57 protein-coding genes, 6 tRNA genes and 1 riboswitch (2 of these 64 cut by a window edge) are annotated in these 57,671 nt (G+C 47.3%); of the genes, 21 read left to right on the top strand and 42 right to left on the bottom strand.

Translation table 11 applies throughout. The features are described 5' to 3' along the window. The 16 genes from MKY28_RS18775 to MKY28_RS18850 all read right to left on the bottom strand — a co-directional run. A protein-coding gene (locus tag MKY28_RS18775) for a DUF6382 domain-containing protein (protein WP_340936633.1) crosses the window boundary here: on the bottom strand, positions 1-780 show its beginning. The gene continues 948 nt to the left of window position 1, outside the view; the window shows 780 of its 1,728 coding nt (coding positions 1-780); its start codon is at positions 778-780; its stop codon lies off the left edge, out of view. 94 nt (positions 781-874) lie between these two features. Then, positions 875-1,390, bottom strand: coding sequence for an A24 family peptidase (locus tag MKY28_RS18780; protein WP_340936634.1), 516 nt, complete (start codon positions 1,388-1,390; stop codon positions 875-877). Positions 1,391-1,401: 11 nt separating this feature from the next. After that, a complete protein-coding gene (locus tag MKY28_RS18785) occupies positions 1,402-2,433 on the bottom strand; it encodes a hypothetical protein (protein WP_100529929.1) in 1,032 nt (343 codons plus the stop codon). 29 nt (positions 2,434-2,462) lie between these two features. Beyond that, positions 2,463-4,580, bottom strand: coding sequence for a hypothetical protein (locus MKY28_RS18790; protein WP_340936635.1), 2,118 nt, complete (start codon positions 4,578-4,580; stop codon positions 2,463-2,465). Positions 4,581-4,671: 91 nt separating this feature from the next. Then, the gene (locus tag MKY28_RS18795) at positions 4,672-5,346 is read right to left on the bottom strand and encodes a TadE/TadG family type IV pilus assembly protein (RefSeq protein WP_253506418.1); all 675 of its coding nucleotides are present in this window, start codon (positions 5,344-5,346) and stop codon (positions 4,672-4,674) included. Then, positions 5,330-5,518, bottom strand: coding sequence for a Flp1 family type IVb pilin (locus MKY28_RS18800; RefSeq protein WP_036669085.1), 189 nt, complete (start codon positions 5,516-5,518; stop codon positions 5,330-5,332). Before MKY28_RS18800 ends, MKY28_RS18795 begins: the two co-directional genes overlap by 17 nt. Positions 5,519-5,529: 11 nt before the next feature. After that, a complete protein-coding gene (locus MKY28_RS18805; RefSeq protein ID WP_047842033.1) occupies positions 5,530-6,399 on the bottom strand; it encodes a type II secretion system F family protein in 870 nt (289 codons plus the stop codon). Positions 6,400-6,411: 12 nt separating this feature from the next. Beyond that, complete coding sequence (locus MKY28_RS18810; protein WP_076251735.1) at positions 6,412-7,155, bottom strand: type II secretion system F family protein; 744 nt, start codon at positions 7,153-7,155, stop codon at positions 6,412-6,414. A gap of 40 nt (positions 7,156-7,195) precedes the next feature. Then, positions 7,196-8,500: a CpaF family protein gene (locus MKY28_RS18815; protein WP_253509417.1), complete on the bottom strand. Its 1,305-nt coding sequence runs from the start codon at positions 8,498-8,500 to the stop codon at positions 7,196-7,198. Continuing rightward, complete coding sequence (locus MKY28_RS18820; RefSeq protein ID WP_340936636.1) at positions 8,497-9,714, bottom strand: nucleotide-binding protein; 1,218 nt, start codon at positions 9,712-9,714, stop codon at positions 8,497-8,499. Before MKY28_RS18820 ends, MKY28_RS18815 begins: the two co-directional genes overlap by 4 nt. A gap of 160 nt (positions 9,715-9,874) precedes the next feature. Then, entirely contained in the window at positions 9,875-10,258 is a 384-nt protein-coding gene (locus MKY28_RS18825; RefSeq protein WP_036610809.1) for a VOC family protein, read from the bottom strand. Positions 10,259-10,468: 210 nt separating this feature from the next. Beyond that, entirely contained in the window at positions 10,469-11,332 is an 864-nt protein-coding gene (locus MKY28_RS18830) for a DUF6612 family protein (protein ID WP_036669080.1), read from the bottom strand. A 99-nt stretch (positions 11,333-11,431) separates the two neighbouring features. Continuing rightward, entirely contained in the window at positions 11,432-11,854 is a 423-nt protein-coding gene (locus MKY28_RS18835; RefSeq protein WP_036610812.1) for a thiol-disulfide oxidoreductase DCC family protein, read from the bottom strand. Positions 11,855-12,041: 187 nt separating this feature from the next. Next, a complete protein-coding gene (locus MKY28_RS18840; RefSeq protein ID WP_036610814.1) occupies positions 12,042-12,320 on the bottom strand; it encodes a hypothetical protein in 279 nt (92 codons plus the stop codon). A gap of 99 nt (positions 12,321-12,419) precedes the next feature. Next, positions 12,420-12,665, bottom strand: a complete 246-nt coding sequence (locus MKY28_RS18845) for a zinc ribbon domain-containing protein (protein ID WP_036610816.1) — start codon at positions 12,663-12,665, stop codon at positions 12,420-12,422. Between the two features lie 210 nt (positions 12,666-12,875). Beyond that, a complete protein-coding gene (locus MKY28_RS18850; protein ID WP_036610819.1) occupies positions 12,876-13,295 on the bottom strand; it encodes an organic hydroperoxide resistance protein in 420 nt (139 codons plus the stop codon). A 400-nt stretch (positions 13,296-13,695) separates the two neighbouring features. Here MKY28_RS18850 and MKY28_RS18855 point away from each other — a divergent pair, with 400 nt between their 5' ends. Continuing rightward, the gene (locus tag MKY28_RS18855; RefSeq protein ID WP_036669231.1) at positions 13,696-14,991 is read left to right on the top strand and encodes an Nramp family divalent metal transporter; all 1,296 of its coding nucleotides are present in this window, start codon (positions 13,696-13,698) and stop codon (positions 14,989-14,991) included. 104 nt (positions 14,992-15,095) lie between these two features. Here MKY28_RS18855 and MKY28_RS18860 read toward each other — a convergent pair whose 3' ends face one another. Next, positions 15,096-15,779, bottom strand: coding sequence for an HAD family hydrolase (locus tag MKY28_RS18860; RefSeq protein ID WP_340936637.1), 684 nt, complete (start codon positions 15,777-15,779; stop codon positions 15,096-15,098). Positions 15,780-15,906: 127 nt separating this feature from the next. Next, positions 15,907-16,302, bottom strand: coding sequence for a hypothetical protein (locus MKY28_RS18865; protein ID WP_076251542.1), 396 nt, complete (start codon positions 16,300-16,302; stop codon positions 15,907-15,909). A gap of 119 nt (positions 16,303-16,421) precedes the next feature. Beyond that, positions 16,422-16,597, bottom strand: a riboswitch (cyclic di-AMP (ydaO/yuaA leader). A 372-nt stretch (positions 16,598-16,969) separates the two neighbouring features. On the opposite strand from MKY28_RS18865, the gene MKY28_RS18870 reads away from it, so the two are divergent. Next, entirely contained in the window at positions 16,970-17,449 is a 480-nt protein-coding gene (locus MKY28_RS18870) for a glutathione peroxidase (RefSeq protein WP_036610823.1), read from the top strand. 146 nt (positions 17,450-17,595) lie between these two features. Here MKY28_RS18870 and MKY28_RS18875 read toward each other — a convergent pair. Then, positions 17,596-17,678, bottom strand: a tRNA-Leu gene (locus tag MKY28_RS18875). A 444-nt stretch (positions 17,679-18,122) separates the two neighbouring features. On the opposite strand from MKY28_RS18875, the gene MKY28_RS18880 reads away from it, so the two are divergent. From MKY28_RS18880 to MKY28_RS18890, 3 genes are all read left to right on the top strand, one after another. Next, the gene (locus MKY28_RS18880; RefSeq protein ID WP_161799427.1) at positions 18,123-18,824 is read left to right on the top strand and encodes an urease accessory protein UreF; all 702 of its coding nucleotides are present in this window, start codon (positions 18,123-18,125) and stop codon (positions 18,822-18,824) included. Between the two features lie 265 nt (positions 18,825-19,089). Beyond that, a complete protein-coding gene (locus MKY28_RS18885) occupies positions 19,090-19,293 on the top strand; it encodes a hypothetical protein (RefSeq protein ID WP_017690011.1) in 204 nt (67 codons plus the stop codon). A gap of 27 nt (positions 19,294-19,320) precedes the next feature. Further along, on the top strand, positions 19,321-19,956 hold the full coding sequence (locus MKY28_RS18890; RefSeq protein WP_340936638.1) for a hypothetical protein: 636 nt from the start codon (positions 19,321-19,323) through the stop codon (positions 19,954-19,956). A gap of 30 nt (positions 19,957-19,986) precedes the next feature. Here MKY28_RS18890 and urtE read toward each other — a convergent pair whose 3' ends face one another. The 5 genes from urtE to urtA form a co-directional block, all read right to left on the bottom strand. Continuing rightward, entirely contained in the window at positions 19,987-20,682 is a 696-nt protein-coding gene (gene urtE / locus MKY28_RS18895) for an urea ABC transporter ATP-binding subunit UrtE (RefSeq protein WP_340936640.1), read from the bottom strand. After that, positions 20,660-21,469 carry an urea ABC transporter ATP-binding protein UrtD gene (urtD, locus tag MKY28_RS18900; RefSeq protein ID WP_340936641.1) on the bottom strand — a complete coding sequence of 270 codons (810 nt, stop codon included), beginning with the start codon at positions 21,467-21,469 and terminating at the stop codon, positions 20,660-20,662. The genes urtE and urtD overlap by 23 nt, the downstream gene beginning before the upstream one ends. Continuing rightward, positions 21,432-22,523, bottom strand: coding sequence for an urea ABC transporter permease subunit UrtC (gene urtC, locus MKY28_RS18905; protein WP_076319163.1), 1,092 nt, complete (start codon positions 22,521-22,523; stop codon positions 21,432-21,434). Before urtC ends, urtD begins: the two co-directional genes overlap by 38 nt. A gap of 21 nt (positions 22,524-22,544) precedes the next feature. Next, entirely contained in the window at positions 22,545-23,450 is a 906-nt protein-coding gene (gene urtB / locus MKY28_RS18910; RefSeq protein WP_036610830.1) for an urea ABC transporter permease subunit UrtB, read from the bottom strand. A gap of 182 nt (positions 23,451-23,632) precedes the next feature. Next, positions 23,633-24,883 (bottom strand): urea ABC transporter substrate-binding protein, encoded by a 1,251-nt coding sequence (gene urtA / locus MKY28_RS18915; RefSeq protein WP_127544210.1) that lies wholly within the window; start codon positions 24,881-24,883, stop codon positions 23,633-23,635. Positions 24,884-25,144: 261 nt separating this feature from the next. Here urtA and MKY28_RS18920 point away from each other — a divergent pair, with 261 nt between their 5' ends. Genes MKY28_RS18920 through MKY28_RS18945 form a run of 6 tightly spaced genes read left to right on the top strand, consistent with a single transcriptional unit; the run spans position 25,145 to position 29,928 of the window. After that, positions 25,145-25,447 (top strand): urease subunit gamma, encoded by a 303-nt coding sequence (locus MKY28_RS18920; RefSeq protein ID WP_076209470.1) that lies wholly within the window; start codon positions 25,145-25,147, stop codon positions 25,445-25,447. A 17-nt stretch (positions 25,448-25,464) separates the two neighbouring features. Continuing rightward, positions 25,465-25,854: an urease subunit beta gene (locus MKY28_RS18925; RefSeq protein ID WP_036610844.1), complete on the top strand. Its 390-nt coding sequence runs from the start codon at positions 25,465-25,467 to the stop codon at positions 25,852-25,854. Beyond that, a complete protein-coding gene (gene ureC / locus MKY28_RS18930; protein ID WP_017690019.1) occupies positions 25,851-27,569 on the top strand; it encodes an urease subunit alpha in 1,719 nt (572 codons plus the stop codon). Before MKY28_RS18925 ends, ureC begins: the two co-directional genes overlap by 4 nt. A gap of 36 nt (positions 27,570-27,605) precedes the next feature. Beyond that, positions 27,606-28,298 carry an urease accessory protein UreF gene (locus MKY28_RS18935; RefSeq protein WP_340936644.1) on the top strand — a complete coding sequence of 231 codons (693 nt, stop codon included), beginning with the start codon at positions 27,606-27,608 and terminating at the stop codon, positions 28,296-28,298. A gap of 33 nt (positions 28,299-28,331) precedes the next feature. After that, positions 28,332-29,051, top strand: coding sequence for an urease accessory protein UreG (ureG, locus tag MKY28_RS18940; protein ID WP_017690021.1), 720 nt, complete (start codon positions 28,332-28,334; stop codon positions 29,049-29,051). Further along, positions 28,969-29,928 carry an urease accessory protein UreD gene (locus MKY28_RS18945; RefSeq protein WP_340936645.1) on the top strand — a complete coding sequence of 320 codons (960 nt, stop codon included), beginning with the start codon at positions 28,969-28,971 and terminating at the stop codon, positions 29,926-29,928. The genes ureG and MKY28_RS18945 overlap by 83 nt, the downstream gene beginning before the upstream one ends. Positions 29,929-30,035: 107 nt before the next feature. Here MKY28_RS18945 and MKY28_RS18950 read toward each other — a convergent pair whose 3' ends face one another. The 4 genes from MKY28_RS18950 to MKY28_RS18965 form a co-directional block, all read right to left on the bottom strand. Beyond that, the gene (locus tag MKY28_RS18950; RefSeq protein WP_340936646.1) at positions 30,036-30,473 is read right to left on the bottom strand and encodes a helix-turn-helix domain-containing protein; all 438 of its coding nucleotides are present in this window, start codon (positions 30,471-30,473) and stop codon (positions 30,036-30,038) included. 169 nt (positions 30,474-30,642) lie between these two features. Beyond that, positions 30,643-30,725 (bottom strand) — tRNA-Leu (locus MKY28_RS18955). A gap of 17 nt (positions 30,726-30,742) precedes the next feature. Next, positions 30,743-30,818 (bottom strand) — tRNA-Lys (locus tag MKY28_RS18960). Between the two features lie 106 nt (positions 30,819-30,924). Then, a tRNA-Glu gene (locus MKY28_RS18965) sits at positions 30,925-30,996 on the bottom strand. Between the two features lie 306 nt (positions 30,997-31,302). On the opposite strand from MKY28_RS18965, the gene MKY28_RS18970 reads away from it, so the two are divergent. Continuing rightward, positions 31,303-32,079 carry a DeoR/GlpR family DNA-binding transcription regulator gene (locus MKY28_RS18970; RefSeq protein WP_017690024.1) on the top strand — a complete coding sequence of 259 codons (777 nt, stop codon included), beginning with the start codon at positions 31,303-31,305 and terminating at the stop codon, positions 32,077-32,079. Positions 32,080-32,083: 4 nt separating this feature from the next. Further along, positions 32,084-32,980, top strand: a complete 897-nt coding sequence (locus tag MKY28_RS18975; protein WP_036610865.1) for a Cof-type HAD-IIB family hydrolase — start codon at positions 32,084-32,086, stop codon at positions 32,978-32,980. Positions 32,981-33,044: 64 nt separating this feature from the next. On the opposite strand, the gene MKY28_RS18980 is transcribed toward MKY28_RS18975, so the two are convergent. Together MKY28_RS18980 and MKY28_RS18985 are read right to left on the bottom strand one after the other, a co-directional pair. After that, a complete protein-coding gene (locus MKY28_RS18980; RefSeq protein ID WP_051447186.1) occupies positions 33,045-33,716 on the bottom strand; it encodes an MgtC/SapB family protein in 672 nt (223 codons plus the stop codon). Positions 33,717-33,809: 93 nt separating this feature from the next. Next, complete coding sequence (locus tag MKY28_RS18985; protein ID WP_076251526.1) at positions 33,810-34,469, bottom strand: flavin reductase family protein; 660 nt, start codon at positions 34,467-34,469, stop codon at positions 33,810-33,812. Between the two features lie 107 nt (positions 34,470-34,576). Here MKY28_RS18985 and MKY28_RS18990 point away from each other — a divergent pair, with 107 nt between their 5' ends. Further along, complete coding sequence (locus MKY28_RS18990) at positions 34,577-35,275, top strand: ArsR/SmtB family transcription factor (RefSeq protein ID WP_076251524.1); 699 nt, start codon at positions 34,577-34,579, stop codon at positions 35,273-35,275. Between the two features lie 222 nt (positions 35,276-35,497). Here the strand turns inward: MKY28_RS18990 and MKY28_RS18995 are convergent. The 3 genes from MKY28_RS18995 to MKY28_RS19005 all read right to left on the bottom strand — a co-directional run bounded on the left by MKY28_RS18995 (position 35,498) and on the right by MKY28_RS19005 (position 36,223). After that, positions 35,498-35,586 (bottom strand) — tRNA-Ser (locus tag MKY28_RS18995). A 6-nt stretch (positions 35,587-35,592) separates the two neighbouring features. Next, a tRNA-Asn gene (locus MKY28_RS19000) sits at positions 35,593-35,668 on the bottom strand. Positions 35,669-35,761: 93 nt separating this feature from the next. Further along, positions 35,762-36,223, bottom strand: coding sequence for a SprT family protein (locus MKY28_RS19005; protein WP_036669054.1), 462 nt, complete (start codon positions 36,221-36,223; stop codon positions 35,762-35,764). A 119-nt stretch (positions 36,224-36,342) separates the two neighbouring features. Between MKY28_RS19005 and MKY28_RS19010 the strand changes: the two genes are divergently transcribed. Together MKY28_RS19010 and cmpA are read left to right on the top strand one after the other, a co-directional pair. Then, positions 36,343-36,699, top strand: a complete 357-nt coding sequence (locus tag MKY28_RS19010; RefSeq protein ID WP_047842018.1) for a hypothetical protein — start codon at positions 36,343-36,345, stop codon at positions 36,697-36,699. Positions 36,700-36,881: 182 nt separating this feature from the next. Beyond that, positions 36,882-37,025: a cortex morphogenetic protein CmpA gene (gene cmpA, locus MKY28_RS19015; RefSeq protein WP_017690033.1), complete on the top strand. Its 144-nt coding sequence runs from the start codon at positions 36,882-36,884 to the stop codon at positions 37,023-37,025. Between the two features lie 180 nt (positions 37,026-37,205). Here cmpA and MKY28_RS19020 read toward each other — a convergent pair whose 3' ends face one another. The 6 genes from MKY28_RS19020 to MKY28_RS19045 form a co-directional block, all read right to left on the bottom strand. Then, entirely contained in the window at positions 37,206-39,428 is a 2,223-nt protein-coding gene (locus tag MKY28_RS19020) for a Tex family protein (RefSeq protein WP_253506395.1), read from the bottom strand. A gap of 465 nt (positions 39,429-39,893) precedes the next feature. After that, the gene (locus tag MKY28_RS19025) at positions 39,894-42,083 is read right to left on the bottom strand and encodes an alpha-galactosidase (RefSeq protein ID WP_340936647.1); all 2,190 of its coding nucleotides are present in this window, start codon (positions 42,081-42,083) and stop codon (positions 39,894-39,896) included. A gap of 235 nt (positions 42,084-42,318) precedes the next feature. Then, positions 42,319-42,669 carry a type II toxin-antitoxin system PemK/MazF family toxin gene (locus MKY28_RS19030; protein ID WP_024630714.1) on the bottom strand — a complete coding sequence of 117 codons (351 nt, stop codon included), beginning with the start codon at positions 42,667-42,669 and terminating at the stop codon, positions 42,319-42,321. Positions 42,670-42,672: 3 nt separating this feature from the next. Then, complete coding sequence (locus MKY28_RS19035; RefSeq protein WP_017690037.1) at positions 42,673-42,954, bottom strand: CopG family ribbon-helix-helix protein; 282 nt, start codon at positions 42,952-42,954, stop codon at positions 42,673-42,675. Positions 42,955-43,214: 260 nt separating this feature from the next. Continuing rightward, entirely contained in the window at positions 43,215-44,402 is a 1,188-nt protein-coding gene (gene alr, locus MKY28_RS19040) for an alanine racemase (protein ID WP_340936648.1), read from the bottom strand. Positions 44,403-44,797: 395 nt separating this feature from the next. Then, on the bottom strand, positions 44,798-45,994 hold the full coding sequence (locus MKY28_RS19045; RefSeq protein ID WP_340936649.1) for a DUF4367 domain-containing protein: 1,197 nt from the start codon (positions 45,992-45,994) through the stop codon (positions 44,798-44,800). Between the two features lie 248 nt (positions 45,995-46,242). Between MKY28_RS19045 and MKY28_RS19050 the strand changes: the two genes are divergently transcribed. After that, positions 46,243-47,736, top strand: a complete 1,494-nt coding sequence (locus tag MKY28_RS19050; protein WP_253506386.1) for a serine hydrolase — start codon at positions 46,243-46,245, stop codon at positions 47,734-47,736. 242 nt (positions 47,737-47,978) lie between these two features. On the opposite strand, the gene MKY28_RS19055 is transcribed toward MKY28_RS19050, so the two are convergent. Next, a complete protein-coding gene (locus tag MKY28_RS19055; protein WP_340936650.1) occupies positions 47,979-49,862 on the bottom strand; it encodes an ABC transporter substrate-binding protein in 1,884 nt (627 codons plus the stop codon). A gap of 123 nt (positions 49,863-49,985) precedes the next feature. Between MKY28_RS19055 and MKY28_RS19060 the strand changes: the two genes are divergently transcribed. The 4 genes from MKY28_RS19060 (at position 49,986) to MKY28_RS19075 (ending at position 54,650) form a co-directional block, all read left to right on the top strand. Next, on the top strand, positions 49,986-51,236 hold the full coding sequence (locus MKY28_RS19060; protein WP_340936651.1) for an MFS transporter: 1,251 nt from the start codon (positions 49,986-49,988) through the stop codon (positions 51,234-51,236). Between the two features lie 174 nt (positions 51,237-51,410). Then, positions 51,411-51,620 carry a helix-turn-helix transcriptional regulator gene (locus MKY28_RS19065; protein WP_036669037.1) on the top strand — a complete coding sequence of 70 codons (210 nt, stop codon included), beginning with the start codon at positions 51,411-51,413 and terminating at the stop codon, positions 51,618-51,620. Position 51,621: 1 nt separating this feature from the next. Continuing rightward, positions 51,622-52,392 carry a DUF3169 family protein gene (locus MKY28_RS19070; protein ID WP_036669035.1) on the top strand — a complete coding sequence of 257 codons (771 nt, stop codon included), beginning with the start codon at positions 51,622-51,624 and terminating at the stop codon, positions 52,390-52,392. Positions 52,393-52,442: 50 nt separating this feature from the next. Continuing rightward, complete coding sequence (locus tag MKY28_RS19075) at positions 52,443-54,650, top strand: serine hydrolase (RefSeq protein WP_340936652.1); 2,208 nt, start codon at positions 52,443-52,445, stop codon at positions 54,648-54,650. 153 nt (positions 54,651-54,803) lie between these two features. Here MKY28_RS19075 and MKY28_RS19080 read toward each other — a convergent pair whose 3' ends face one another. Continuing rightward, positions 54,804-55,853 carry a hypothetical protein gene (locus MKY28_RS19080; RefSeq protein ID WP_340019585.1) on the bottom strand — a complete coding sequence of 350 codons (1,050 nt, stop codon included), beginning with the start codon at positions 55,851-55,853 and terminating at the stop codon, positions 54,804-54,806. Beyond that, a protein-coding gene (locus MKY28_RS19085; protein WP_340936654.1) for an HSP90 family protein crosses the window boundary here: on the bottom strand, positions 55,853-57,671 show its 3' portion. The gene runs 17 nt beyond the window's last position; only the last 1,819 of its 1,836 coding nucleotides appear in the window; its start codon lies beyond the right edge, outside the window; its stop codon occupies positions 55,853-55,855. The genes MKY28_RS19080 and MKY28_RS19085 overlap by 1 nt, the downstream gene beginning before the upstream one ends.

Here is a 57,671-nt window from a genome sequence, read left to right on the forward strand (position 1 = left end):
TGGAAAGGTTCGAGATCTCACCGGAATGTCTTCAACCTCGAATTCACTTGTTTTCTGCGGCTGACGGAAATTTAGTTGCGGCCCCACAGGAGCATTTTGAACGGGAGCACCAAGTTGATATGGCCGAGAAGTACCAGTGGCTAGCCTGCTATCTCGCTCAGAAATCGACGAATGAAGATCACCTCTTGAATCATTGGGTGTGTCCAAAGTTCTGGACGAGAGAAATGCTGCGCCTCCTCCATTCTCTTGCTCGTCAGCGTATAACTCCAGCAGAAGCTCGCGCAACTGTCTGATATCCCAGCGTTCGTTGTCACATAACTGCAGAACACGCTGAATGCCTTCTCCCTGCAGTTCCTGTACATGTGCCATCAGCCTGATCACTAGCTCACGGAATTGCTGAGGCGTTGGATCAACTTCAACTGTATCCATGATTGGAACATATACTATCCCAAGCTCACCCTGTTCGAATGAACCGTTAATGAACAAAGACTCTTCCTGGATCAATAATTTACGAGGCTCCAACATATACTGTCGGCATTCCGTGAAGGCATCGGCTAGTTGGAACAACAAACCATACAGAACACGCAATTTGATTTTGCTTGACTTTAACATCTGGGATAACATCTTGTACCCTGATATGTCGTACTGCAATGTTACATTTCGATCGACTTCCCGAATATGAACAGGAAGAAGTCGCGGAATCTGATTGGAGGACAACATCCCCATCTGTACACGGCTCAATTCCTCCATTCGTAACCCGTCTGCTTTCTCCAAAACCATGAAAGCCCCACCATTACGAATAAAATCTCTCGTTAGTCCATACATGCCAATCCTCTCTTTCCATTGTTATTTTCAAATTTCTCGACTCCTTCAGTTAAGGGAACAGTCCCGGGATAAAGACCGTGATAAACCCGGGCAATACGGCCAGCATAAACGGAAACTTTAATGTCTTCTCTTTGTTTACCAGCTTGAGCGAACCGAGCATAAAAAAACCTGCAAGACTACCTGCCATGCCTCGAATTCTCTTCGCTGAATCTTTACGGAATAGAAGTATCACTAGACCAATTGCGCCCGCGTACAAAACGGAGTAAATAATGACATGAATGCCAAAAGCAAGTCCCGTCCATGCGCCAATCCCACCAAACAATTTCACATCTCCTGCCCCTACGGCTCCAATCGCATACATCAGAAACAAAATGCCAAAACCTGCTGCAAATCCAGCGGCTGAAAACAAGAAACCATCCCAACCTCCCCATATGATATGGGCCAATACGCCAGCAACAGTCACGGGTAAAGTCAATCGATTTGGAATTTTCATTGAACGAATATCTGTAATAAAAGCTGCAATGACGTATATGCCACAGGCAATGTAAAACCATTCCACCTCCATCATCTCCTCACTTATTTTCTGGAGGCCACGTTAAACGTAGTCTCCGTCTTGGCACCGTCCCCTGTCTCGACAACAAAACTCCAAGTCCCTTCTGTTGTCCGAGTACCAACAAACCAGTTCCATTCAATAATTCCATTCTCATCTGCGGTGGCCCAGCCGATGTGCTTCGCAGAACTTTCACCTGACTTGTAAAATATCGTTAAGTTGGCTGTCGCTCCTGGTTCTACCTTCACCTTGATCGTTGCATTGTTGCCTATGTATGCCGGGTCAGGCTTCGACAGTACCGTTGCTGAACCCGCAGTATCCCCGTCTCCTGCGCTGCCATCTGATCCTTCTCCGGTATCTCCAATCCATACCCGTTCTGCCGCAGCAGCCTGAATCCGAAGTGGTTTACTGAGAAAGGGGACTTTTATAGGCAATTCATAACTCAGTTCAAGTCGGAAATATGGATTTGTTTTGTTTTTGAGATCTGGTATCGAAATACCATTCACATGAACACGTTCCATATTAAGCAGCGTTGGCTCGATAAAAGGTTGAAGCAGCGGTTTTACCGTGGGATCAAGTACGGTTTCCAAGACGGATGTTTTGATCTCCTGTAGTGGCTGTTCACCACTGGCCGCCGCTGAACGTACCCAATCACTTAAAGGCTCGGGTAGAGAAGAAGCATAACCTTCTGCCCATTCCGTCAGTGATAACTCTGGTATTTTCCAACCCCCTCCTGAACCTTCTCCGCCAGCAGAATCAGAAGGTGTGAATGCAAGGGAAACGGGATATATTTTCGTTGATAATTGCTTTACTGCTTCCCCTGCCGTGCTCTGTAGCGCTGTGGAGATTAGAGTCATTTGCACTATGAAGATGAGAAACATGATAAAGAATAGAAAGACAGGTAACACCAGTGAAGCTTCCAGAACCATGCTACCCTGTTCCTTTTTTGGAGAACATATCTGCTTTTTGAGAGACTTCAAACGCTGCAATCTGATTATTCTTGTTAAACGAATCTGCTTTTGTGCGCTTTCTTTTTCATAATGTTGCTGCTTATCCATAATCCCTCCACCGAAACGATCCTAATTATTCAATAGGAATAATCCGCCTTCCGCTCAATGAAAAATCGCCCATCTTCAACTTGGTCCGCACTACCCATAACTGCACCTATGCTTCTAACCACCCCTGGTAAAAACCACAGCTTGATGCTACTACGCATGTTACCCGAAGCATACGTCTGTTTTTCATCTGGATTCACACCAGTATTCAATCGAATTAGCGCCAGCATTCTGGACATTTTGCGTTCATTGTTACTATGCATCAATAGGAACAATCGGAGATGGTCCCTGTACGTCAGTTTGACTTTGATATACTTGGACAATTCCACACTGCCCTCTTTTGCTAGTTTCATCATATCCGCGATGGCGTTTGTAATCCCGTATAAGATTGCCGCCGATAATACCAGAAGTGGGTTCCCAAGCTTGCTGTGCTCAATTAACCCTTCTGCCGTCCGAATAGCCAGCCGCATCCCAAATATCTCCGCATATGCCGCAGCGATATTACCCGAAGGATTATGAAACCCGTAGACGATATACTCCAGTTCCTGATTCTCCAGTTTGAAAACATCACCAGCATCTCCATCACCTTCAGTCCAGGTAAATAACTGACCAAAATCCATGGAGTTGAAATAGGCTAAAGCATATTCATTCTGAAACAATTCGTCGCCAAGACTGTCCAGCAGACCGGACATCCCGCCAAACAAACTATCCATCCCCTTCATGGCATCGCCACCAGAGTCATAGGGATCTCCAGCAATCTCTGCCTTTTTGGCTTCCTCACGACTAGCCTCGTTAAAAGCAATATTAGCGTTGTAATATTCCTCCAACTGTTTGAAAGCGTCCATGGAACCCGAGCTTCCATTCTGAATCTGCGACAAGATTCGTTTGACTTCCTTCAATTTCCCTTTGGATTCTTTGTCATTTGCTTTGCGCTGGGCATCCGACCCACGACCACTCTCCAGCTGCTGTTTACTCTGTTGGATGAGATTGGCAGGACCACTACGTACATAGGTGTCCATATATCGTTCCGTAACCTGACTTGCCTGTCTGACCGCCGGTTTAATCGGAACACCGCTCATGGCCGTGACACTGCGAAGCTGTGTATTCAATTCCATGTTGTCTCTTCTGACGTTAGAGAAGTCCGAATTCTGGGAAACAACCCGTGCCTTCAACTGATCAAATAGGCTATCTGCCCTCACAAGCTCCGAAGCAAGAGAACGTGTGCTTTTAGCTTCACTGCCTGATCCAGTAGATGCAGGACTCGTCCCAGGCAAATTCGAGTTGCCGACGTTGTCATAGCTCGCATTCTGCGAACGGTTCTCCCCCTCCGCGATCACACGTTTCATTTCCTCATTGATCTTGCGCGCTTCTTCGATTTTGGACTGTGCTTCCTCCATCTTCGTTTGATGGGCCTGTAACGCGGGTTGTATGATCATGCTGATGCCTGTCACCACATTACCAACACCAGTCCGATAACGAGCCAGTTCCAATATGTATTGTTGCTCTCTAAACGGCAGTCCCTCATCTGCCTGTTTCTTGTTCAGATAATCTGCATAACGTGCAGCTGCCTCGGCAGCTGTCTCTGGTGTATCTTCCAGCATCTCTTCATAGATGGCCTGTGAAGGCGGGTCCATGATCAACTTTGGAAGATTCTTCAGTTTCTCCGCGGATTCCGTCTGATTGGCAATGGCTTCATCCAGTAATTCTTCACGTTTGTCATATAACTTCTGTAATTTTTTCAGCAAGTCTACCGTGTGCGCGGCTTCCTTCATCTCATCCGATATCGGTTTGAACCGATTGATCACTTCAAGGGTAAAATCAACCGGAGCCCGATACTTCATATCCTCCTGAATCTGGCGATTAAATATATCGTATCTGCCCAGTTCAAGCTCCATGCTCAGCGAAGTTGTATCCCACTGGATATCCAGAATGGGGAATCCATCTTTTACAGCTGAAGGCTTCACGCTATCATTCAACACTTTAGCCATAATTGCATCCCCACTGCTGTCCCCATACCCGAATAAACCATACTCCCGGAGTGATGTGTCATAGGCTGACATGACGGATCTCATCGCAGCATGAGTCATGCGTTCGGTCTGCACCTTGAATGCCGCTATACGAGCGTAATCAATAAATATTGCGACAAACATATAAACTCCGGCCAATATTAATATTAAAAAAAGGGTTACGGCTCCCGACTCACCGTCTTTTTTTCTAAACAGCTCCGCCCTCCTCCTTTTCTCACTTTTTGCTTTTGCCAAAATGCTGCACAACCTGTCCGGCTTCTGCCGCTGTACTGGTCGCCGCACTGCCTTTCCCTTTAAACTTGGCTGCATAATACCGGATTAAATCTACCGTTCGAATGAATTCAACCGGTTCAACAACTGCGGACGATCCTTGAGTGAGGACACGGTTACCTGAATCGAACAAAAAAGAAGGAAGAGGCAAAGATATTACTTGTTCCAGCTTGGTTGTTACTTTCCGCTGAATCAGAGAATTCTGATACTCAATCGTTCCTTTCATAGCTGAGGGTATATGTTGCACCGCTTGTGCTAATTTCTGTTCCGAGAGATTGCCGCCTTCACCAGCAGGTATAGAAACGCTAACCTGATTATCCGCTCCCGCCCAGCCAAACAGCGCGCCAAGCATACGATCGTCCGTCAGTCTCCAGTACAGATTGTCATGTTCTCCAGCGACAAATTCACCTGTCATCGCCTGTTTGTGGCTGTTGTCCCAGCTATAGGCTGCACGTTCCGAAGCTGCATAAGCATGTTGATTCAGGAATGTCTTTTGATACATGTACATGGTAAAGAAGAGCAACAACACAAGAATAAACAGCACAACAGGGAAGATCAGGGAAGCTTCAACGGTGAAGCTCCCTTCTTCCTTTTTGAACTTGTTATTCGAAAAATTCATTACTTTTATTACTCACATTAGTTAACAGTCTCTCTACCAACGTCTTAATTTGGTTTTTAAAAATCAAAGCAATAATGATAATAACCCCGATAATCAGAATCAGTTCCAACGTGCCGAGTCCGTCCTCTTCTTTCCAAAATGCGCTTACCTTGTTTTTTAACACTTCCATCATCCCAATTCCTCCTACATATTCATCATCATAAAAGCAGGTGCCCCGATCATGACCACAATCGTAAAAAAGATCAGTACCATTGGAAACACCAGTTTGGAAGAAGCCTGTTCTCCCTTCGCCCGACTGACAGCCTTGCGTTTCTCCCACAACACATGTGACAGATCCCGCAGCGCCAATACAAAGTCACCTCCCCCACGTCGGAAATTCAGCAGCACTGTTGTCGTAAAAATCGTCACTTCCTGTACGCCGCAGCGACGACTGAACTGTTCAAATGATTGTTGAAAAGAGTAACCATTATTCCAATCCCCCACCGTCTTTCTGAGTTCGTTGTACAACGGATGATTCCGTTCCCCCTGGCTTGTCACACAGTGAACGATGGCACGTTGCACGGTCTCCCCTGCGCCAACCAGCAGTACAATTCGGTTCAGTAGCTCAGGCAGTTCCATAAGAATATCCTGGTCTCTTCGCTGCACCTTTGTATTGAGGTCTTTGTAGAGCGCAAAAGGCAACGCTGCACCAAGCGCGAGCCCACCCACCATACCTCCGATGCCCATATCTCCAACGAGTGATAACAGGCAGCCCACCAGCAGCATGAGCCACGTGTAGGTCAACATCTCGGCGCAATACAGCATCGTTTTCTCTCCACTGTGCTGTATGCCGTACATTTTCTGAATGGCATGTTGCATTCGAAACATGAGCACTGGCAATCTGCGTCCAATCTCGAACTTGTCCAATATAAACAGGAAGGGACCATGCAATTTTTTCAGTCGTAATCCTTCCATATCCAGCTTGCGCAGATGCCGGTAGGTCTGCCCCCGGGTTCGATCCAGCACCAGCCATCCCGCTCCGAGCATCCCTGCGACTATAACGGGAAGCAGCATCGTTTCAGCTCCTTATACTTTGATATCCATAATGCGATTAATCCACATATAACAGCAGGCGAGTACTACCAATGCTCCACTAGAGATGAGGTACCCCATCCCGCTATATAACGGCTCCATAAAGTCCTTGGCGGTCAGATTGAGGAATATCAGAAAAATAAATGGAGCGGCAAACATCACCTTTGATTCGAACTTTTTCTGCGATACCGCGACCATAATATCCTGCTGAATATCCAGCTTCTCACCAATCACCGCAGAGGTACGACGCACAACCTCAACCAGATCCCCGCCAGTTCGTTTGCACGTAATGAACACATCTGCAAAGTTCGTAATATCTTCAATCTGCGCCCGATCCGAAAAATCCTGTAGTGCCTCTTCAATTGGTTGTCCATACTCCATCCGTGTCCGCAATATCGTGAACTCACGAATCAGATCGGTATCCGCTTCCGGGTTCAACATCCGCAGATCCTCCACGGATTCCTTGAATCCATTTTCCACCGATTTTCCTGCGGCCAGTGCCGAAGATAATGCATATAACGCTTGCTTAAAATGTAAACTGAGTGTCATTCTTCTTCGTTCCAACAGCACTTTAGTCCAATGTTTTGGTACCCATATGCAACCCGCAGCCAGGATCGCTCCAGCCAACCAGTGATGGTAGAACAGAATTCCGATGCCAAAAAACAGCAGACCACTAATCAGCATACAGACCATTCGTTGTCTCCGGGAAAGCGTATATACGGTGTAATCCGTCAACATCTGTCTGGCTTCACCCAACAGTAATCACCTTCCAATGGCTTTAATTCACGTTGTTATCTGATGAATCTATTCCAACACTATATTGTTCTATGTATTCATCCAGCCATTCCCCGAGCCCAGCCATCTGAATTTTATCCACCTGATTCAACTTTCCAACCTGCACTAACCCGCCAATAATTTTGCCTTCACGCTCTTCTTGTTCCTGGAAACGAAACAGTGGATTCAGCATAACCTCACCGTCCTGCATGCCAATCACTTCACTAATCTCTGTCACCCGCCGTGAGCGGTCTCGTAGCCGGGACAGATGTACAAAAATATCGATTGCTGAACTAATCTGCTGCCTTACAACCGCAATAGGAAGATCCGCACCGCTAAGCACCATCGTTTCGAGTCTGCTGATCATGTCCGAGATGGTATTGGCGTGCCCAGTTGATAAGCTTCCATCATGTCCTGTGTTCATGGCCTGTAACATATCCAGCGCTTCTGCGCCCCTGACTTCCCCAATCACAATCCGGTTCGGACGCATCCGTAAGGAAGATTTGATCAGATCCCGAATAGATATCTGTCCCTTGCCTTCGGTGTTTGCATTCCGCGTTTCCAGTGATACCAGATTGGGTACCGTAACAATCTGTAACTCAGCCGAATCCTCAATGGTAATAATCCGCTCATCGGCAGGGATGAACTGTGATAATGCGTTCAGAAAGGTCGTTTTTCCCGATCCGGTCCCACCTCCAATGAAGATGTTGTATTTGCTCCGTACCAACTGCTGCAATAATTCTGCCGCTTCTTCATGCAGGGCTCCCTTTTCAATCAGATCGGACATCTTCATCGGTTCACTGGGAAATTTACGAATCGTCATCGTGGGGCCTTTCAAAGCAATAGGCGGCAACACGATATTGACCCGGGAACCATCCTTTAAACGGGCATCTACGATTGGAGAAGACTCATTCACAATCCGGTTTACCCCGGACACAATCATCTGGATAATATCCTCGAGCCGTTCTCTTGACTCAAATTCAAGGGTGATCTGGCTGACTTCACCTTCCTGTTCCACAAAAATCTCCTTGTGACTATTGATCATAATCTCCGTAATATCGGGATGATCCACAAGTGGCTGCAAAATATCCAATCCACGAAAGGAGTCAAATAATCGCTGTACCAGCGTATGACGCTCTCCTGAGGTCAGATCATCCAGCTTCGGGTCAGTAAGAACTTTGCGTTCTATCCCCTGCCACAGTTCATCATCTCCTGCGGAAGAGGTTAAATCGAGGCCAGCCCTGACTTCCCTGCGCATCATCTGAAACTGTTCTTCACGATCCAGTATTCTATTGGATGAATCCGTCATAGTGCCCACCGATCCTGCTTCTGAATTCGTCCCGTCTGCTTCAATTCTTCTTCGCCATCTTGTACCAGCATGGCACATAATCTCTTCACTTCACGTTGGAAGATCGGAGAACTAAGCATGACTTCCTCCTGACTGAGTTGCTTCCAAGAAGGAATATAGGGCAACACTGCATCCAGATGCAGATCAGGGCGTGGGAGTACATTGACGACATTGTCCCGATATTTGTTAACTACAAAGCGTGAACGCTCGAGCATACTTTCATACAAATCTGGCTTCGTACGCACAGCATGCTGTAACCATTGTCCCCAACGATGCATGGCAGATATATCATCCTCAACCAGCCAGACAAATGCATCTGCAGTATCCAACACCCCTTCACTGCGCCCATCCCAACCGGAATCCCCATCCAGAATCAACACGTCATACTGTCCACAATCCGTTAAATAACGAAGCAGATTCGACGTATCCTCACGAGTCATTTGCAACAGTTCTTTCCGATTCGATAATGGCCAGAACACATCGGATTTCAACGCTTCATGCCGGACCACATATCCATCTACGCCCTTCGATTGTACCTGTAACTGCTTGCCGGATTCCTTCCTGCCCACCTTCAGATCGTATAACAGGCGGGACAATCCCGTCTCCGCATCCGGGTGACGCTGCCCACTTCTAGTTAGTCCCTTTTCCAGAAACGGGAGCGTACTGTCCAGCGTCTCCAGATTCAGATAGAGAACAGCATAACCTGCAAGTCCCAATTGCTTCGCCATATGCAGGGCCACTGCCGTTTTGCCACTTCCACCCGAAGCGGATACTACACCGATGGAGAGAGTCTCTTGCCCTGGATGGTGAACCTTCTTACGGCGCGGCTGCCGGCAAGCATGCATCACAGCATCCAGCAAAGCAGGCAAGGGTTGATATTTCATCAGCCGCTTGGCCTCATCCACCTCCTCCATCCCTTCACTAAGCATTAGCCAAGGTACACCTGATACTTCTCCCCCGTTATTCAGCCAGTCATTCAGAAACTCCGGTTCCGCAATAACCAGATCCGGTAATTCCCGACCTTCTTGCTCTTTCATGTGATCCCTGAACGAATCCTCTTGGGAGAATGCCGTGAAACGCACATGAAGACCAGATGAATTTCCCTGTACATAATCAAGCCAGGCGCTAATGTAATCTCTATCCTTTGAAACCAGAACAACCTTCAGTACAATCAATTTCTCCTTCCCTCCCTGTCAAAAAGCACAAAAAAGCACCGTCCAATAACCGCATGAATATGCAGTATATGGACGGTGCTTCCGTCACGTGCTATGAATGTATGGATAATATAGCATACAATTTCTGGGGGAGCAAGGGATTTATTCTAACCCTTTTTCCTTAAGAGTTGTACGGTGAATCGAACTCAATAATGTTACGGTCCGGATCAAGTACAAAAATCTGCGCGAATCCAGCTACACTGTCAGGTCTCGCTTCATACTCAATTCCCTGCTGCTCCAGCCAGGCTATAGTCTCTGAATAACTGGTGACCCAGATCGCAAAGTGACCGTCTGTAGTATCAATCCCAGCCTCACGTAACGTGTGACCCTCTGGGTGCTGAAGCAGATGAAGCTGCTGGCTGCCGATAGCGTACCATGTACCCGTGGAGCGGAAGGCTGGACGTTCAATCTCCTGCATGCCCAGTAACCCCGAGTAGAACTTCTTCGCGATTTCCAGATCACGTACAGCCAGACTAACATGGTGGATGTGTGCATATTCAATCATCTTTTATATCCCCCTCTCTACTTCAATATGACTATACTATAACACCTTGAACCCTGACCATAATCTCCGCTAAACAGAAAAACACCCCTGATTCTAATCCGGTAAACCTCTCGGCTCACACAAATCTAGTTCAGAGGTGCCCTGCAAACGGCATACATTGATGCTCGCTTACCGCATTAAATCATCTTCAGCACATTTGGCATAACCAAATTATTTAGCGCTATCCAATGCTTCTTGTGGAATCTTGATCTCTTCCACTTGATCGTGGTTAGAAAATGTACTGTTCATCTTCATGTCCATCGTCATTTTCTGTCCATTCTGTTCCATCTCCATGACCATGTTTACATCCGTACCTGCAGGCAGATAGGTTTCCTTGTTAATCATATATTTCATCTTCATGCTTGTAATATTCATTTGTTCAAGCATCGCTTGGGTCTGGGCATTCGATCCGTTTTGCTCCATCACGGCTTTGGCCAGTTCCTTTACGTTATCACCAGATACATTAGCGTTAATGACATAATTGTCGCCATCTTCTGTAACTTCGGTGTCTTCCTCAATCTTTTTGAACTGATCCAATTCACCTTCTGGATTCATGCTTGCTTTCATCTGCTCCACCAATTCTTTGGTTTGAGCTTCAGGAATTTTAACCCATTGTTCTCCCACTTGTGAATAGATCGTATCTGAAGTGATGTATTGCTTTACATTCTGCGCTTCCTGCCCAGACATTTCCATTTTCATCTCTTGGTAGATCATCATTGGATCTTTGATGATATCCATTTTGAGCGATGTTTTAACCTGTTGATCCTGTGACTGTTCACCAGCATCCAGTTTCAGATTCTGATCAATGTTTGCTTCAGTTGTGAAGCTTTTCATTTCTTTGGTTGCTGCATTCGTTTTGGTAATCAACTCATCCAGGGTAGGGATCTTTGTTTCCTGCTCCGCAGGTGTATTACCCTCGTTAGATGTTTCATTGTTGGTCGCTGGCGGCGTTGCCGTGTTGTCTGTGTCGTTTCCGCATGCTGCCAAGCTTACTGCTAATAATGCCCCGATAATTAATGTAGTCCACTTCTTCAAGTTGTTTTCCTCCCAAAATAGATATGATCTGTAGTCATTACCCAATTATTTCCGCTATTAATCATCAAATTTGGATACAATGTGTCGCACGAGACTTTTTCACAGAAATCGATCTTTGATCTCCGGTGTAGGCAACATACACGCTTCATCCTTGCCAAACCAGCGATAACGGTTGCGAGCAACCCAGTTATAGACCGCATTACGAATGAATTTCGGTATGATGATGAACACATATAACAACGGATAAGGAAATTTTAGACCTTTGGCCAATCTCAGTGCGGCGGTTGAACGTGTATAGTATTTTCCATTTTCAATCAGCACAAAGGTGTCCATACTGTCTGTCGACAAATTGCCCTTCGCCAGCAGTTCCTTGGCTACATCCGATTGAAGCGATGCAAAATGATATTTCCCTTCCGGATCACGCTTGATAATCCATTTGGTTAAGCCCTGGCAGAAGTGACAGACGCCATCCACCAGTACGATGGGATGTCCCTGATGCACATCTGTTTGATTTGCTGTCATATCGGCTGCCTCCTATTGTTGCGGTTAGAGTAACTTACCCAATCTGGGCCATCTTGTTCACTAATTCTAAATTTATTTCTAGAAGTAGTTCAAAAAGAATGAACACCGCTCTTTTTGAACACGCATTAATGGGAAATAAAAGAAAAAGAGCGCAGGCATTGTGCCCACGCTCGTATCTGTCCAACAATTATTCCGTAACTGCCTTTTCCATCCATTGGTCATCGATCATCTGTTGATGCAGGTCACTTGCCCACTGGTCCATACATTTGCAAATGAAATCTTTGCGACATACTGGACAAGGCGTTTTCTGCAGACGGCTGATATTGGTCATCTTCCATTCAGGGGAACGGGTGTAGAATACACGGCATTTTGTACCGTCTACCAAATTCATTTTGAATTCATACAATCCGTCTTCCTTGTTACCATAAGCTAATTCTAAATCTGCAATACGCGGTCTATAAGACATGGATATCACCTGTTTAATTCAAATTTGGTTCATGCAATGACACTACTCAGTACTAAGTTATATTAAAGAAAATTCAGATCAATGTCAACTCGCGCATGTCTACCCGCCAAACAGAATATCCAGAATCGTCCCTACCTGTCCCTGTTTTTTCCCTTTCAAGACATCCGGATCAAATACTTCAACATACCCGCAGGAAGCACAAGCCACGAACAAGTAGTGATTATGCTGTATATCAAACATCTTGCTCAGGCCTGCTCCTGACATGGAAACTTCCTTAATGTTACAATCCGTGCCCCTGCATTTTGTACACACAAATCGCCGCTCGATCATCTCTTCAATACTCATCTTCGTTCCCCCTTTATGGAATGTGTAGCATGAAGTGAGAGTGCAATTATGTAAAATAGTACGCGATCTGGCATCTAATCTCCTGCATCATGTCCTTATATGATAATCAACACAAAACCCTGCCGATTGCCAGCAGGGCTTTGTAGTCGAACATCAGGTATCTGGGATAACCTGCTCTATATGTTCCCTTTACTTACCAGGAGTCAAATCTTAAACTACGTTTAATACAACATCAATGTTGCCGCGTGTTGCTTTGGAATATGGACAGAAATCATGCGCCTTGCGGGCCAGTTCCTCTGCTTGACTGTGATCTACACCAGGCATGCTAACGTCCAGACGAACAGACAGCTGAAAACCGTCATCCGCAGGGTCTTTACCAATGGATACGTTACTTGTAACGACCACATCCTCCAATTTCACACCTGCTTTGCGTGCTACATTGGCAAGGGCACTTTCATAACATGCTCCATATCCAGCGGCAAAAAGTTGCTCAGGGTTAGTACCTTCACCACCGGAGCCACCAAGCTCTTTTGGCATTTTCAGATCATGCTTAAGCACGCCATCCGAAGAAGTCACCGAACCTGTACGTCCACCTTTAACTGTCGCTACTGCTGTATATAAAGCTTCCATTCAGAATCTCTCCCTTATCCATATAGTTTTTTACTGCCTTCCTTTCAATTTAAACTTCTGGCTCATTTTGAAACGCAATTTTGTATCTTTATCAGCTTTTACAACTTTATTATTTTCATGCATTTCAATGCCATGGCTGTATTTTCCCTAAGGTTGGGTAATATACGAAGGGGCATATTCAAGCTACAACCGAAATTTTGTGCTGATACATAAAAGTTGCACTAGACAAAAATAATTGAAGGAGTACAATGTAACAATAAACATAAAAATTTAGATATATCATGAGCGGTTTGTACCGCATCAATATCTCAAAATCAATAATTCAAAGTCAGGTGATTATCGTATGAGTAAAAAAAATCCGTTCAACGCTCCTTCAAGAGAATCATTATCTACTGCAGGCATGGCCCCTTCCCTTGGAGAAGCACATAGTTCCATGAAAGTTCCGCAGAATGCTGCATGGTGGAAGAAATTCCTCGCCTTTGTAGGCCCAGGATACCTCGTTGCCGTAGGTTACATGGACCCCGGGAACTGGGCAACAGATATCGCAGGCGGCTCGCAGTTCGGGTATACCTTGTTATCCGTTATCCTGTTATCGAACCTGATGGCCGTTGTCCTTCAGTCGCTGGCTGGCAAGCTCGGTATCGTTACTGGACGGGATCTGGCTCAAGCCTGTCGTGAACGATTCAGCATGCCTGTTGTTATGATGTTATGGATTCTGTGTGAACTTGCCATTGCAGCTACCGATCTGGCTGAGGTCATAGGTTCTGCCATCGCGTTAAAGCTGTTATTTAACATCCCCATGTTATACGGCGTTATCATCACCGCAGTTGATGTACTCCTGATTCTTGTACTGCAAAACAAAGGCTTCCGCGCTCTGGAAACTCTCGTCATTGTGCTGATGGCAACCATAGCCCTCTGCTTCGGTATTGACCTGTTTCTGGCGAAACCCGATATGGGCGGTGTTCTCCATGGTTTTGTACCAAATGTTGAGATTCTGCAAAACCCGGCCATGCTCTATATCGCCATTGGTATTATCGGAGCAACCGTGATGCCGCATAATCTGTATCTGCATTCTTCCATTGTGCAGACCCGTCAGATCGAACAGACCCCACAGGGCAAAAAAGAAGCCATTCGGTACTCGACCATGGATTCTACAATCGCGTTGACACTGGCCCTGTTCATCAATGCGGCCATCCTGATTGTATCTGCTGCTGTATTCCACAGTGCTGGTATGACGCAGGTTGCCGAGATCGCAGATGCCTATCATCTGCTGACACCTCTATTGGGTACTACGGTTGCAAGTATTCTGTTCGGTGTGGCGCTGTTAGCATCAGGTCAGAACTCTACCCTTACAGGTACACTCGCTGGACAGATCGTTATGGAAGGTTTCCTGAACATTCGAATTCCGGCTTGGCTGCGCAGACTGGTCACACGTCTGATCGCCATCATCCCGGCGGTAATTGTGACAGCCATTGCAGGAGAACATGGCACAGAAGAACTGCTCATTTTGAGCCAGGTCGTGCTGTCGCTTCAATTGCCCTTTGCTGTAATTCCCCTGGTGATGTTCACAAGTGATAAAAAAAGCATGGGTGCATTCGCCAACAAATTGTGGCTTAAAATCATCTCATGGGTCATTGCCGCAATTATCGTTGTGCTGAATGTATATCTGATCATTCAGACGATCCGGTTGTTCTAATCTCATTTTAATTGGCTAAATACTAAAAAGGCTGATCAACTCCGGTATTTTATACCCAGTTGATCAGCCTTTATTGTTGCAATCCAATAAACAACCATCTGCATCTAATCCTGATTTGGTATCAATAACGGCAAGAGTTGATCCAATGAATCAACGGTCCAATCCGCACGTTTGTCATCCGATAGTTCTGGCTGGAATCTTCCGTAACCCTGCATAATTCGAATCGTACGCATGCCCAGCTTCCGAGCAGGTATAATGTCGTTATCGATCCGATCGCCGATCATGACGGCTTCCTCCGGTTCACAACCGGCCTGCTTCAAGGCCACAGCGTATAACTCAGGGTCTGGCTTGGACACTCCTTCTTCAGCCGAACATGCCAGAACATCAACATACTTCCGCAAGCCGTAGCTCTCCAGTCTCTCTTCCGTTCCAGGACTCTGATTGGCAATAATGCCAATGTGATAATGCCGTGACAACTGCTGAAGAACGGAATCTGCTGAAGGAAAAGGACGTTCAAGATCTTTTTGAAACTTCAGCTTGTCCTGAATCTGTTTCTGATGCCCCTCGTCTTCAACGAATGTGCGAATCGCCACTCTCATAGGCCATTGCTCATATTTTCGGTAACAGCTCGCGAACAGTTCGCGTACCGCCTCAATTGTCACCGGATACCCCAAAGCACAAGCTTCACGGACAAACTGTCCGATAATATCATCAACCGGCTCCCATTCATCCACCAGCGTATCTCCAACATCAAAAAACAACCATTTCAATCCACCTACATCCGGCACTCCAATTCCTCCTTGTAAGCATAAAAAAGAAGACTCACCATCCTGCATGAGTCTCCTCAAACTTCCGTTTATCGATACATTCAATTATAACAGGCACCTTACACCTGAGCAATCAGAAGCTATGGCATTAACCATTGAGGAGAAAGCCAACTTCCCCATTGAGCGAATATACAATCCGGTCTGCGCCCATGCCCCGATAGATGCCCTTAGGATGACTCTGCTCCGTAATGACGCACAGGGATTTCGATGTCCATGAACGGCAGATCTGTAAATAACGACAGGTCAGATTCAGGCTGTTCTCGAAAATAAACACGTTGCCTACGCTGCCCTGCGGCAAAAACCATTTTTGAGCTGCAGCCGTATTCATGCGAATAACATGTTCTACTCCGATTCTACGGAGTCTGCGCTCTTCCCCTGCACTGTTGGTTAGAACGGCAAACGGCATTTTTTTGTACATCAGCAATTTGATAAATTTGCGTCCTGCTTCATTTGGAGCAGTCACTAAGACCATCTCAGTATCCATCATTCGTTCCTCCCTTGGCGTGAAAAGACAACAAAAAAAGAAGCGTGGGGGACCAAGGCCTCCCGAACGCTTCTTAAATAACCCATGGCGAAAACACCATGAACCAGCGTACGGCTTGTTGCCTCTCCCTTTAACGCTTACGAGGTTAGCTGACGGATTCGGGCGCGAGAGTCGCCCTATTTCCGGCTGTCACCGGAAAATTCACCCCATGAATGCCCACTGTCCTGGACAGCGCATTCCGTTGGTTCCCCCGTTTTCCACTCATCAATGAATGGAAACTCAGCGATTAAAACATCGTTCGTATATCTTAAGGATAAGATCGAGCGATATTATCGTTTGTTTCGTTTTTCAAGTACATTTTAGTTTAAATTGAAATTACGTTATGAATCATACACCCGTGCCATGTCGGTGTAAAGTCCGCCCAGATCATCAAATCGGCAGATTTTTGCCAATTCCTATCCATAATAACGCTTACAACAAAGTTATACTCTATCTATCTCTTCAAGGCTATCTAATTCTCACTCTGGCGTAAATCACTTCGCAATTCATTCACGTATTCAGCACAACTTGCCTGTTTTGATTCTTTTAACACCATATTAGTTTTGCAATATTTAATTGCAACCAATATAATAGAAGATATAAGAGTAAATAAATGGAGGCGATTTAGATGACAGTCTACGATTACAAAGTGAATACCCTTCGCGGTCAAGAAGTTGAAATGTCCGACTACCGTGACAAAGTGCTCCTGATTGTGAATACGGCAAGCTCATGCGGCCTTACCCCTCAATTCAAAGGTCTGCAAGAATTGCAAGACAAGTTTCAAGATGCTCCATTTGAAGTGCTTGGTTTCCCAAGCAACCAGTTTGCACAGGAAAAAGGATCTTCCGACGATATTGCCGAGTTCTGTCAGATGAATTATGGCGTGAGCTTTCCCATGTTTGAGAAAATTGATGTGAACGGCTCAAGCGCTCACCCTCTTTTCCAACACCTGAGCACAGAAGCTCCTGGCCTGCTTGGCTCCAAAGCAATCAAATGGAATTTCACCAAATTCCTCGTGGATCAGAACGGACAGGTCATTAAACGTTATGCTCCCAAAACAACACCGGACAAGATTGAAGAAGATATCAAGAATTTGCTGCAAAAATAATACACAGGCCACCCGTAGCCGGTAGGTAGAGCAACATTCCTCCGGTAATGGATGGCCTTTTTTCAACCCAGATGTCATACTGTTCGAAAAAGACAAAAAAAGAAGCTTCCCATTAATGGAAAGCTTCTTTTTAATCGTTCATATGATGCGGTCGAGAGGACTCGAACCTCCACGGGCATACGCCCACTACCCCCTCAAGATAGCGTGTCTGCCATTCCACCACGACCGCATGTCGTAAATAATCGGCAACAGAATTGATTATACCGGGTTCAGAACTAAAAGTAAAGTATTTTTTAATACTTCTTTTTCAGCTAGGCATTTTCATCAAAAATCGCATAATCTCGTCATCATTACCCATGAACTGCATATTATTAGATTTGATCCCCTCTCTTTAGGTAAGAGCCGATCTTGTTGGTTCATTTATATATAGTCCTTCCTTATATATAGTCCTCCCTGCACTTCGTAAAATAAATAACACAATAAGTTATATAAAATAACACAAATATTAAATTCCATATTTAATCCATTAAATTTCACGGATACTATTGACAAAAAGCGGATATTTATGGGATGATAACTATCATATAATTCGGATTTTTAAACATAAAGCAAACAAAAAGGAATATAAATGTCACTTTAAGTGACATTTAACGAACACAGGAGGCGAATGATTGTGAACCGTGGGAATAAGCTGCTCGATTATGTCAAACTGCTTGATTCCTCTATTCAGGTTGGAGGGTTCACCCATTCCTTCGGCATGGATATCCATATCAGGGAGGGTACCATTCGTAATGCTGAAGATCTCGAATCATTCATGCGTTGTCAGTTGCATCCGAGCATCGTTCGTCTTGAAGGTATGGCTATCAAAGGCATCTATACCGCAACAGATCACAAGGATACATGGCGGATAGCTCTGATCGACAAGCTCGTCCATGTTCAGCGAACCCCTGGAGATCTCAGAGAACAAGCTGCCGCCATGGGTAAACGATTGATCAGACTCGCACGCGCTCTGCACCCCTGGATTGAATTCAGCCAGCTCGAACAGATCTTTGCCAAATATGATTCGGTTGGCTGCCTCTCCACTGTTCACGCCTGGATTAACCACCACCTCGACATCCCGGTCGAGGAGGCGGTCCTTGGTTACCTGCATTCAGCCATGAATGCCTGCATAACCGAAGCCTCCAAAGTCATTCCCCTGAACAACGATACAACCAAGGATCTGATGGTCCGCCTGGCCACAGATCTGGAGAATGAATGGAAGACCGTCAGCGCCTCGGCTGCGGATGGACTGGCACAGCCAACCTCGATGTCCATGAAATCGTTTTTCCCCAGTTTCCATATGCTTGGAGCTGGACTTCATGCCTACAGGGCCTAATCCTCTTCCTCCTCATATCTACTACCCTTCATTCAGACAAACTAAAAAACACGCGGCAACCTCCTTGCCGACGTGTTTTTTGTCATTTTATTTGTTTTATTTTCGCATTTACGCCATTTATCATCATAAAATACACTTTTTTCCGTCTTTTTTAATTGTTAGATGACGAATTTACGTATATAATGAACATACAGCTCGCATTTCTATATATTCTACATGAAGAAAGGGCGGCTGAATACTACATTCTAACCAGGGGTGAACCCTTTTGAACAAGAAAAAACCAGTTACTCCGTTCGGATGGGCCATCAAACGACGGCTAACCGAACTTCAAGTGGACCAGAAGACCTTTTGTGAACAGCATGGCATCCCACCCTATCGTTTATCCAATCTCATTCACGGCACACGCAAAGCAACCCGATTCAGGCACCTGGTCGCTGATATTTTGGATATTCCAGATGAACTGAGATAAGATTTCTGCCAAAGGAGGGTCTCATCCATGAGACATGTTACATCCGATCTGGAGAAGCTGTCGTTCCAGTCTATACGTCACCAGCTCATCATCATTGATGACAATTGGATTATCCAAAGTTGTAACCGTGCCTGGCAACAGGGACTCGGTCAATGCTCACCAAACCCGGATATACACAGTAGTCATAGACATTACCTGCACCTGACGGAAGCCTGGGCAAAACGAGGCAAGAACGCTAACATGGCACTTGTCGCACAGAATTTGAAAGAACGCGGAATACCCTTTAATCGAAATCATACATATGACATCTGCGTGTATACTGTATACAACGAAAAGAGGTGGTTTCGTGTAGAACTCACCCCTCTATCTTATTCAAATTCAATTCTGGATACCGATCTTGCTTTAATTGCACACATGGATATTACCGAGCAGAGAAAGACAGAACACCAATTGAAGAAAGCATTGTCTGAAGTACGCACATTGCGCGGACTGCTGCCTATTTGCGCCGTCTGCAAACAAATCAAGGACGAAGAGGAACACTGGAACTCCGTTGAGAGTTATCTGGAGAAGTATACCCACGCCGAATTCACCCATGACATCTGTCCGGAATGCATCCGGCGGTTATATCCGAAATACTCGAATATCCTGGACAAGCGTTCCTGAAACCTTTCTCCACTCGCCGACTAACTACAACTATACGGAGAGAAGATGTTCAAACTGCGACATATCCAGCTCTTGCGGTGTCCCATGCAGGGTTATGGTTCCTTTGTCCATGATATAAATGTAATCTGCGGCACTTCGCACAAAATCAATACTCTGCTCTACCAGCAAAACCGAGAGGTTCCCCTTTGCCTTGAGCTGCAAAATTACCTGCCGAATGTCCTCCACGATAGAAGGCTGGATGCCTTCTGTCGGCTCATCCAGTAGCAACAACCCTGGACGCGAAGCCAATGCCCGGGCGAATGCCAACTGTTGCTGCTGTCCACCACTCAGATCCCCGCCCTGCCGTCCATACATCGTAGCAAGCACTGGGAACATCGCCAGTACATCCTCCGGGAACGTTTTTACTCCCGGTGCACTTGTCTCCAGACCGAGCAATAAGTTTTCTTTCACCGTAAGCTGCGGGAAAATCTCCCGCCCCTGCGGTACATAACCAATCCCTGCCCTTGCCCGCTTGGCTGTGTCCAAGGTGGATAACTCCTGATTTTGCCACTGAATACTGCCCTTGCGTGTTTTGAGCAACCCCATTAATGTTTTCATCAACGTTGTTTTCCCTACACCGTTACGGCCCATCAGACACACCACCTGTCCAGGCTGTACATCCAGGTTCACACCACGAAGCACATTGCTTTCCCCGTAGCCGGATTCAATTCGTTGCAGCGACAGCATGTTCATCCCTCCTTTTGCCCAAATACACTTCTGCCACTTTCGGGTCTGCCTGTACCTCCGCCATCGTACCTTCCTTCAGCAGTTTCCCTTCATGCATCACCGTTACCTTGGCTGCGAACTCTCGCACAAACTCCATATCATGCTCCACCACCACAACCGAGCGCTCACGCGCAATCTCTTGCAGAAGTCGCCCGGTCTTGTGTGTTTCTTCATCCGTCATGCCTGCGGCTGGTTCGTCCAGCAACAACACACGTGGCTCCTGCAGAAGCAACATGCCAATCTCCAGCCACTGCTTCTCCCCATGTGATAACGCTCCTGCACGAGCATCAACGCGGTCTTGCAGACCAATCTGGAGGGTAACATGCTCCATGGCAACACTCATTTTCCCATATCGACGAATACCGATGGCTTGCAAAGGGGAACGGCGAGTCTCCGCCGCCAGCGTCAGATTCTCCTGCACCGTCAGACCTGCAAAGATCGATGGCGCCTGGAATTTTCGTCCCACACCTTTGCGAACAATCTGGTGCTCCTTCAGTCGTGTTAATTCTGTGCCATCCGCCATCTTCACCGAGCCGGACACGGGTTTTGTTTTGCCACATATCACATCCAGCATCGTTGTTTTCCCTGCACCATTGGGTCCGATTAGAAAATGCAGGTCATGTTCATGCAGCTTCAGATTCATGCCTTTGACAGCAACGAACCCACCAAAAGCCACCGTAATATCCTCGGCTACCAACACCGCTGATTCCTCAGTAGACTTTAGGTTTTTCCCGAGTGACTTGGACATGCGCACTCTCTCCTCTCCGCTTCAGCAAGCGAACGACATGACGATATACACCTACAATACCGTTTGGCATGAACAAAACTACCGTTACAAAGAGCCCACCAATGACAAACAGCCACCCTTCAGGGTAAGCCTCACTTATGCCTGTTTTGGCTGCATTCAGCACCACCGCTCCGATGACCGCTCCAATAAGCGTACCGCGACCACCCAATGCAACCCACAGGACCATCTCAATGGAGGGTACAATCCCCATCATCGATGGCGAGATAATACCCACCTGAAGAACAAACAACATGCCCGCTATGCCTGCAAGCGCACCGGAAAAAGCAAAAGCCAGCGTTTTATAGCCTGCCGGATCATATCCGAGGAATCGCACCCGATTCTCTCCATCACGCGCAGCTTCGAGCACTTGGCCGAACCGACTGTTCACCATTCGACGACAGAGCACATACGCGATCACCAGAACAGCAAGCGTTATATAGTAGAGAGCAATCGTCGTTCCAGCGGAATGAAGTGTAAAACCAAAGATCGAATTATATCCGGTGATGCCATTTGTCCCACCCGTCCATTCCTGTTTACCAACAAAGAGTGTTACCATAATAAGAACCAAAGCTTGAGTCAGGATGGTAAAATAAACACCGGTGATCCGGTTGCGGAACGTAAACCACCCCAGAGCAAAGGCAAGCAATGCTGGAAGGGCTATCCCCAATAACAGCGCCACCGGGAAAGAGCGAAATGGTTCCCAGAACCACGGCAGACCACTGAGACCACTCCATCCCATGAAGTCAGGAAGCGTTGCTCCACTGGCCTGAAGCTTCAGATACATCGCCATCGCGTACCCACCCAGACCAAAGAACACCCCATGCCCAAGACTTAGCACACCCCCATATCCCCAGATCAGATCGAGACCAATGGCCAGGATTGCTAGCGCCAAAAACTTGGCTAACAGACTCAGACGAAACTCCGTGGAGATTAGTGGAGCAAGACACATCATGATCAGCACAACCGCCCAGATAATCCTCATTTTCAGACTGCCGGTCTTGAGTAAAGCGGACATGAACTAACCCCCTTTTTCACGTTAATCGAGACTCCGTGTGCGCATCGCGACCAATCCGCGTGGTTTCCATTGCAGGAAAGCAACGATACATACAAACACAAGCACCTTGCCAATGGAGGCCGAGGTATAGGTTTCGAACAGCGTGTTGAACATACCAATCCCCAATGCACCACACACGGTTCCAACCAATTTCCCAACGCCACCCAGAACAACGACCATGAACGCATCCACAATATAATACGTACCAAGCGAAGGACCAATCGGACCAATGAGCGTTAATGCACAGCCAGCAATTCCGGCAATGCCCGAACCAATCGCAAAGGTCATGCCATCCACCCGCCGGGTCGAAATCCCAAGACACCCCGCCATGCTCCGATTCTGCATCACAGCCCTCATTCGTCTTCCGGAAGATGTTCGATAGATATAGAGATACATACACAGCAGCACCACCGCAACCAGTGCGATAATGAAAATTCGTTTATACGGAAATACAATACCATCCGAGATCGCCAATCCCCCATTGAGCCAAGCCGGACTGGATACTCCCACATTGGGTGCTCCGAATATGGTACGGGCCAGTTGTTGCAGCATCATGCCTACACCCCATGTCGCCAGCAAACTGTCCAGCGGCCTGCCATATAGATGCCGGATCAGCACCACTTCAAGCAACCAGCCAATCAGAGCCGCTACAATGAACGCAATCGGTAGAGCCACAACAAAGTAGGCACCAAACCACGCCGCTGGAGCATAGGACATGAACAGATTTTGTGTTACATATGTTGCATATGCACCAATCATGATCAGTTCACCGTGAGCCATATTGATGACATTCATCAGCCCAAACGTTACTGCAAGCCCCAATGCAATCAACAACAGAATTGAACTGATACTCAGACCATTGAACATCTGAAGGATAAACATATCCATCGCTATCCCCTCCTCCATACCGTGACTCTCGATATTTCACATGAATTCAATTAGCGGCAGTAACATTTTTCACATCACAGTAACGCTTTACCGCGATACGGTAAGGGGATGTGTTGTCACACCCTCGTTTATGTTTCGGCTGCTTTGAAGCGAGTTGCCTGTTTTATTGCGAGGTTTCTATGTTATTTAGCGCTGAGGGTTGCTCCCCATTCATACGTTTTCAGATAAGGGTCCGGCTTGACAGGCTCACCAGAATTCCACAATTCCTTGAACTGCCCATCCTCCTGCACCTCACCGATCCGTACGGTTTTGTAGATATGCTGATTCTCTCCATCCACGGTTACCTTACCTTCCGGGGCATCAAACTCCAGACCCTTGGCAGCTGCCTTCACCTTCTCCACGTCGGTTGATCCTGCTTTTTCCACCGCCGCCTTCCAGAGATAAACCGCCACATATCCCGCTTCAATCGGATCAGCTGTCACTCGATCAGCACCGTATTTTTCTTTATACTTGGCAACAAATGTTGCATTCTCAGGTGTATCCGTTGTCTGATAATAATTCCACGAAGCCAGATGCCCCTTCAATACGTCTGCGCCGATGCCACGGATTTCTTCCTCCGCCACACTCACCGACAGGGTTGTCATCTGATCCGAAGAGATTCCGGCATCCTTCAATTGTTTGAAGAAGGCCACATTGCTATCTCCGTTCAGCGTATTGTATACAATATCCGGCTTCGCAGCTTTGATTTTGCTAATGATGGTACTGTAATCGGTATGGCCCAGCGGTGTGTATTCTTCACCCACTACTTCGCCGCCTTCTGCTGCGAGTTGTGCCTTAATGACCTGATTGGCCGTTTTCGGAAATACATAATCTGAACCGAGCAGATAAAACGTCTTGCCCCTGTTCTCCAGTAACCAGGTTACGGATGGAACGATCTGCTGATTGGTTGTTGCTCCTGTATAAAAAATATTTGGCGACGATTCCAATCCCTCATATTGCACCGGGTAAAACAATAAACCTTTATTCTGTTCAAACACCGGGAGCATAGCCTTCCGACTTGCAGAGGTCCATCCACCAAATACAGCAGCGACCTTATCCTGTTGCAGTAACTTTCCAGCCTTCTCCGCAAAAGTAGGCCAATCCGAAGCGCCATCCTCAATTACAGGCTCAATCTGTTTACCCAAAACTCCGCCCGCGGCGTTGATCTCTTCAATGGCAAGCATCTCCGCATCTTTAACAGATACTTCACTGATCGCCATCGTTCCGCTGAGAGAGTGAAGAATGCCAACTTTAATCGGTTCACCGGATGCAGCCGGCTCTCCTGTACCACCTGAACCCGAAGCTTCAGGCGGCGCAGTGCCCTCCACACATCCTGTCATCACAATGACCGCACCCAGCAAAATACTCCATAACTTGACCGACCTCTTCTTCAATAGCCTACACTCCCTTTTTTTAGTCTATTGACGAACATTAAGGTCATTTGCGTCCGAAATGTTCGTTGATCCAAATTATGGAGGGTTCCTCTCTTCATGTCAATATAGCTTACATAATTTTATTTCATGCCTACTCGTTTCATGCATACTGCTAATACGCCTTGAAGCTTATTGACAAAGGATTCACCCTGTGTGAGTATATTTAACATACAATATGATCCATGAACATATCAGACATTATAAGCGAAAGGTCGGATTGCCTTGCACTGGACTGAGCAGGAAAAAGAAAAACTCCTGATTACCGTGGCCGCTAACCTCGCCCGTGAACGAAGAGCACGCGGACTCAAGTTGAATGTTCCCGAAGCCATCGCCTTGTTGACCTCCGAACTGATGGAACGAGCACGGGATGGAATGAGTGTTGCCGAATTAATGAGATACGGAGGCACCATCCTGACACGTGAAGACTGTATGGATGGTGTTCCCGATATGATTCCTGAAGTACAGGTAGAAGCCACATTTCCTGACGGTACAAAACTGGTTACTGTACATGAACCCATACGCTGAGAAAGGCAGGAGAAACCATGATTCCTGGTGAATACCGTTTAAAGCCAGATGACGACATCATCTGTCATCCGGATCGTTTAACCCTACGACTCCTTGTCCTTAACCGCGGCGACCGCCCCGTCCAAGTCGGCTCTCACGTTCACTTCTATGAAGTTAATGCAGCACTGGACTTTGATCGCACGTCAGCTTTTGGACATCGCCTGCATATTCCGGCAGGCACCGCAGTTCGCTTCGAACCCGGTGAAGAGAAACCTGTTGAACTCACGACCTTTGGCGGCAAACGCCAGATTCACGGGTTCAACGGATTAACCGAAGGCTCTGCGGATCAAGCCCCCGATCCAGTGAAACTGGAGGCATTCCTGAAGACGTTCTCCCCTCCCATACAAGATGGAGGTGAACCTTCATGAAACGAATGAGCCGTGAACAGTACGCGTCGATGTTTGGACCGACAACCGGTGATGCCGTAAGACTTGCGGATACCGAACTATGGGCAGAGATTGAACATGATTATGCCGTATATGGAGATGAGAGCAAGTTTGGGGGCGGCAAGGTTATCCGCGACGGGATGGGCCAGTCTACCACTGCTCTGCGAAGCGACGGCACCCCTGATACTGTCATCACTAACGCTATCATTATCGATCATTGGGGCATTGTAAAAGCGGATATCGGCATTCGAGATGGTCACATCTGCGCCATTGGCAAATCCGGTAACCCGGATACAATGGATGGTGTTCATCCCGCACTGGTCATCGGTGCTTCCACCGAAATCATCGCCGGTGAAGGCATGATTGTAACCGCTGGCGGCATTGATACCCATATTCATTTCATCTGCCCACAGCAGATTCAGACTGCGTTATCCTCCGGGGTCACGACCATGATCGGCGGGGGAACAGGACCAGCAACAGGAACCAAAGCCACCACCTGCACACCAGGAGCCTGGCACATCCACCGGATGCTGGAGTCCGCAGAAGCTTTTCCCATGAACATCGGTTACCTTGGCAAAGGCAACAGTTCCAGTACCGCACCTTTAATTGAACAGATTGAAGCTGGGGTAATCGGCCTGAAGCTACATGAAGATTGGGGCACTACCCCGAGCGCTATCGACGCTTGTCTGACTGCCGCCGGGGAACATGATGTTCAAGTCGCTATCCATACCGATACATTGAACGAAACCGGATTTCTCGAAAACACCCTGGCTGCAATCAACGGCCGGACGATCCATACGTACCATACGGAAGGCGCTGGTGGCGGACACGCACCGGATATTATCCGGGCCGCTGGGGAGTCCTACGTTATCCCCTCATCAACCAACCCAACACGACCGTACACACGCAACACTGTAGAAGAGCATCTCGATATGTTGATGGTGTGTCATCACCTGGACCCTTCCATCCCGGAAGATGTCGCTTTTGCGGATTCGCGGATTCGTCCCGAAACCATCGCAGCCGAAGACATTTTGCATGATCTCGGCGTGTTCAGCATCATCAGTTCCGATTCTCAAGCCATGGGCCGAGTGGGCGAAGTCATTATCCGCACCTGGCAGACAGCCGACAAAATGAAAAAACAGCGCGGCAAACTTGAGCTCAACCCGAATTCCCCCTCCGATAACGATCGGATCAAGCGATATGTCGCCAAGTACACTATCAATCCAGCTATCGCTCACGGAATCGGTCATCTCGTCGGTTCGGTGGAAGTTGGCAAGCTGGCAGATCTAATCATATGGAAACCGGCTTACTTCGGTGTTAAACCCGAGATTGTCATTAAGGGTGGAATGATCACATTTGCCCAGATGGGTGATCCCAATGCGTCCATCCCGACACCTCAGCCGGTATTTGGCAGACCGATGTTCGGAGCCTATGGTAGCGCCATTGCCAGCGGATCGATCACCTTTGTCTCCCAAGCCGCAGCAGATGCGGGGATCAAAGAGTCTTTGGGCCTGAAGAAACGGGTTGAACCCGTCAAAGGCTGCCGCTCGGTCAGCAAAAAAGACATGATTCATAACGACGTCACCCCTGTCATTGAAGTCGATCCCGAAACCTACGAGGTACGCGCCGACGGCGAGCTTCTCACCTGCGAACCCGCAGACGAGTTGCCTATGGCACAGCGGTACTTTATGTTTTGATAGGAATACGGATTAGCTGATAAGGGGGCGCTCATGATGAATAGTGGCACGAAGCTACTCCGTTACGTTCAACTGCTGGATTCAGCCCTGCCCATCGGTGGTTTCTCCCATTCCTTCGGTCTGGAAGCTTACACGCATGATGGCACCGTGCAAAATACCGCGCAGCTTGAACAGTTTATTCGCAACCAGCTTCATTCCAGTCTTGTACGACTAGATGGTCTTGCCATCAAAGGCGTCTATCAGGCGATAAAACAGCAAGATGCCGCTCTACTTGCCCTGTATGACAAACGTGTCCACGCCCAGCGCTCCCCTCGGGAACTCAGGGAAAGCGGCCACAAGATGGGAAAACGACTGCTCAAGCTGGCCCGTTCACTCTATCCATGGATGGACTTTTCCCTAATTGATGAGGCTATCCGGGAACATGGCGCGTATTGCGGCATCACGACCATTCACGGTTATATTAACTATCAATTGGAGATTGAATTGGATGAAGCCGTTACCGGGCATCTGTATACCTCAGTGAACGCTTACGTGAACAGCGCACTTCGCCTGCTGCCCATCGGACAAACCGAAGCGCAGATGTTGATTCAGAAACTGCTTGATGATATCGAAGCGGAATGGGCTCTCATTCGAGACAATGACCCCGAAGATATGCACAGCTTCGGAATCGCCCAGGAAATCTACGCCATGCGGCATGAGACCTTACCCGCGCGGCTGTTTATGTCTTAACTACAACTTTTATCTAACTTAGGAGGAATTGTTATGTGTGGAGGAGCTAATCATACGCATCATCCGGAGTGGGAACGTAAGGCATTTGATCGGAGTCGTCCGATGCGAATTGGAATTGGTGGACCGGTAGGTTCAGGTAAAACAGCCCTTGTGGAGAAGCTGTCCAAGGCACTGCGTACACGTTACAGCCTTGCTGTCATCACGAATGACATTTATACCAAGGAAGATGCCGAGATTTTGTTGCGTCAGAATGCACTGGCACCAGAGCGTATTATCGGCGTAGAGACAGGTGGATGCCCGCACACGGCTATTCGTGAGGATGCCTCCATGAATTTCGAAGCAGTTGACGAGTTGATTGAACGCTTCCCGGATCTGCAACTGATCTTCATCGAGAGCGGCGGCGACAATCTCTCCGCTGCATTCAGTCCGGAACTGGCTGATGTGTTCATCTACATTATCGACGTTGCTCAAGGAGAGAAACTCCCCCGCAAAGGCGGTCCCGGCATAACGCGTTCAGATCTGCTGTTAATCAACAAAACCGACCTCGCCCCTTACGTTGGTGCAAGCCTGGAAGTTATGAAAAATGATACCGAACGGGTACGCGAAGGCCGCCCTTATGTCATGTCTAATCTAATGAGCGGTGAAGGTGTATCCGAGATTGTCCACTGGCTTGAACATCAATACATGGATGACGATGCTTCCGCTGCACATCTGCATTCACACAGCCATGAACATGGCACTCACTCGCATTAATTCATCTTCTGTCCCCACGGGAACAGAGATAAATAGGAATGAAAGTGCAGGTGCACCCGTCACACGCCGCAGCGAGCTTCGGGCCACCTTTGCCTTTCAAGGCGACCGGACTGTCATGACTGATCGTTATTACAGCGCACCACTCCGGTTTAGCCGATCCTTTCGACCTCCCGGAGGAGGAACCGAATTATGTGTGTACACGTCAGACGTCTCGCCTGGAGTCCTTAACGGGGATCTTTATCATTCCGAGTGGGAATTAGGCGTAGGCACCCATGTCATGCTGAGCAGCACATCCGCTACCCGACTTCATCCTACACCTTCCATTCCCTCATCTGTTAATCATCACTTTCGGTTGGGAAAAGGGGCCACGCTGGAATACTTCCCTGAATGCGTCATTCCCTTCAAGGGAAGTTCTTCTTCGCTCACTGTAACTTTTGAGCTGGAAGAACAGGCAATCCTGGCCTATGCAGATATCTGGTCTGCCGGACGGATTCATCGGGGAGAAGCCTTCCAATTCGAGCGTTACCGCAGCTTGACGGAGATATGGCAAGGTGAACAACTGGCTGTCTGGGATCGATTCGGACTCGAACCGGATACCGATGATCCCAAACACTCAGCGTCTCTCCTTCACTACACACATACCGCTGCGTTATGGATGATTGCCCCAGGTCTTGGTACTGCGGAGTTGGAGCAAGTCAGATCTGCGCTGCCACCAGATGGGCGAATGCTCGCAGGTGCAAGTTTGCTGGCAACCGGAGGCATCGGCGTTCGACTCCTTGGCATGGCAGCTTGGGAACTTCAGGAGCAGTGTCTTCAGATCTGGAACACACTCCGCCCACATCTGCTGGGCAAAGAAACTCTTGTCTTTCGTAAATAAGGGCATCAAGCATAGTTAACACCAAAAAACCTCTGAACTGTCTCCGAGTGTGTTCGGATTAGTCCAGAGGTTTTGTACATTCAGTCTATGGATGCTGCTCATATCACTTACGCTTCGTTTTCCTCAGAATCGTTCTCTGATTTGTTCTCTGATTTGTTCTCAGGTTTATAGCGATAGTCGCCAGCATCCTTGCTTTCCTTGGATTTACGGTAACGGGTGAACTCAATATATTCGCTGATAAAAGACTGTTCCACAGTCGATAATTCACTTTCTTGGCAATTCAATTGCCGCAAAACGTCAAAAAAATAATCCTCCCGTTTTTCCCGAACCATCGCTTCCTTCGATGGACGTCCAATCATGAGCCAGTCGAGGCTCACATCAAAAAACGAAGCAATCTCAATTAATTTATTCGTACTCGGAATAGACTTGCCACGTTTCCAATCACCCAGATTGCCTGTGCTAATCTTCAGCTGTTGGCAGAAAGCCTTCTTGGTCATTCCTCGTTCGGCAATCAGGTGTTCAATTCGCTCATAGATCGACTGCATACAAGAACCGCCTTCCAACCGTAATAATCAACTCATCTGCTTGAATTATACCACATTATTCCTGAATGCTCAGCCTTTATATGCCTGAAACAGGATGAGGTATATCGTATAACACAAAGATAGACTCCCATGAATGATCATAGAAGTCTATCTTATATTGTTGCTGTGATGCGGTCGAGAGGACTCGAACCTCCACGGGTATACACCCACTACCCCCTCAAGATAGCGTGTCTGCCATTCCACCACGACCGCATATTCAATTGTAAAAATGGTGAGCCATGAAGGGCTCGAACCTTCGACACCCTGATTAAAAGTCAGGTGCTCTACCAACTGAGCTAATGGCTCTTGCTGTAAACTTCACCGGATGTGCCATGCTTCATTCTTGTCTATAAGAGCAATGACTTTGAGGATTACTCATCGAAAATGTAGATCTCATGAGGTGGTGAAGATATGACCCGTAGGGGATTCGAACCCCTGTTACCTCCGTGAAAGGGAGGTGTCTTAACCCCTTGACCAACGGGCCTTAATAACAAGTTGTCTTTCTTGGCGACAAGAATGAGTATACCACAGGACAATTTGAACTTGCAATACTTTTTTTAAAATTTATTTTTCAAGCCTTTTTGCCCATTGCATACTCTTCTTCAGAGCCCCGTTATTAGCCACCTCCCGTTCATGCCAATGTCATCCCCGTGCAGGAACAATGTAAACCATCTATCAAAACACTTATAAAAACTTACGTTCACTTATAATATTGCAAATCACATTAAGAATACTTATAATTAAAGTATCAGTATAAGTACGGTCATCCATATACTCGGAGGTGACATGTTTGTTTCAAGAAGAACGAATGCAGCTCATTGTTGAACATCTACGCAAACACAATCGCATCTCAGCCGATGATATTGTCGCCTTGTTTGATGTATCACGGGATACTGCACGCAGGGATCTGATTAAGCTTGAGGAACAGGATGCCATTATCCGAACACGTGGCGGCGCGATTCTCCCCCCTCCTCCGCAAGAATTCAGATCCTACAAAGACCGTTTACTCGATGTATCTGAGGAAAAGAGGGCCATCGGCAAACTCGCTGCGGCCATTGTAAGGCAAGGCGAGATCATTATTCTGGACTCTTCCACGACTGTGCAGGCCTGTGCCGAGAACTTAAACGGCAAATCCTGTACCGTCATTACCAATTCGATTCATTCCGCTGATCTTCTCTCCAATCACACTGCTGTCCAGATTCGTTTGCTCGGAGGCAAAGTAGATAAGGAACAACGTTATGTCTACGGTACCTCTGTTATCGAGACCCTCTCCCACTATTATGTAGATAAAGCCTTTATCGGAATTGGCGGTATCACCATGGATGGCTTCAGTGCTTCCGAAGAGGAAGGAAAAATTAAACACCAAATGATGAAAGCTGCCAAGAAAGTTGTTGTTCTTGCAGATCAATCCAAGTTTGATAGACGTTATGGTTATCGTTTTGCCGACTGGTCGTTGGTGGATGTATTGATTACGGATCAATGGCCAACCAAAGAATGGCTTGTTTTTCTAGCCGAACAACAGGTTGAGATTCTCATTCCTGAACCAACAGATGATAAGGAGTTGTAAATATATGAAATTATTTGCCACAGATTTAGATGGAACTTTGTTGAACATAGATAGCCAGATTAGCCCGGAGAATGCCGCAGCCATCCAAAAGGCCCAGCAATCCGGTATGAAAGTTACCATTGCAACAGGACGTGTCTATTCCGATGTTGTGACCATCAGCCGCGAAGGCGGAATTAAAACCCCAATTATCGGCTCCAACGGAGCGACAATTCATGATGCAGACGGTGAACGTTTATTCCATCTTCCGCTCGAGCGTGACACAGCAGCTTCCGTCATGCAGTGGCTGGAAGATCATGATGTCTATTATGAGGCTTCAACGCAACAAGGCATCTATGCCCCGCGTAGCAGTCATGAGACCTTGCTCGCCGAGATGGAACGTGTTCTTGGTTCAAACCCTGGTGAGGACATTGCACGCATGATTCGCTCCATCAAGAAACACTATGACAAAAAAGACTACCACCGCGTAAACAGCCATCTCGAAATTCCGGCAGAAGCCTACATCTATAATATTATGGCCTTCTCCATGAATCCGGACAAAGTAAAGACAGGACGAGAATACTTCGCTTCCCGATCCGATGTCGCCATGGTTGTATCCTTTGAGCATAACTTCGAAATGCAGCACCCGGACGTCTCCAAAGGTAATGCCCTTACCAAACTGGCGGCTCACCTGAACATCTCCATGGAGGATACAGTAGCTATTGGCGATAACTTCAACGATGTCTCCATGTTAAAAATGGCTGGACTCGGCATCGCCATGGGTAATGGCGAACCCGAAATCCAGGCATTAGCCAAAGCCATAACGCTGACCAATGTGGAGCATGGTGTTGCCCATGCCATCGAGTGCCTGCTTGAAGGTAAACCGGTATCCCGCCCAGAAACGATTGTCGGGGAAGGTCAGTAATTGGACCCATACTGAATTAAGTACTGAACCTGCATGATCACCTGTTGATCCATGCAGGTTCTCTTCATTTTAACTCCGAAGATCGAACGTGAGGCACGTCCTGTAACAAAATAATCAGTTGCTCGCCCCGGTATGAACCCGGTAGTTGCAACGTGAACTCAAGCACAGTCTCTTCCACGGAGTCTGTGCTTGTTTGCTGTTCAGTCTTAAATCCGATGACCGAGATCTTCTCCTGTCCCAGCAGTGCCAAAACAGTCTTCAGGGCCTCTCCCTCATTTTGCAGATGGATGGTTAACGTCTCTGTTCGAGCGGATACCAGCCAGCGTGTAGGTCTATGCAGTAACATCTGTGCCACGACAATAAGCAGTGTCACGCCCGCACCCGTCCAATACAGACCTGAACCCACAGCAAGTCCCATACCTGCCGTAGCCCATATGCCAGCTGCTGTGGTCAATCCCCTGACCGTGTGACGCTGTGTGAAGATCATGCCAGCGCCAATGAACCCCACACCGCTAACAACTTGTGCAGCGATCCTTGAAGGGTCAAGGGACAGATTGTCCCAGCCAGCCTGATCCTGGAATCCGTATTTCGATACAATCATCATCAGGGCAGCACCAACGGCGACCACAAAATGAGTACGGATTCCCGCTTCTTTCATTCGATTCTTGCGCTCATATCCGATTAGCACACCACATATTCCAGCTATGAGTACACGCATCAAATATTCCACTTCCATGCACATCACCTCTTTCATTATGTATATGCTTACATGAGTCTATCTTTACTATTACCCAATCTTTACATGACTAATAAAGAACTTCTACTCAGGTCAATTCTCTGCCCGGAAATTTTCCCCTTGTCTCTTGCCCAATCCGAAATAATGTCTGAAATTATATATCAGCGGATGCCATTCCTCCGGATTAATCTTGTTCGGTCCAGATATTAGTCTGGTGTGTGCGTGCACCTTCAACGCTTTCACTTCAACAATCGCCATGAACGGTGTATGTTCGGGAATACGTATGTGTTGTACAGCTGCTTCAACCTGGAGCGGACATTCAACTATTTTATCTGGAGCCACCTGAACCGAGCATTCAGATGTCAGTCCAGCTACAGTGAATTTATCATGACAATATTCATAGCCCATCTTCCTTTTCTCCTCAGGAACCGGGGTGACTCCCGTATAACGACCCAATGCCTCAACCTGTTTCCACATGGTCGCATCCGGCAGATTAATTACACACTCCGGGTGTCGACTCAGATTTTCATAGGCTTTGCCGTGTGTCCCTAGACCGAGAACCAGACAATCCCCCAGTGCCCAAGACGAGGATAATGGTGACAGGTTGGTTGATCCATCCTCATTTAATGTGCTTAGCAGCACTACAGGCGTACCATAATATAAAATACTGGGATTAATCGTCTCATGTTGAATCACTTCTGGACTCGCGGACAACTGCTCTGTAGCAAAGTCCTGTTTCGTTATCTTTTTCATCCTGTACCTCTCCTGTTCCCATTCCAATAATTTATAAGCTCAATCTGACCCCTATGGGACGATACAACTCGATTGTAATACAGTAATAGTTCAGGTATGATCGAAGTATGAATGTATATCCGAATATTACTGTTATTGCGTCGTTAATCGCTGATCCAAGCCGCGCTATTTTTCTGTCATCCTTACTGGATGGCCGTGCGTTGCCTGCAGGAGAGCTTGCTCATATGGCAAGTGTCACTCCCCAGACGGCAAGCAGCCATCTAGCTAAACTCGTAGAGGGAGGATTACTCGAAGTTGAACAACAAGGACGCCATCGATACTACCGTCTTGCAAACAAAGAAATTGCTAATCTGATTGAAAGCATGGCCAGTATTGCCCCGCCTGTACAGATCCGCTCTCTCAAACAATCCGATCAGCTTCAACAACTGAGTCATGCACGGACCTGTTATGGTCATCTGGCCGGGAAATTGGGAATCTCGCTCTGTGAAGCCTTAGTACAGAAGGGGTATCTTTCAGAGCCCGAAGAGGCACACAGCAAAGATTATCAAGTTACAGAGAAAGGAATACAGTGGTTCACTACGTTTGGAATTGAACTTCAGATGAAGCCGGGATCACGCCGTGCCATCGCTCGCAAATGTCTGGATTGGAGCGAACGCCGTCATCATCTCTCAGGTATGCTTGGGGAACAACTCAGACATCGGTTAGCGGAACTGGACTGGATTCGTCAAAAAACAGGAAGTCGCTCTGTCGAAGTAACGGAAGCAGGCAAGAAAGGTTTATACGAGATGTTGAGCATTTCACTTTAGGCTGAAGCGTACACCAGGGATAAGCAAAGATCAGTAAACGCAAAAAATCCCCTTCACACTGACCGTTAACCGGTCTAATGTGAAGAGGATTTTTTGTGCAATCAGAACGGAGAAAGAGGAGTACTCTCACTTCGTTCGAGACTGCGAAGTATTGCTAACGAAGCTTATGCTCCGATGAACCTTTAGGGTTCTCATCCCTTTGCAGAGAAGTTTAATTCAGAACGGAGAGAGAGGGATTCGAACCCTCGCACCGCTTACGCAGTCTAACCCCTTAGCAGAGGGTCCCCTTATAGCCACTTGGGTATCTCTCCAAGAAATGGCTCCCCGAACAGGGCTCGAACCTGTGACAACTCGATTAACAGTCGAGTGCTCTACCAACTGAGCTATCAGGGAAAATTAACTTGAATAAGATTAATCTATCATGATTAATAATCCAAGTCAACATCCCTTCCATCACTTTCTTTAATACATTGAACGATACGCACATCAGATATTCTGAAGCCCCAGTTTTCCCGCGCAACGACCACAACGATAACGCTTCGGATCTATTTTCCGCTTGCGCAAATATTCCGTACCACAGCTCTTGCACACCAGCTTATAACGATATGGCAGCGGCTTTCTGCCTTTGCCGTCAGGAAGTGATTGGCAGTAACGCGAGCCACCAACCTTCTGTAATAAAGCCTTGAATTCCGGATCACGATGCTGATAGCCGCGCCCACGAATATGCAGATGATAGTGACACAGCTCATGCTTGATGATTTTCTCAACCTCATCTCGCCCATAGGCTTCGAGTTGATGCGGATTGATCTCAATCCGGTGACTTTTCAGCATATAACGCCCCCCCGTCGTGGTCAGGCGACTGTTAAACAACGCTTCATGGGTGAACGGCACTCCGAAATGATCCAGTGATACCTGTTCAATCCATTGTTGCAATTCCTCATTTTCCATCGATATCCTCTCCTTGCACCCCCTCGGAGCATTTGTTTTTCCGGTATAATACTTGAATTTTAACCGTTTCGTAGGCTACACTGTCAAGTAGAATGTATGAGGGGAGATTATTACTCGTTATGCCTACAATGCGCTATGTCATCCTGCAGCAGGAACAACACTTGCAGTTCGTGGAAATGCCCGCAGATTACGCCTATCAACTCAGTGCGCTCAACCTGCGCCTGCACAAGGAAATTGATAAACTCACTGCAGCAGATGTCCCTGTCCTGCCTTGGGCGATCGCCGAATGTGACAGCCTCGATCTCCTAAACGAAAATCTTACTATCATCGGTGGCCTTGATTATATCAATGCGCTTGAAGAATCTTTTGCAGTATTACGTGAAAGCCATTATCCCTTGATTTCTCTGCTTACCGAAATCCGAGCTCTTCAGGCCCAATTGGAACAATGGTATGAAGAAGAGATGGAAGCTCTCTAATTCACCACAGTTATCATTTTATAATGATGAGAACGAAAAGCACATTTCCCTGAATTGGGATTTGTGCTTTTTTTTGAGTGAACCAGATTGATTTGCCGGAGGCCTCCACTTATCCCGCACAGTCCAGGCTATTGCCACATATGCTAACGTACAGATGAATTATGCAAGAGGAGGAGATACCCTTGCCTCAATGGCTTTGCAATCAACTGATGCGTGCATTTCACAAAAAGGACAGCCGGCAAATCAAGTTGCTGAACGAATGCTGGTTCTTTTATCGTAACAAACCAGCAAATGGCACACCACGCAGCGCGGAGAACGAACTTTAAGAGGTTGTTCATAAAAGTCTGCATTGGATTACGAAGGATGGCCCTTTGAACACGCACTTTAAGAAAATGCACATATTGCCCACCGTACTTACTAGAGGAATTAGAACGGATAACGGGACTATTACTGTCGACAACAAACAGCCTTCCTGGTTAGGGAAGGCTGTTCTCCAATCCTACTATTTAAGAAGACTGTTGCGCAGAAGCAGGCTTCTTCATCGTAAGGCCGACACGGCCTTTTTTGGTATCCACACTCATAACCCAGACCGTTACATTATCCCCGACAGACACAACGTCCATCGGATGTTTAACATACCCGTTGCTGAGCTGTGAAATATGGACAAGCCCATCACTCTTGATCCCAATATCAACAAAGGCACCAAAATCAATAACGTTCCGAACCGTACCTTGCAGCTCCATGCCTTCCACCAGATCCTCAATTTTCAATACATCTGTACGGAAGATTGGCAACGGCATTTCTTCACGCGGGTCACGCCCCGGACGCTGCAAGCTGTCCAGAATGTCACGCAATGTAGGCACACCTACGTCCAGTTTCACAGCCAATTGTTCTGGCTGTTGCTCTGACAGTAATACCGACAGTTCCTTGCTGCCCAGCTTGTCCAGTGCAACCTGAAGCTCCTTGAACAGCTGATCCACTACCTTGTAAGACTCAGGGTGAATAGGTGTACGGTCCAGCGGGTTCTCTCCCTCACCAATACGCATAAATCCTACGCACTGTTCATAAGTCTTCGCACCCAGACGTGGCACCTTCTGAAGCTGACGGCGGTTCGTAAACCGGCCATTTTCTTCACGGTACTTCACAATGTTTTTGGCAATCGTAGCGTTAACTCCGGCAACATATGACAGCAACGAAGGTGATGCTGTATTCACATCCACACCCACATGGTTAACTGCGGATTCCACGACAGCCTTCAGGCTTTCTTCGAGAATCTTCTGGGATACGTCATGCTGATATTGACCCACGCCAATGGCTTTTGGATCAATCTTAACCAACTCCGCCAGCGGGTCTTGTACCCGGCGAGCAATGGAAGCTGCACTGCGCTCCGCAACATCCAGATCCGGGAACTCTTCCTGGGCCAGCTTGGATGCAGAATATACACTCGCGCCTGCTTCGTTAACAATCAGATACACAAGACTTTCATCACCGTTCTCCTGAATGATCTCGGCAACAAACTGCTCCGTCTCACGTGATCCGGTACCATTACCAATGACGATCAGTCCGATATCATATTGCTTGATCATGCGATGGAATACTTCGGCAGCTTCACGTTTCTTGTTGTGTGGTGGCGTTGGGTAGGTCACAGCCACTTCCAGCAGTTTGCCCGTATCATCTACTACAGCCAGTTTACAACCGGTACGATAGGCCGGATCGACACCCAGCACACGTTTGCCATGAATCGGCGGTTGAAGTAACAGGTTACGCAGATTGGCCGAGAATACCGATATGGCCTGATTTTCACCCTTTTCCGTGAGCTCTCCACGAACTTCACGCTCGATGGAAGGCGCAATCAGCCGCTTGTATGCATCTTCAATCACATCACGCAGGATATCCTGCACGGCAGAAGCACCACGAATGATCTGTCCTTCCATATGGCGATGGGCCGGTTCTGCCTGTACGTCCAGGCCGACTTTCAGAATACTCTCACGTTCACCGCGATTAATCGCGAGAATACGGTGTGGAGGCATCTTTTTGGCCAATTCGCGGTAATCATAATAATTCTCGTACACGGACTCCTCTTGAGCATCCTTCGCTTCGGAAGTCAGCATCCCGTGATCCAAGGTGTATCGACGAATCCAGGCACGAATGGCAGCATCATCTGCGATGTTCTCTGCGAGAATATCTTTGGCTCCCTGAAGCGCCGACTCCGCATCTTCTACACCCAGTTCAGCATTGATATATTTCGCAGCTTCCTGGAGTGCATCTCCTTGTTTCGGTTGACCCCAGATCCATACAGCAAGGGGCTCAAGACCTTTTTCCTTGGCCACACTGGCACGCGTTTTCCGCTTCTGACGGTAAGGTCGATAGAGATCTTCCACTTCCTGCAGCTTCACAGCCTGCGTAATGGATTGCTTCAGTTCTCCGGTCAGTTTGCCCTGTTCCTCTATAATACGGATGACTTCCAATTTGCGATCCTCAAGATTGCGCAGATAAACAATGCGTTCTTCAATCGATCGCAGCTGGTTCTCATCCAGCTCTCCAGTCATTTCTTTACGGTAGCGGGCGATAAATGGAATCGTATTGCCTTCGTCCAGAAGCTCCGACGTTGTGCGGACCTGCTTCAAGGACAGTGACAGTTCCTTGGCTACCTGTTTGATGATTCGTTCATGGCGTTCTGCCTTTATTGTTTCTTCATTGGGTTCCAGAACCGTTTCCTGTTCAGACAAAATAAATCCCTCTTTCCTTCCTGAATCGTTCGTTACAATCATTTCAGGGCAGCTTTGCTGCTGTAATTACAGTATAGTTGAACCATTTGTTTCTTCCACTCTACCCTATATTATCACAGAATCACGTCCAGATTTCCATCAATCCGCAAGCATACAAGTTCTGACAGAATGATGTCATCCTCCAGCCTTCCCCATTACGTCAAAAAAAGACCGAAAATCGTCATCACGACGCTCCTCGGTCTTTCCTTTTTTTTAAAGCTTTAAATAAAATAGCAATCTAATAAGTGAAACTGCTCATTTACACAATAACGGAGAGGACAGAAAAAACCTGAAAAAGCAAAGCGTTCGCCTTTATCCCCGGATTTTCCCTTTGAGAAAAGGGAATCAAAAAATCTGGGGATAACAGCGATTGGAAGGTTGTTCTGTCATCGTAGCATCAATGTAAATAAAATGTAGTTCACTTATCTAGACGCGCTCGAACCGGAACATTTCGCTCAGATAGTCTCCTGATGTGCTGCCTACCGAAATACCGCCATACATGAGGGCATCGCCGGTAAAGGTCTCTGATCCGCCTTTCAGACGGTAATCCGCATTAGGGTCCAATCCTTTCAGCTTCAGGCGCTGAAGTGGCGCATTGGGCTCAGAGAGCACACGGAAGTAGAATACAACAGCTTCGCTTCCGTCCGGTGCAATAAACATCCACGCCGTCTCATTGCCTTCAAACGGACTGAGCAAACGGCGGAATGTTCCATATTGAACCGTTCCACGAATCTCCTTGTACAGCTCAACCTGGGCTTTCACGATGTCGTTCTCTTCCTCCGTGAATTTTGTCAGGTCCAGCTCGTACCCAAAGTTGCCCGACATCGCAACATGTCCCCGAATCTCAAGCGAAGTGATCCGGTTGACCTGATGATTCGGTACCGCTGAGATATGCGATCCCATCGAACTTACCGGGTATACAAGACTCGTACCGTATTGAATCCGCAGGCGGGATATAGCATCCGTGTTATCACTTGTCCACGTCTGTGGCATGTAATACAGCATACCTGGATCGAAGCGGCCACCACCACCTGAACAGCTTTCGAAGAGAATGTTCGGGAACGCCGAAGTGATTCGTTCCATAACGTCATACAGTCCGAGCATGTAACGATGTGCGGTCTCACGCTGTCTATCTGCCGGAAGCAACGCAGAACCCACTTCCGTCATATTGCGGTTCATGTCCCATTTCACATAAGTGATTGGTGCAGAACCAAGTACGTCTGTTAACATCCGCACAATCTCATCACGTACATCCTGACGAGAGAAGTCGAGTACCAGTTGTTGACGTCCTTCTGTCCGGCGACGATCTGGCACATGCAGACACCAGTCCGGGTGCGCTCGGTACAGCTCACTGTCTGGTGAGATCATCTCAGGCTCAAACCATAATCCGAACTGCATGTCCAAACCTGTTACGCGGTTAGCCAGATCATCCAGTCCCTGTGGCAATTTGTTCTTATCTACAATCCAGTCGCCCAGCGAGGAGTTGTCACTGTCCCGATGTCCAAACCAGCCATCATCCAAGACAAACAGCTCAATGCCCAGCTTCTGTCCAGCACGAGCGATCTGTTCAATCTTGTCCGCATTGAATCCAAAGTAGGTTGCTTCCCAGTTATTGACCAGAACCGGACGTTCCGCATTACGGAACTTACCACGCGCAAGACGCTCCCGATACAATTCGTGGTAGGACTGTGACATGCCGTCCAAACCTGCAGCCGAGTACACCATAACCGTCTCAGGTGTCTGGAACGTTTCTTGCGGCTCCAGCTTCCAGCTGAACTCGAACGGATTGATTCCGAGTGACACACGGGTGGTGTGGAACTGATCCACTTCAGCCTGCGCAGTGAAGCTACCGCTATAGACGAGACTGAATCCGTAAACTTCACCATGGTCTTCATCCGTGCCTGGTGTCATCAGCGCAATAAAAGGATTCTGCTGGTGACTGCTTGAACCGCGACGGCTCTCAATCCCTTGCAGGCCTGACGCAAGCGGTCTGCGAACGATATCACGTTCCCGTGTCCATGCACCTGACAATTGCAACAATTCATAATCTGCATGCGGAAAATCAACAGATGAACTGAGCGCACGCACCACATTCACTGAGGTAGCGCTCTCATTAACGATACGCATGGAGCGTGTAATTGCATTAAATGCCGTAAAGGCTGTATAGGAAAGCTCGATTTTGATGCCTGCAACGCGGTCTTCCAACTCAATAACCAGCGTCTCTGCTTCATCATCGGATTCAACATACGTCGCTGGCAGTCCGGTAAGCGCTGCCTTTCCTTTGACCAATCGATGGCCTGTATACGTAAACTCCGAAACCGTCGAGCCATTCTCAAGTTCCAGTTGGATAGCCGGATTACGGAAATCACTCGTGCCATACACGGGTAGTTCCACTGCCAATGTATCAAATGAAATTGTACGGTCCTCTGGTACCGGGTTCGGGCTGAAAGATGCTCGTTCTGTCCGTACATGCAACCAGCTCAGACCTGTGTCGCGTAATTTTTTGCCATAATACAAATGCACCAAATATCCTGAAGGCAGTACCTGAAATACGTAACTGGCCTCACGGGTCTGTAAATGAAATTGAAGTTTCTCTTGATTGATGTAAATGCTCATATGTCTCCTCCACCTCTATATATAGGTCTTTCGGGTAAACGGTTTCTCAGGTTTCATTATAGCGAAAAGATCGCCAATGTTCTACGCTTTCATCAAGCTTTAATCAAAAGAGCGCATAACAGCCCGAAGGATGTCATACGCTCTTTTGGTTACAGTCTGAATTCAGTGTGTTCCCTTACGGGAACATCCATTGCCAACGGACGGCAGTGCAGCATACAAGACGCTGGTTGCTGCCTTAAAAATCGATTAAACCAAGGCTGATCTGTAAGGCTTCGTTGACCAATTTCATGGTCTCCTCGTCCAGATGGGTAATCTTGTCAGTCAACCTCTGTTTATCAATCGTCCGTATTTGTTCGAGCAAAATAACCGAGTCCCGGTCAAAGCCATGTGCCGCCGCATCAATTTCAACATGCGTTGGCAGCTTTGCCTTCTGGATTTGGGCGGTGATAGCCGCCACAATACAAGTTGGACTGAACCGGTTGCCGATATCATTCTGGATCACCAGAACCGGCCTGACTCCACCTTGCTCGGAACCGACAACGGGAGAAAGATCCGCAAAAAAAACGTCACCACGTTTTACGATCAATGTCTACACCCCGCTAACTAAGCGGTCCAGAGTGCTGTCCGCATCTTCCTCCGCATGAAAGGCTTCGGATGCCATGGTCAGATTAATTTTTGCCATCTCCATGTACCCTCGCTGCATCGTTTCACGGATGTAACGTTTCTTACGCTCCGTTAAATACAGCTTCATAGCCTGCCTAATCAATTCGCTGCGGTTGGAATTCTCCAGCGCTACGATGCCATCCACTTCCTGCAAAAGATAATCAGGTAAACTGATCATGATCCGCTTGGTGTTCTGCAAGTTGGCCACCTTTCTTCCACCCCCACAAACCTTTCGCCATTGTGAACCAGTATTACGTTTTTCCAGAACTTTTATACAAAGGAATATATATGCCCCGAGTATATCAAGTATGCTGTACTCCATTATAAACACGGGGAACAATATTCGTACAGACCAAACATCTCAATTCAGGAATTAAATCCTTACCGTCATACATAATTCGAGATGCTCCGACAGTTTTCCTTCTGTTCTGAAAAAAAGTTTATTGGTAATGACGTCCAGTTTAACTATCAGGATGTCAAAAGTGGATTGATTCTGGCGACTACTGCTCCCCCGCGGGTATATACCCGCGGAATACGGTGCGCCATCATGCAGATCACCTCATAAGCAATCGTACCGAGCTGGATTGCCACCTCGTCTGCGGTTATTACGCCACCAGACTGATGACCGATGAGGACAACCTCTTCGCCGACTTGAATTTCTTCCGCCTCTTCCGCGAAAGATTGTAACGACACCATACACTGATCCATGCAGATCGTACCGACGACAGGGACGCGGCGGCCGCGTACAAGCACTTGTGCTTTACCTGTCAGCATTCTGGAGAATCCGTCTGCATATCCGATCGGCAGGGTCGCTATTCGTTCGTAACCTTGCGTAAAATAACGGGTTCCGTAACTGATCCCCCAATGGGGTGGCAGTGTTTTGACCAGAACCGCTTTTGTCTTCAGCGTCAATACCGGGGACAGCTTCACCACCTGATGATTCACCTCAGCCGAAGGATACAGTCCGTACAGGCTTATTCCCACACGTACCATGTCATAGGACAATTCCGGTGTATCAATGGCAGCGGCGCTGTTCGCCGTATGTATAATCGGGATGGAACATCCCTGATCCCTGAGCGCATGAACCACGCCTTGGAACCGTCTATACTGCTCCAGTGTATAGGTTTTGTCTTCTTCATCTGCTCTGGCAAAATGGGTAAACATGCCTTCCAGCATCACCTGATTGAGCGAAGCTACTTCCTGAATGAAAGCCAATGCCTCATCGCCAGGCAACAGACCTAATCGGCCCATGCCGCTGTCGATTTTAATATGAACCTTCAGTTGGTTAGCGAATGTGCTCGCATCCAGATGTCGAATGGCGTCAAGCACTTCCCTGCTGAACAGTGTGACGGTCACATCATGTTGCCATGCAACAGCGATCCCTTCAGGCGGCGTATAACCCAATACCAGAATTGGAATCGTAATCCCATGTTGTCGCAGTTCCAGAGCTTCGTCAAGAAAAGCCACACTTAAGTAATCCACACCCACTCGTTCCAGTTCTCTAGCCGTCTCCACCGCTCCGTGTCCATAGGCATTGGCCTTCACACAGGCGAGGAATTTCATGCCCTGAGGCAATGCCTCGCGGAAAGCTTCTACGTTAGTACACAAATGATCCAAATTGATGTCCGCTTGGGTCGGCCGATATTGTCCTTGCACGTTAAGTCACCTTCTCTAATCATCTTAATCCGGCTCACGTCAGACTCCATCGTAATGCTCCAGCATGTGACTGTCAAATGAACCGAAGTTTCGCATTCAAAAACAGATGTAAGGTGCGCCGTTTGAGGAACAAATGCGAACACAGAAGAAGACCAATAAGCGAGATTGGCAGGGCTAAATTCCACTTTCCCACCCCAGCAAAATCTGCTTATATCGATTATTTACCCGGTTCCCTCTGCGTAGAAGCGTATTTTGCATTATTGAGTGTATTGAGTAAGAAAAACGGCGCCAGATGAATACCTGTCTTACATCAAAGCAAAGCACCGGAGAACGGGTCTCCGATGCTTCTTAGCATTCCTTATGTTTATGCTACTATTCGTTCATTTGTTCAAAAATCATTTACCTGACTCTTCCTGCATCGAAGTTGCAATGCGTACCATTTCGTTCTGAGGCAGGTCTGCACTGGTGATCCGATATTCTATACCATCTGTCATCCATGTCAGTGTCTGCAACGCATCTCCGCTGATCATCCCCAGTGTGAATCCAAGATCCACTACACTGGATGGAGCAAGCGATACGGCTCGATCCTGCGGTCTGGCTTCGAATATCGTGTAATTATATGTTCCTTCATAACGAAGCATAACCGAATAGTCTCCCGCTTCTTCCAGAATCTGATCGTCCTTGAGCTGCACGCCTTCCGGCGCATAGGTCGGCTGAATCACGCCGAAGCTGTCTGCCCCTTCCGGTTCTGCAAGTGTCGGCTCTTCGCCTTCCTGACCTGTTGCAGCACCTTCTGTACCTTGCTGCTCTGTGTCACCACCTACACCCGACTGTCCATCAGTAACGGCTCCATCAGGTTCAGGCGCAGTCTGAGGATTGGCAGGTTCTTTACCGCCCTCACCTGTTTGCTCCGCAGGAGTTACACCAGAATCCGTTCCTGTTTGGCCGCCCTCTTTTGTAGCTGCTGTCATGTTACGTTGCATGTCAAAGGCGTCTTTCTCAAATGCAGCACCAAATTTGAAGGAATCAAACTTCACATCCACGACCACATTGGCATTGGAGTCGGATACCTCAACCTGTTTCGGTGCGTAATCACTTTTGTTCAGCCAGATCTTCTGTCTGACGAGTGCATGTGTATTATAATTGGCAGCTACATCAAAAACATAGCTCTCCTTCTCATCCGCAAACTGACGGGTTGTATCCCCCGTAATGCTCCGAATCAATGTTTCATAGAGATATACCTGTCCTTGATTATCTGGCCAATTGCTCTGAAAACGGAAGCTTTTGTTCTGGCTCGGTGTCAAAACAAACACGCCTTCATCGTTACGCAGTACAATCTGTGTTACATCCTTTTTGGCATTCGTTAACGCAATACGATAATAGGAAGGCTTCTGATGCCATACCTCGACCTTGTACTGCTGCGGCGTATCTCCGGTATGCAGCGTCATCACGCCTGCCCCCTGGTAACTTTCCATCTCTCCTACGACTTCGTTCAGATCTTTGACCACAGCTGCCGCATCCTTCTTCCCGCAGGCGGCAAGCAAGACCGATAAGACCAATACCATGGCAAGCATCCATGATATTCGGCGCATGACATCATCCCCTTTAGCACATGTTTTCACTTCAGGATTGTGCTTGCAGCAGAACCCCTACTTGATTAGTACATGTTATGAGGGACTTGTTCGATATATGCGGACTAGTTTGACAAGCAATCGGTGAAGTCCGTTAATACGGCATTGCTACGCAAAATCAGTCTCAGGGAGGATGTTAACTTTATCCAGAAAAGGCATAGTGAATTGTAGGAGATTATTCTTTTTATTGAATATTAGGAGGAAAAGGTATGACGACAACAAAGCTTCGCACATCACTGGAAGGACTGGATGAATTCATCGACGAGCAGCTTCAATTATGGAATGGTGTCGGCACAGCGGTGGCGGTGGTCCATAAGGATGAAGTCGTCTGGCAAAAAGGCTACGGTTATCGTGACCTGGAGTCCAAACTTGAAGTTACCCCTAATACGTTGTTTGCCATCGGTTCAAGTACCAAAGCCTTTACCGCAGCAACTGCTGCTCTGCTTGTGGATCAGGGGATACTGGACTGGGATACCCCTGTGAAGTCGTATATGAAAGACTTCCAGATGTTTGATCCGGTCGCAACAGAACGTATAACTATTCGCGACATGCTGTGTCATCGTTCGGGTCTTCCAAGGCATGAGTTGGTATGGTACAACTCCCCGCGTACAAGAGAAGAACTTGTTCGAACATTACAGTATCTGGAGCCAAATCAGGATTTCCGAAACAAATGGCAGTATCAGAACCTGATGTACATGACGGCAGGTTATCTGGTTGGACAGCTCAATGAAACTTCGTGGGAGCAGATGGTTCAGAAGACTCTATTTAATCCGCTGGGTATGAACTCAAGTCTGTTCTCTGTTGAAAAAATGCAACTTCAGCCTGACTATGCTTACCCTTATATGGAGAAGGATGGTCAGAATACGAGAATACCTTTTCGAGCCATTGATGCCATAGGACCTGCTGGTTCCATTAACAGCAATCTAATCGATATGATTGCATGGCTTCAATTCCAGTTGCATCAAGGTCAATGGGAAGGAACGTCATTGATATCTAAGGAACAGATGAAGATTATGCATAGTCCTCAGATGCCCAGTGATTCGCCGTTTATAAGCCAAGAACTGCCTATGAGTACATATGGTCTGGGTTGGATGATTGAGCCTTATCGTGGACATGCCATGATTCATCATGGTGGGGCTATTGATGGCTTTGCATCACAAGTTGCCTTTTTGCCAGAGGAGCAGATTGGAATCGTGGTTCTGAGTAATACCAACGGAAGTATAATTCCCTATACGGTTGCTTTTCATATCATGGACCGACTGCTTGGATTAGAGCCCGTCAATTGGAGTTTCAAATTGAGAAAATTAATGGGGAAAGAATCAACAGAAACGGAGGCTAATCCGGAGAATCCTCTGGAAGTGCCTATTGAAGCAGAGACTGCCGTTGAGGAAAATATTGAAGAACCTCACATCATACCTTGTGATCGCCCTTACACCGCTTATGCGGGTATTTACACGCATCCTGGTTATGGCGAGATGTCGATTCAAGAGACAACGGACGGGTTGCAAGCAACCTTTAACGCCATTGAAATGCCCATGGAATACACCGGGAAAGATACGTTTTCCGTCGAATTTGTGTTATTCGGTCTGAAGATCACGTATACGTTTACCCTCAATGAATCTTCAGAAGTTGCTCAATCCATCTCCATTCCTTTGTTGCTTGAACCGGGTACAAAGCCTATTGAATTCATCAGGGTTTCGTAAATGATCTGAAACTATATAAATTGAACTAATGAATATATTTACACTGGTCACTCCGATGACAGAACAACCTTCTGATCGCTGTTATCCCCAGATTTTTTTGATTTCTTTTCATAAAGTGAAAATCCGGGGATAAAGGCGAACGCTCTGCTTCCTCAGGTTATTTCTGTCCTCTCCGTTTTGTATAAATGTTTAGTTCAATTTATATAGAAACGCCTGATTCATTTCCGTTGTGGCAGCTAATCCTACCACAACGGAATATACACCGGATAACTCGTATCCTCTTCAGCGGCCCCAGGGCTTCTCTTCACCCACAATCTGCGCAGATCAGGCAGACCATACCCCGCAAGACGATAATCTCTCAGTGAATCATGATGGGCGTGTTCTTCCTTGAAGCTGTATGTGGGCAGAAGCAATGCCTCCTGAATCAGTCGATCTTCTAGCCGAATCAATCTATTCAACCGCTCCGCAGGTTCCTGGATCATGACCACTCGTCCACATTCCTGTTCCAGTTCATGTCTCCAGTAATCATTCATCGCAATCAGGAATAACGTGTTCTGGAAGGTGTACATCGTCACGAGACTCAGCACGACATGATCATTGAAGATTTCTCCTGTATAGATCAGATCACAATCCCCAAACCCATCTTGATAGACTGCGTGGACCGGATCTCCCGGCATAATGTTAATATGTAGGCCAATCTGTTTACATCTCTCTGCAAACCAGACCATATCTGTCTCCATCTTCTCTCCTTCTTCAACCCACAGACTTAAACTCTGCCCTTGGTAAGAGCTATGACGCAATAATGCTGAGGCCCGCGCCAGTGAGGTCTCCACGGAAAGGTCAGGTACAGGTGTGACCGAACCATCCGGTTGTTCCGATTGCTGTTTCCCTGGCTCCCCTTGATCTGAACCCACCTTTAAAGGTTGCTGTACTCGTCCTCGAATCAGACTATAGGCAGCCTGCGTGTTCGTGCTTCCGAGCGCTTGCGACAACTCCTGCGCATTCAATAGCTGTTGAACAGCCCGGCGAAAATTCAAATCATGCTGCGGCCCTTCCTTTTGCATATTAAACGTCATATACATGCCACCCTGCATCTCATGTTGCACGGCACGAGGCTCCGCATCCGGAAATATATTATGCTTGATGACGGACTCCACCCTCCCAGAATGGGGAAGTTGCCATATTTCAACGCGGTCAATATAGGCTCGGCCTCGGAAGTAGGAAGGGAATACTTCCAACACAAGCAGCTTGGAATCATGACGTGTCAACCGATAAGGTCCTGTTCCAATCGGATGGAGCGGATTCATCTCCACATCTCTCGGCAAGATCGATGCAGACATACTACTCATCAGATCCGGGAACATGAAGTTAGGCTTGTTTAACACAAAACGTACAGTCAATTCGTCCAACGTCTCTATGCGCTCAATAGATCCAAACAGAGGCCTGCACGGGTTACTATTGTCAGAGATAATGCGATCAAAGGTAAACTTCACGTCCTCTGAATCCAATATTCTGCCATGATGAAAGGGTATACCTTTGTGCAGATAAAAGGTCCATTCGCTCCCCTCTGAATGACTCTCCCATGCCACAGCCAGACTCGGTTCACAGACCTGGTGTTCAGCATTATAACGAACCAAACGATCAAAAACCTCCGCAACAATAAAAACTTCTCCCCACATGGCCGTCTGCGTGGGATCCAATGTCTTAAAAGGGATATTCCGTGGAATCCGCAATGTATCCACTCGTCCTCTGTCCCCTCCATTCGAACGCAGACCAAATTGATGCTGCATTTGCTGCATCAGATGTTCTCTCATCGTAATTGGCAAGGTGGTGGCCAGTTCATAGGCATCCTCCATCCTGTTCCCATCCAGGAGATGGTCAAACCGTTCACGCGCCACTTCAAGCAACGGGACACAAAATACCAGCATCGATTTTTTGCCTCTTCCGCGTTGCGGGTTCCACCTGACCCATCCGTTCTCCTTGAATTTGTTCATAATGAGGTTCATATTGCGCATGGTACAACATAAAAGATCGGCAAGTTCACCTACCGTTGTAAGTACTTCTTGTTCATCATGTACATGTGGAAAGTTTAATCGCAGTTGAATGTAATGTTCTGATACGTCCATATATACCCTACCTTCTGCTAAAATACGAAATCCATCCGGATGCTTCTACAGTTTTTCTTCAGGTTTTCCTCCATTATACTCAGTAACATCAACATGACCAGTGGGAAGGAAGAACAACGATTTATGAAATACGCCGATTTGCACCCGAACATCAGGATACGTATCATTACTGATTTTTTCACCGATCTGACCCAGAAGTCCATCATTCCATTCATGGCGATCTATCTGAGTATTCAGATTGGCGCAGGTTTGGCGGGGTTATTGCTGACGGTCAATATTGTCGCTTCCATGATTGTGGGATTGTGGGCAGGATATTGGTCTGACCGAATTGGACGAAATAAATTAATGGTGATCGCACAAAGTCTCCAAGTCATGGCTCTACTCGGCTTGGCCATCGCCAATTCGCCGTGGATGGATTCAATCATCGTCACTTGCCTCATGTTTCTGCTCAGCAGTCTCAGTTCAGGGATCACCGTGCCGATTGCTAATGCCATGATTGTCGACGTGAGCAGTGAACATGAACGTCATTATGTATATGGGTTGCAATATTGGACAACAAACGTTGCTGTAACTTTTGGTGCACTGATGGGCGGGCTATTTTTCGAATCATTTCGTTTCCTATTGTTCAGTCTGGTATGCCTTGAAAGCCTAGCTACCCTGTTTATTTTGATCTTTATGATTCGTGAAACAATGGATAAACGCGCATTAGATTATGGTGAGGCTCCCATCCAGAAGAACATATTGAAAACGTACGGGGCGGTCTTTCAGGACAAACGTTTCATGATATTTTTCACGGCCACTGTACTTGCAGTCTCCCTGGAATTTCAGTTGGATAAATACATCGCTGTTCGTCTAAAAAATGAATTCACCGCCCAACTGTTCGGCTCAGATATCTCAGGTCTGCATATGTTCAGCCTGATCATGGTCATCAACACCGTAATGGTTGCCTTGGTTGCCATTCCATTCACCAGATGGATAGGTCGCTTCCAGTCCCGATCTATTATGACTGTTGGTATGCTCCTCTATACCGCAGGTTTCACCGTACTTGCTTTCAGCAACTGGGCCTGGTTACTCATCTCATCCGCTATATTGCTAACGATTGGAGAATTGATGTACGCCCCTGTTCGTCAGGTCATGCTCGCAGGCATGATTCCAGATTCGGACCGTGCTGCCTATATGGCTGCTGACGGGTTGAGTTACAACGCTGCTGCCCTTCTCGGCAGTCTCGGGTTAACCATTGGAGCCTTTCTGCCCTCCTATGCGATGGCTGGTCTGTATATCCTGATGGGGCTTGGAGCGCTCATCTTTTTCCGAATGTTACTTCGGAAGGCAGAGGAACAAAATCAACATCTGCCGTGTGCAGATGCATCTTGATTTCACTTTTCAGGCAATTTTTCCGACAACAAAATAATCATCCAAGGGAGCCCAACTGGCTCTCTTTTTCATGTCCATTATCAACATTTAGAAGTAAATGATCTTTAACATTTTGTATATTATAGTTTACATTTAGTCAAATATCATGTACATTGGGTTCATGGAGGTGAGCAAGTGGAAGAATTACACAATCACGTTCGGGAGTTACGAGCCAGAGACCGGATATCCCAAGCAGAACTGGCCAAACTCATTGGTGCATCCCGTCAAACCATTGCCCTGATTGAGCGTGGAGATTACTCTCCGTCGGTCGTTCTGGCACTAAAAATAGCACATGTATTTCGTGAACCTGTCGAAAAAATATTTGAACTGAAAGGTGGAGATTAAAATGAAAAATTCATCATCCTCGTCCATTAAAAAGCGGTTGCGTCTTCCCTTGTATGCAGCCGGTGGCGCTGTAGTTGGTTTTCTCGGCGCTAGCGGAGTGAGTAAACTCCCTTCTGACTTGAACTGGACGCTGTCCGTGTATTATGACTATGATCTTTTATTCGCAATCCTGGCGGCTCTGGTGGTAGTTATGACGGTGTGGAACATCTTCAGTCTCTCCCGCACGCCATCTCTCCCTCCCATGGAAGATGATGCTTATGGAGATTCCGATTCACTCATCTCACCCGCAGAGCGCTCCCTCGGAAAAGCGATGATCCTCAGCGGATTCAGCGTTATTCTTACGTTTACCTGGGCAGCACTTGCCTTGTCCTTGTATGCATCCAACCGAACCATGCCGAATTCTCCAGAACTGTTCAACCTCTTGAATTTTGTTGCTTCGTGTATCTCTATTATCATCGTTGTGGTCGTGCAAACTCTGACTGTGAAGCGATACAACCGTTATTATCCTGAGCGCACTCTGGATCTGAACTCGCGCAACATGAAGAAGGATCATTTTGAGAAGCTGGATGAAGGCGAGAAATGGATTGTCTATCGCGCAGCCTATCGTTCTTTTCAGATGATGAATGTACTTCTTGGTGTTGGAATGGTCTCTATGGTTCTATATTCGATGCTCTTTACCTTTGCTCCATTCCCAATTGTGATGCTCTCTGTGATCTGGATTGCCAACATTGGAATCTATTATCGTGAAACCTATCGTGCGAGTAATCAGTAATACATGAGTAGGTAACTATTTTGTAAATATTTTCATAAAGGAGTGTTTGCATGCATTTATCCAAACGAAAGACCCGTTTCAGGTTCACCTCCCTAACAGGAGTTTTTATGGCTGCGGTTCTGTCTCTCAGTCTGTGGGTACCCGCAGTTCAGGCGGAGACCGCGACTCCAGTAGCTGCTGAACAAGGAAAGACGAAAGCGCTGACAACTGAATCGGCTACAGCTTTTCTGGATTCATTCTTCGATTCACCTGAGGCAAAACCCCATTATGTGGGAGCCTCCGTTGTTGTTGTGAAGGATGGCAAAGTTCTGGCGGAAAAAGGATATGGCTTCTCCGATGTGGAGAGTAAAACAGCGATCGATCCGAAAAATACGGCCTTCCGTGTAGCCTCTGTATCCAAAACATTCACGTCAGCTGCTGTAATGCAGCTAGTGGAGCAAGGCAAGGTTGATCTGCAAGCTGATTTTCAGACCTATGTGAAAGGGCTCGAATTCGATAATCCTTTTGACAAACCTGTAACTGTGGAGAACCTGCTCACACACACGACCGGATTCGAGATTCGTGATCCGCAGCAGGAAGACATCCATACTGATTTCGACAAGTACATAGCGATGGAGGATTACGCTAAGCAACACATGCCTCCTGTCGTTCGCGAGCCTGGTAGCGCCTATATGTACGATAATTTCTCGTTTTTGCTGCTTGGCATGATTGTTGAGAATGTAAGCGGCGAGCCCTTTGAATCCTACATGCAACAACATATCTTCAAACCGCTAGGAATGGATAATAGCAGTTTCATGCTGGACAAAAAGTTCCAAAAGCAGCTGGCCACGGGCTATGATGCGGCACACAATCCGCTTGATCTTTACACCATCTCTCCAACACCAATGCCTCAAGGTGGCATGTTGTCTACCGCTGAGGACATCGGGAAGTTCATGATTGCGTTCCTGAATGATGGCGTGAAGGACAACAAGCGAATTTTCAAGGAATCCACGGTAAAAAGTATGGAACAGTACCGTTCTTCCATTCATCCACTGTTACCAAACACGACGTATGGATTCGAAGCTGCATTTCAGCTTCCCGGAGCAGGAAGTAGTCCAAAAGTTATTACAAAAGGAGGCGACCTGACCGGATTCAGCTCTTATCTCTTCCTTATTCCCGAGCAAAATACAGGCGTTTTCCTGACGTATAATCAAAATGGAGCACTTCGTAACCTGTTCTACCCTGCATTCATCCAGAGCTTCTTCCCGGAATATGCAGAGCCTGTACAGTTCAAGGAATACACGCCGCAATCCGCAGCTGAGCTGCAACGCTTCACAGGATTGTACGCAGATATTCGACTTAGCACGATTGTAAGTTCCTTGAAAGGTGGCGGGGATAAGCCAGGACAACTGAGCATTAACGATGTATTCCTGGGTCAACGCAACCTGATTCAGGTGGAAGATAATCTCTTCAAAGATGAATTGACTGGTCAATTCACAGCATTCAAAGAATATGCAGATGGAACCACATACATGAAAGAACCTTACCTCAACCCTATGGGTTATGAGAAAAAAGGTCAAAAGCCTATGGGCTTCCGGGATGTTCGTGAGAACAGTCCTTATGCCGAAGCCATCTATGCCATACAATCTCTTGGATATTATGAGAATGATGGCAACAAGTCTTTCCAACCAAAAACAGGTGTGACACGAGCTGAATTTATTGAGAACACCCTTAAACTGAGTGGATTGAAGCCCAGCAAAACTACGCCTCCTGCTGGCACCGACTGGGCAGATCATGCAGCAGCCGGATATATTCAACTCGGATATGAGTTGGGTATGATTACTGGCACGGACGAACAGCAATTTAAGCCGGATCAAGTGATTATCCGACAGGAAGCAATGGTCATGATGTGGAGAATTATGCAACTACAATATCCTAGCGAACTGTTCAATGATGTGAAACTTGCGGGGCACACAGATGCATGGGCTGTACCAGCCATTCAGATGATGGCGAAGCTTGGTATCCATGGACCCGAGGTGAAGGTAATGGAGGATGGTTCTGTTGATTTCCTTTCCCGCAAACCTCTGATTCGTCAGGAAGAGGCTGCGATCATGTATGCGCTGCTTACCCAACCAACAGATCAAATCGTCGCTGAACTGATGGCTGCTCAGCAGCCACAAGCAGAACCTGCTGAAGGAGCTGAGCCTGCAGATGAGACATCTGAAACTGCGCCGGTTCCTGTACCAGCGCCGGTCCCTTCTGTGACTTCAGCACAATAAAAATAAAACATCTTCATACCGATTAGATTGATCATGCTTATGATGCAAGAAAAAAACAGGCTTGTTCAGAAGGATACAATCCTTCTCGAACAAGCCTGTTTCGTTACTTTTCATAACTTATTATAGCAATCTGTCACTAAGTTATATCCGTCTCTATTCAATCAACGAAGTTACATGGAGGTTCCCGTTGCGCTGATCAAACTTGGCTGCAGCGGTCTGAGCATGCTCCGCAAAGTAATCGGCCAACTTGAGCAGGTCGCCTGGATCACCTTCATACGGGAAGGATGCTGGCAAACGCAATCGGTATTCTGGAGATTCTTCCGCCCAGCGGCGAAGCAACGATGCCGCTCTGGCATAAAACAACATTTTGGCGTAAGGATCTTCATGATCAGCAGCAAACACCAGTGTTTCCTCCAGCACATCTATGCCTTTTGCCGGGTTCGTACGTGCGAGATAATCCATCTGCTCCGCAAAACTCTGCACAAAATCGTTCTGGCCTTTGATCAGGCGATATCCCTTGGTCTGATGTTTATCTGCTTCCGCAGTCCGTCCCAGTCGATATAGCGGCATCAAAATTTCAGATAAAGTCAGATGGGGAATCTCCGCACAGCTCATACGCCCTTTCAGGATAGGCTGTGCCGCCACCAACACCTTCTCATCGTCTCCTTTTAACAAGAAATATCGCATAATCTCATCCTGCTCACAGGCTTCGCAGTCACTCATAAAGTCACGATCCATCGTTCTGAATCGATCATAACTGCGTCCCGCTTCCTCCAGCTCCCCAAAATCCATAAAGATCCGGAACCGATAATACCAGTAGGAGCGTTCGCTGTAACCGTAGGACTTGAAACGCCGTCCGAAATCCTCCAACAGCTCCAGGATCTTCTCGCGTGATATTTCCGGAAAGTCGGGCATCTTGCCCAATATCCATTTGTACGACCACATTAACGTTTCTTCATCATATTCTTCGGGCTGTTGGTCGAACTTGCCCAGCTGCCAGGAAAAAGCAATCAGTGCTTTCATTGGATAACCACAGAATGTTGCTGTCTCCACAATCTCCGATCTTGCTTCATATGCCTCTTCCTCCATGCCGTTCACATCGGCAACTCTTGCCGCTTCCTCCAGCATACCAAGCTTCGCCGGACCATTGGGCAAACCATAGGCCTCGTCCATCAGTTCTTCAAAATCCATCTCTGTCTTCATCAGGCATCTCCCTTACGATCTGTATTGGCACGCAAACCCCAATCAATAAAACGAACAATGCCCTGATTTAACACTTCAAGCTCCTGCTTGCTCATGGCATAATGCCCCATCATCAGTGCATTGACGTATAACATTTCGATGGCAATCGGCGTCATCTGGTCATCCGGTGATGTCAGTACCCTCTGAATGATCGGATTACTCACGTTCAAATACAAAGTTGAGTACCCTGCTGAACTCATGCCAGAAGACAATGAACCCAGAACAGACGAGAACAATTCCGTGCTCTCCTCGCTTGCTTTTTCAAGCGCACGAAGTGTTGAGGATTCCTGAGACAGCGTGAACAACACCGGCAGATCCGAAGGTTTAAAACCTTTCACCTCAGCCCGACAACGGAAGCGCTGTAAGGCAGAATCGGCCAGTCGCAACGCATCATAATACTGATTACGCTCAGCGGGTGGCACATCGGTGAAACTCATCGAGACCTGATCCGGCTGTAGCCGCTCCGTGTGTACGTTGTGCACGGTCATCGGCAGTGTCGCCATCAAATCGCTGTCATAGATATAACCACCGTTAATTACCAGCATCGATTGTGCGGAAGCTACATGATGAATCTGACGGTACTCATCAACAGAGGACGTGAAATATAATGTCTCTCCTTCATCAATTAACTCACCCAGTTCACGGTGACCCCTCGTACTCTCAAATGGCAACCAGCGATGAATCATTGCGTAGAATGCTTGATCCTGCACAGCCAATGCCTTCATGGACAGAGCATGCAGACGAATCAGCTTCTGAAGCCGTTCCGTCTGGCTCTCAGCCATGTCGGCCAGTCCCTTGCGAAGTGCGTCTCCGAGTTCGGAGCGAACTTCCTCCAGCTTTTCATTTTCATAAAAATGTTCTCGTGATGCCGTCGGTTGAAGCTCATCTGTCCAGATCAGGCATTTCACGAAGAAAGTCCACTCTGGCAAAATGTTCTCAGCCTTCTCCGAAATCAGCATTCGCTTCAAGTAAACCCGATGAGAACGCTTGGCATTCAGATTAACCGCGTGTGGCAGCACAAAAGCAATACCACCGGTACGGCCTGAAGCTGTCGTCAACGGAATGAAATCCTGGAACTGCTCGCCAAGCAGACGTTCACCAAAAGCCAATACCTCCGCTCTGCGTGAACGTGCGAGTGCAGGGTCCATTAGCCAGATCGGTGTCTCGCTATTCACCACATGTTGCGCGCCGTCATGATACAGCGTGACCGGATACGGCAATAACGCTCCATAATAGAACAGGGCCTCTTTCACATAATCTGCTTCAAAGTAGTGAGCCGCGTCTGGTGTGCAGCGCAGATATACTTTCGTGCCCGGGGACAGCTGTGTGTCCAACTGTCGAATCGTATAGGTGCCATCCGGCTTGCCCCGCCACTCCATCGAAGGTCCACCCTTCGCGGATTGCGTCAGCATGACAATTTCGTGACTCACCATGAAACAGGATAACAACCCAATCCCGAAACGCCCGATAAAGGAAGTCTCTCCATCCAGCAGCGCTTGCTGCCCCCTCTTCGAGGATTGTCCAATCATCGCCAGGAATTCATGGATGTCAGCTTCAGTCAAACCGATGCCGTTGTCCTCCACCATCATGGTCAATTGCTCACCTGTTCCCGTCAGTTCAACACGCACTTCACCCTGATACCCTGACTCCGCCTCCGTTCGTGCGGTAATCGCATCCGTCGCATTCTGCATCAGTTCTCGCAAGAACACTTTAGGACTGCTATATAGATGGTTGGATAAAATCTGGATCATCCCGCTCAGGTTCACTTGAAAACGATAT

Origin of the sequence: Paenibacillus sp. FSL R5-0473 (genome assembly GCF_038004565.1) — a bacterium.
In the GTDB taxonomy this organism is placed as follows: Bacteria; Bacillota; Bacilli; order Paenibacillales; family Paenibacillaceae; genus Paenibacillus; species Paenibacillus amylolyticus.

Excerpts from the sequence above, each read along its gene's own strand:
- MKY28_RS18780 (WP_340936634.1), bottom strand. The coding sequence starts at position 1,390 with ATGGAGGTGGAATGGTTTTACATTGCCTGTGGCATATACGTCATTGCA.
- MKY28_RS18785 (WP_100529929.1), bottom strand. The coding sequence starts at position 2,433 with ATGGATAAGCAGCAACATTATGAAAAAGAAAGCGCACAAAAGCAGATT.
- MKY28_RS18790 (WP_340936635.1), bottom strand. The coding sequence starts at position 4,580 with ATGTTTGTCGCAATATTTATTGATTACGCTCGTATAGCGGCATTCAAG.
- MKY28_RS18795 (WP_253506418.1), bottom strand. The coding sequence starts at position 5,346 with ATGAATTTTTCGAATAACAAGTTCAAAAAGGAAGAAGGGAGCTTCACC.
- MKY28_RS18800 (WP_036669085.1), bottom strand. The coding sequence starts at position 5,518 with ATGATGGAAGTGTTAAAAAACAAGGTAAGCGCATTTTGGAAAGAAGAG.
- MKY28_RS18805 (WP_047842033.1), bottom strand. The coding sequence starts at position 6,399 with ATGCTGCTTCCCGTTATAGTCGCAGGGATGCTCGGAGCGGGATGGCTG.
- MKY28_RS18810 (WP_076251735.1), bottom strand. The coding sequence starts at position 7,155 with ATGTTGACGGATTACACCGTATATACGCTTTCCCGGAGACAACGAATG.
- MKY28_RS18815 (WP_253509417.1), bottom strand. The coding sequence starts at position 8,500 with ATGACGGATTCATCCAATAGAATACTGGATCGTGAAGAACAGTTTCAG.
- MKY28_RS18825 (WP_036610809.1), bottom strand. The coding sequence starts at position 10,258 with ATGATTGAATATGCACACATCCACCATGTTAGTCTGGCTGTACGTGAT.
- MKY28_RS18835 (WP_036610812.1), bottom strand. The coding sequence starts at position 11,854 with ATGACAGCAAATCAAACAGATGTGCATCAGGGACATCCCATCGTACTG.
- MKY28_RS18840 (WP_036610814.1), bottom strand. The coding sequence starts at position 12,320 with ATGTCTTATAGACCGCGTATTGCAGATTTAGAATTAGCTTATGGTAAC.
- MKY28_RS18845 (WP_036610816.1), bottom strand. The coding sequence starts at position 12,665 with ATGAGTATTGAAGAGATGATCGAGCGGCGATTTGTGTGTACAAAATGC.
- MKY28_RS18850 (WP_036610819.1), bottom strand. The coding sequence starts at position 13,295 with ATGGAAGCTTTATATACAGCAGTAGCGACAGTTAAAGGTGGACGTACA.
- MKY28_RS18855 (WP_036669231.1), top strand. The coding sequence starts at position 13,696 with ATGGCCCCTTCCCTTGGAGAAGCACATAGTTCCATGAAAGTTCCGCAG.
- MKY28_RS18865 (WP_076251542.1), bottom strand. The coding sequence starts at position 16,302 with ATGGATACTGAGATGGTCTTAGTGACTGCTCCAAATGAAGCAGGACGC.
- MKY28_RS18870 (WP_036610823.1), top strand. The coding sequence starts at position 16,970 with ATGACAGTCTACGATTACAAAGTGAATACCCTTCGCGGTCAAGAAGTT.
- MKY28_RS18890 (WP_340936638.1), top strand. The coding sequence starts at position 19,321 with ATGAGACATGTTACATCCGATCTGGAGAAGCTGTCGTTCCAGTCTATA.
- urtE (WP_340936640.1), bottom strand. The coding sequence starts at position 20,682 with ATGCTGTCGCTGCAACGAATTGAATCCGGCTACGGGGAAAGCAATGTG.
- urtD (WP_340936641.1), bottom strand. The coding sequence starts at position 21,469 with ATGTCCAAGTCACTCGGGAAAAACCTAAAGTCTACTGAGGAATCAGCG.
- urtC (WP_076319163.1), bottom strand. The coding sequence starts at position 22,523 with ATGTCCGCTTTACTCAAGACCGGCAGTCTGAAAATGAGGATTATCTGG.
- urtB (WP_036610830.1), bottom strand. The coding sequence starts at position 23,450 with ATGGATATGTTTATCCTTCAGATGTTCAATGGTCTGAGTATCAGTTCA.
- MKY28_RS18925 (WP_036610844.1), top strand. The coding sequence starts at position 25,465 with ATGATTCCTGGTGAATACCGTTTAAAGCCAGATGACGACATCATCTGT.
- ureC (WP_017690019.1), top strand. The coding sequence starts at position 25,851 with ATGAAACGAATGAGCCGTGAACAGTACGCGTCGATGTTTGGACCGACA.
- MKY28_RS18935 (WP_340936644.1), top strand. The coding sequence starts at position 27,606 with ATGAATAGTGGCACGAAGCTACTCCGTTACGTTCAACTGCTGGATTCA.
- ureG (WP_017690021.1), top strand. The coding sequence starts at position 28,332 with ATGTGTGGAGGAGCTAATCATACGCATCATCCGGAGTGGGAACGTAAG.
- MKY28_RS18950 (WP_340936646.1), bottom strand. The coding sequence starts at position 30,473 with ATGCAGTCGATCTATGAGCGAATTGAACACCTGATTGCCGAACGAGGA.
- MKY28_RS18975 (WP_036610865.1), top strand. The coding sequence starts at position 32,084 with ATGAAATTATTTGCCACAGATTTAGATGGAACTTTGTTGAACATAGAT.
- MKY28_RS18980 (WP_051447186.1), bottom strand. The coding sequence starts at position 33,716 with ATGGAAGTGGAATATTTGATGCGTGTACTCATAGCTGGAATATGTGGT.
- MKY28_RS18985 (WP_076251526.1), bottom strand. The coding sequence starts at position 34,469 with ATGAAAAAGATAACGAAACAGGACTTTGCTACAGAGCAGTTGTCCGCG.
- MKY28_RS18990 (WP_076251524.1), top strand. The coding sequence starts at position 34,577 with ATGAATGTATATCCGAATATTACTGTTATTGCGTCGTTAATCGCTGAT.
- MKY28_RS19005 (WP_036669054.1), bottom strand. The coding sequence starts at position 36,223 with ATGGAAAATGAGGAATTGCAACAATGGATTGAACAGGTATCACTGGAT.
- MKY28_RS19010 (WP_047842018.1), top strand. The coding sequence starts at position 36,343 with ATGCCTACAATGCGCTATGTCATCCTGCAGCAGGAACAACACTTGCAG.
- MKY28_RS19025 (WP_340936647.1), bottom strand. The coding sequence starts at position 42,083 with ATGAGCATTTACATCAATCAAGAGAAACTTCAATTTCATTTACAGACC.
- MKY28_RS19045 (WP_340936649.1), bottom strand. The coding sequence starts at position 45,994 with ATGCGCCGAATATCATGGATGCTTGCCATGGTATTGGTCTTATCGGTC.
- MKY28_RS19050 (WP_253506386.1), top strand. The coding sequence starts at position 46,243 with ATGACGACAACAAAGCTTCGCACATCACTGGAAGGACTGGATGAATTC.
- MKY28_RS19055 (WP_340936650.1), bottom strand. The coding sequence starts at position 49,862 with ATGGACGTATCAGAACATTACATTCAACTGCGATTAAACTTTCCACAT.
- MKY28_RS19060 (WP_340936651.1), top strand. The coding sequence starts at position 49,986 with ATGAAATACGCCGATTTGCACCCGAACATCAGGATACGTATCATTACT.
- MKY28_RS19070 (WP_036669035.1), top strand. The coding sequence starts at position 51,622 with ATGAAAAATTCATCATCCTCGTCCATTAAAAAGCGGTTGCGTCTTCCC.
- MKY28_RS19075 (WP_340936652.1), top strand. The coding sequence starts at position 52,443 with ATGCATTTATCCAAACGAAAGACCCGTTTCAGGTTCACCTCCCTAACA.
- MKY28_RS19080 (WP_340019585.1), bottom strand. The coding sequence starts at position 55,853 with ATGAAGACAGAGATGGATTTTGAAGAACTGATGGACGAGGCCTATGGT.